General features: G+C 63.8%; 50 protein-coding genes (1 of these 50 only partly in view). 34 read left to right on the forward strand and 16 right to left on the reverse strand.

Annotation, left to right across the window (positions count from 1 at the left end):
- Window positions 1–60 precede the first annotated feature (60 nt).
- The gene (locus tag V3C40_RS14630) at window positions 61–2,574 is read right to left on the reverse strand and encodes a sulfite reductase flavoprotein subunit alpha (RefSeq protein ID WP_331777811.1); all 2,514 of its coding nucleotides are present in this window, start codon (window positions 2,572–2,574) and stop codon (window positions 61–63) included.
- Window positions 2,575–2,769: 195 nt separating this feature from the next.
- Between V3C40_RS14630 and V3C40_RS14635 the strand changes: the two genes are divergently transcribed.
- From V3C40_RS14635 to V3C40_RS14645, 3 genes are all read left to right on the forward strand, one after another.
- The gene (locus V3C40_RS14635) at window positions 2,770–3,870 is read left to right on the forward strand and encodes a branched-chain amino acid aminotransferase (protein ID WP_058050799.1); all 1,101 of its coding nucleotides are present in this window, start codon (window positions 2,770–2,772) and stop codon (window positions 3,868–3,870) included.
- 68 nt (window positions 3,871–3,938) lie between these two features.
- Complete coding sequence (locus V3C40_RS14640; protein WP_331777812.1) at window positions 3,939–4,655, forward strand: ribonuclease T2 family protein; 717 nt, start codon at window positions 3,939–3,941, stop codon at window positions 4,653–4,655.
- 81 nt (window positions 4,656–4,736) lie between these two features.
- Complete coding sequence (locus V3C40_RS14645; protein ID WP_331777813.1) at window positions 4,737–6,143, forward strand: MFS transporter; 1,407 nt, start codon at window positions 4,737–4,739, stop codon at window positions 6,141–6,143.
- Here the strand turns inward: V3C40_RS14645 and V3C40_RS14650 are convergent, their stop codons facing one another.
- Window positions 6,144–7,778 (reverse strand): acyl-CoA synthetase, encoded by a 1,635-nt coding sequence (locus V3C40_RS14650; protein ID WP_331777814.1) that lies wholly within the window; start codon window positions 7,776–7,778, stop codon window positions 6,144–6,146.
- Window positions 7,779–7,892: 114 nt separating this feature from the next.
- Here V3C40_RS14650 and V3C40_RS14655 point away from each other — a divergent pair, with 114 nt between their 5' ends.
- The 12 genes from V3C40_RS14655 to bla all read left to right on the forward strand — a co-directional run bounded on the left by V3C40_RS14655 (window position 7,893) and on the right by bla (window position 19,111).
- On the forward strand, window positions 7,893–8,594 hold the full coding sequence (locus V3C40_RS14655; RefSeq protein ID WP_442907265.1) for a Crp/Fnr family transcriptional regulator: 702 nt from the start codon (window positions 7,893–7,895) through the stop codon (window positions 8,592–8,594).
- Between the two features lie 62 nt (window positions 8,595–8,656).
- Window positions 8,657–9,250, forward strand: a complete 594-nt coding sequence (locus V3C40_RS14660; protein ID WP_331777815.1) for a hypothetical protein — start codon at window positions 8,657–8,659, stop codon at window positions 9,248–9,250.
- Window positions 9,251–9,285: 35 nt separating this feature from the next.
- Entirely contained in the window at window positions 9,286–9,672 is a 387-nt protein-coding gene (locus V3C40_RS14665) for a DUF2946 domain-containing protein (RefSeq protein ID WP_175444587.1), read from the forward strand.
- Between the two features lie 62 nt (window positions 9,673–9,734).
- Window positions 9,735–10,331, forward strand: a complete 597-nt coding sequence (locus V3C40_RS14670; protein ID WP_034757529.1) for an SCO family protein — start codon at window positions 9,735–9,737, stop codon at window positions 10,329–10,331.
- Between the two features lie 19 nt (window positions 10,332–10,350).
- Window positions 10,351–10,821, forward strand: a complete 471-nt coding sequence (locus tag V3C40_RS14675; protein WP_331777816.1) for a copper chaperone PCu(A)C — start codon at window positions 10,351–10,353, stop codon at window positions 10,819–10,821.
- 121 nt (window positions 10,822–10,942) lie between these two features.
- Window positions 10,943–11,617, forward strand: coding sequence for a CerR family C-terminal domain-containing protein (locus tag V3C40_RS14680; protein ID WP_331777817.1), 675 nt, complete (start codon window positions 10,943–10,945; stop codon window positions 11,615–11,617).
- Entirely contained in the window at window positions 11,614–12,822 is a 1,209-nt protein-coding gene (locus V3C40_RS14685) for a multidrug effflux MFS transporter (RefSeq protein WP_331777818.1), read from the forward strand. The genes V3C40_RS14680 and V3C40_RS14685 overlap by 4 nt, the downstream gene beginning before the upstream one ends.
- 121 nt (window positions 12,823–12,943) lie before the next feature.
- Window positions 12,944–14,290 (forward strand): DUF3422 family protein, encoded by a 1,347-nt coding sequence (locus V3C40_RS14690; RefSeq protein ID WP_331777819.1) that lies wholly within the window; start codon window positions 12,944–12,946, stop codon window positions 14,288–14,290.
- 73 nt (window positions 14,291–14,363) lie between these two features.
- Window positions 14,364–15,884, forward strand: coding sequence for a hypothetical protein (locus V3C40_RS14695; RefSeq protein WP_331777820.1), 1,521 nt, complete (start codon window positions 14,364–14,366; stop codon window positions 15,882–15,884).
- Between the two features lie 61 nt (window positions 15,885–15,945).
- Complete coding sequence (locus V3C40_RS14700; protein ID WP_034757543.1) at window positions 15,946–16,338, forward strand: BlaI/MecI/CopY family transcriptional regulator; 393 nt, start codon at window positions 15,946–15,948, stop codon at window positions 16,336–16,338.
- Entirely contained in the window at window positions 16,335–18,092 is a 1,758-nt protein-coding gene (locus V3C40_RS14705; protein WP_331777821.1) for a M56 family metallopeptidase, read from the forward strand. Before V3C40_RS14700 ends, V3C40_RS14705 begins: the two co-directional genes overlap by 4 nt.
- A 56-nt stretch (window positions 18,093–18,148) precedes the next feature.
- Window positions 18,149–19,111, forward strand: a complete 963-nt coding sequence (gene bla, locus V3C40_RS14710) for a subclass B3 metallo-beta-lactamase (RefSeq protein WP_331777822.1) — start codon at window positions 18,149–18,151, stop codon at window positions 19,109–19,111.
- 5 nt (window positions 19,112–19,116) lie between these two features.
- Here the strand turns inward: bla and V3C40_RS14715 are convergent, their stop codons facing one another.
- Both V3C40_RS14715 and V3C40_RS14720 read right to left on the reverse strand, forming a co-directional pair.
- Window positions 19,117–19,440, reverse strand: coding sequence for a tetratricopeptide repeat protein (locus tag V3C40_RS14715; RefSeq protein ID WP_070304382.1), 324 nt, complete (start codon window positions 19,438–19,440; stop codon window positions 19,117–19,119).
- A 71-nt stretch (window positions 19,441–19,511) separates the two neighbouring features.
- Window positions 19,512–20,498 (reverse strand): zinc-dependent alcohol dehydrogenase family protein, encoded by a 987-nt coding sequence (locus V3C40_RS14720; RefSeq protein ID WP_331777823.1) that lies wholly within the window; start codon window positions 20,496–20,498, stop codon window positions 19,512–19,514.
- Between the two features lie 118 nt (window positions 20,499–20,616).
- Between V3C40_RS14720 and V3C40_RS14725 the strand changes: the two genes are divergently transcribed.
- The 3 genes from V3C40_RS14725 to V3C40_RS14735 all read left to right on the forward strand — a co-directional run bounded on the left by V3C40_RS14725 (window position 20,617) and on the right by V3C40_RS14735 (window position 25,000).
- On the forward strand, window positions 20,617–21,537 hold the full coding sequence (locus tag V3C40_RS14725; protein WP_331777824.1) for a LysR family transcriptional regulator: 921 nt from the start codon (window positions 20,617–20,619) through the stop codon (window positions 21,535–21,537).
- A 55-nt stretch (window positions 21,538–21,592) separates the two neighbouring features.
- Complete coding sequence (locus V3C40_RS14730; protein WP_331777825.1) at window positions 21,593–23,683, forward strand: TonB-dependent siderophore receptor; 2,091 nt, start codon at window positions 21,593–21,595, stop codon at window positions 23,681–23,683.
- A 147-nt stretch (window positions 23,684–23,830) separates the two neighbouring features.
- Window positions 23,831–25,000 carry a DUF1624 domain-containing protein gene (locus V3C40_RS14735; protein ID WP_331777826.1) on the forward strand — a complete coding sequence of 390 codons (1,170 nt, stop codon included), beginning with the start codon at window positions 23,831–23,833 and terminating at the stop codon, window positions 24,998–25,000.
- 6 nt (window positions 25,001–25,006) lie between these two features.
- On the opposite strand, the gene V3C40_RS14740 is transcribed toward V3C40_RS14735, so the two are convergent.
- The 3 genes from V3C40_RS14740 to V3C40_RS14750 form a co-directional block, all read right to left on the reverse strand.
- Window positions 25,007–26,878, reverse strand: coding sequence for a carboxypeptidase-like regulatory domain-containing protein (locus tag V3C40_RS14740; RefSeq protein ID WP_070304387.1), 1,872 nt, complete (start codon window positions 26,876–26,878; stop codon window positions 25,007–25,009).
- A gap of 105 nt (window positions 26,879–26,983) precedes the next feature.
- Window positions 26,984–27,514: an isochorismatase family protein gene (locus V3C40_RS14745; protein WP_092712965.1), complete on the reverse strand. Its 531-nt coding sequence runs from the start codon at window positions 27,512–27,514 to the stop codon at window positions 26,984–26,986.
- A gap of 50 nt (window positions 27,515–27,564) precedes the next feature.
- Window positions 27,565–28,482 (reverse strand): LysR family transcriptional regulator, encoded by a 918-nt coding sequence (locus V3C40_RS14750; protein ID WP_034757572.1) that lies wholly within the window; start codon window positions 28,480–28,482, stop codon window positions 27,565–27,567.
- Window positions 28,483–28,604: 122 nt separating this feature from the next.
- On the opposite strand from V3C40_RS14750, the gene V3C40_RS14755 reads away from it, so the two are divergent.
- The 3 genes from V3C40_RS14755 (at window position 28,605) to mmsB (ending at window position 32,389) form a co-directional block, all read left to right on the forward strand.
- Window positions 28,605–29,819, forward strand: a complete 1,215-nt coding sequence (locus V3C40_RS14755) for an ABC transporter substrate-binding protein (RefSeq protein WP_331777827.1) — start codon at window positions 28,605–28,607, stop codon at window positions 29,817–29,819.
- Window positions 29,820–29,971: 152 nt separating this feature from the next.
- Window positions 29,972–31,486, forward strand: coding sequence for a CoA-acylating methylmalonate-semialdehyde dehydrogenase (locus V3C40_RS14760; protein WP_072454602.1), 1,515 nt, complete (start codon window positions 29,972–29,974; stop codon window positions 31,484–31,486).
- Window positions 31,487–31,495: 9 nt separating this feature from the next.
- The gene (mmsB, locus tag V3C40_RS14765; RefSeq protein WP_331777828.1) at window positions 31,496–32,389 is read left to right on the forward strand and encodes a 3-hydroxyisobutyrate dehydrogenase; all 894 of its coding nucleotides are present in this window, start codon (window positions 31,496–31,498) and stop codon (window positions 32,387–32,389) included.
- Here the strand turns inward: mmsB and V3C40_RS14770 are convergent.
- Complete coding sequence (locus V3C40_RS14770; RefSeq protein WP_331777829.1) at window positions 32,386–32,778, reverse strand: DUF1090 family protein; 393 nt, start codon at window positions 32,776–32,778, stop codon at window positions 32,386–32,388. The genes mmsB and V3C40_RS14770 overlap by 4 nt on opposite strands.
- A gap of 134 nt (window positions 32,779–32,912) precedes the next feature.
- On the opposite strand from V3C40_RS14770, the gene V3C40_RS14775 reads away from it, so the two are divergent.
- From V3C40_RS14775 to V3C40_RS14795, 5 genes are all read left to right on the forward strand, one after another.
- Window positions 32,913–33,539: a tetratricopeptide repeat protein gene (locus tag V3C40_RS14775; protein ID WP_331777830.1), complete on the forward strand. Its 627-nt coding sequence runs from the start codon at window positions 32,913–32,915 to the stop codon at window positions 33,537–33,539.
- Window positions 33,536–34,537 (forward strand): tetratricopeptide repeat protein, encoded by a 1,002-nt coding sequence (locus tag V3C40_RS14780; protein WP_331777831.1) that lies wholly within the window; start codon window positions 33,536–33,538, stop codon window positions 34,535–34,537. The genes V3C40_RS14775 and V3C40_RS14780 overlap by 4 nt, the downstream gene beginning before the upstream one ends.
- Window positions 34,538–34,605: 68 nt before the next feature.
- Window positions 34,606–35,820, forward strand: a complete 1,215-nt coding sequence (locus V3C40_RS14785) for an AGE family epimerase/isomerase (RefSeq protein WP_331777832.1) — start codon at window positions 34,606–34,608, stop codon at window positions 35,818–35,820.
- Window positions 35,817–36,737, forward strand: coding sequence for a carbohydrate kinase family protein (locus V3C40_RS14790; protein WP_331777833.1), 921 nt, complete (start codon window positions 35,817–35,819; stop codon window positions 36,735–36,737). Before V3C40_RS14785 ends, V3C40_RS14790 begins: the two co-directional genes overlap by 4 nt.
- Before the next feature lie 199 nt (window positions 36,738–36,936).
- On the forward strand, window positions 36,937–37,389 hold the full coding sequence (locus V3C40_RS14795) for a hemerythrin domain-containing protein (RefSeq protein WP_235432905.1): 453 nt from the start codon (window positions 36,937–36,939) through the stop codon (window positions 37,387–37,389).
- A 19-nt stretch (window positions 37,390–37,408) separates the two neighbouring features.
- Here the strand turns inward: V3C40_RS14795 and V3C40_RS14800 are convergent, their stop codons facing one another.
- Together V3C40_RS14800 and V3C40_RS14805 are read right to left on the reverse strand one after the other, a co-directional pair.
- Complete coding sequence (locus V3C40_RS14800) at window positions 37,409–38,467, reverse strand: LacI family DNA-binding transcriptional regulator (protein ID WP_331777834.1); 1,059 nt, start codon at window positions 38,465–38,467, stop codon at window positions 37,409–37,411.
- Window positions 38,451–40,364: a glucokinase gene (locus V3C40_RS14805; RefSeq protein WP_331777835.1), complete on the reverse strand. Its 1,914-nt coding sequence runs from the start codon at window positions 40,362–40,364 to the stop codon at window positions 38,451–38,453. The genes V3C40_RS14800 and V3C40_RS14805 overlap by 17 nt, the downstream gene beginning before the upstream one ends.
- 345 nt (window positions 40,365–40,709) lie before the next feature.
- On the opposite strand from V3C40_RS14805, the gene V3C40_RS14810 reads away from it, so the two are divergent.
- From V3C40_RS14810 to V3C40_RS14830, 5 genes are all read left to right on the forward strand, one after another.
- Entirely contained in the window at window positions 40,710–42,002 is a 1,293-nt protein-coding gene (locus V3C40_RS14810; protein ID WP_331777836.1) for a maltoporin, read from the forward strand.
- 244 nt (window positions 42,003–42,246) lie between these two features.
- Complete coding sequence (locus tag V3C40_RS14815; RefSeq protein ID WP_034757604.1) at window positions 42,247–43,500, forward strand: ABC transporter substrate-binding protein; 1,254 nt, start codon at window positions 42,247–42,249, stop codon at window positions 43,498–43,500.
- Window positions 43,501–43,612: 112 nt separating this feature from the next.
- Window positions 43,613–44,497, forward strand: a complete 885-nt coding sequence (locus V3C40_RS14820) for a carbohydrate ABC transporter permease (RefSeq protein ID WP_010397323.1) — start codon at window positions 43,613–43,615, stop codon at window positions 44,495–44,497.
- Window positions 44,494–45,369 carry a carbohydrate ABC transporter permease gene (locus V3C40_RS14825; RefSeq protein WP_034757607.1) on the forward strand — a complete coding sequence of 292 codons (876 nt, stop codon included), beginning with the start codon at window positions 44,494–44,496 and terminating at the stop codon, window positions 45,367–45,369. Before V3C40_RS14820 ends, V3C40_RS14825 begins: the two co-directional genes overlap by 4 nt.
- Before the next feature lie 9 nt (window positions 45,370–45,378).
- Window positions 45,379–46,488 (forward strand): ABC transporter ATP-binding protein, encoded by a 1,110-nt coding sequence (locus V3C40_RS14830; protein WP_070303050.1) that lies wholly within the window; start codon window positions 45,379–45,381, stop codon window positions 46,486–46,488.
- Between the two features lie 81 nt (window positions 46,489–46,569).
- Here the strand turns inward: V3C40_RS14830 and V3C40_RS14835 are convergent, their stop codons facing one another.
- From V3C40_RS14835 to V3C40_RS14860, 6 genes are all read right to left on the reverse strand, one after another.
- Window positions 46,570–47,598 carry a ParB/Srx family N-terminal domain-containing protein gene (locus V3C40_RS14835; RefSeq protein WP_331777837.1) on the reverse strand — a complete coding sequence of 343 codons (1,029 nt, stop codon included), beginning with the start codon at window positions 47,596–47,598 and terminating at the stop codon, window positions 46,570–46,572.
- Between the two features lie 99 nt (window positions 47,599–47,697).
- A complete protein-coding gene (locus V3C40_RS14840; protein WP_034757610.1) occupies window positions 47,698–48,933 on the reverse strand; it encodes a maltoporin in 1,236 nt (411 codons plus the stop codon).
- A gap of 91 nt (window positions 48,934–49,024) precedes the next feature.
- Window positions 49,025–50,158 (reverse strand): ABC transporter ATP-binding protein, encoded by a 1,134-nt coding sequence (locus V3C40_RS14845; protein ID WP_331777838.1) that lies wholly within the window; start codon window positions 50,156–50,158, stop codon window positions 49,025–49,027.
- A gap of 10 nt (window positions 50,159–50,168) precedes the next feature.
- Window positions 50,169–51,008 carry a carbohydrate ABC transporter permease gene (locus V3C40_RS14850; protein ID WP_331777839.1) on the reverse strand — a complete coding sequence of 280 codons (840 nt, stop codon included), beginning with the start codon at window positions 51,006–51,008 and terminating at the stop codon, window positions 50,169–50,171.
- Between the two features lie 8 nt (window positions 51,009–51,016).
- Window positions 51,017–51,931, reverse strand: coding sequence for a carbohydrate ABC transporter permease (locus V3C40_RS14855; protein ID WP_046685503.1), 915 nt, complete (start codon window positions 51,929–51,931; stop codon window positions 51,017–51,019).
- A gap of 114 nt (window positions 51,932–52,045) precedes the next feature.
- Window positions 52,046–53,308, reverse strand: a complete 1,263-nt coding sequence (locus tag V3C40_RS14860; protein ID WP_331777840.1) for an ABC transporter substrate-binding protein — start codon at window positions 53,306–53,308, stop codon at window positions 52,046–52,048.
- Between the two features lie 355 nt (window positions 53,309–53,663).
- Here V3C40_RS14860 and V3C40_RS14865 point away from each other — a divergent pair, with 355 nt between their 5' ends.
- The 3 genes in view from V3C40_RS14865 to V3C40_RS14875 are tightly spaced (each overlapping or abutting the next) and all read left to right on the forward strand, a layout consistent with a single transcriptional unit that may run on beyond the window.
- Window positions 53,664–54,992 (forward strand): ABC transporter substrate-binding protein, encoded by a 1,329-nt coding sequence (locus V3C40_RS14865; RefSeq protein ID WP_331777841.1) that lies wholly within the window; start codon window positions 53,664–53,666, stop codon window positions 54,990–54,992.
- Window positions 54,967–55,680, forward strand: a complete 714-nt coding sequence (locus V3C40_RS14870) for a response regulator (RefSeq protein ID WP_034757625.1) — start codon at window positions 54,967–54,969, stop codon at window positions 55,678–55,680. The genes V3C40_RS14865 and V3C40_RS14870 overlap by 26 nt, the downstream gene beginning before the upstream one ends.
- Window positions 55,673–57,099 carry the 5' portion of an ATP-binding protein gene (locus V3C40_RS14875; protein WP_331777842.1) on the forward strand. The gene runs 37 nt beyond the window's last position, so 1,427 of the gene's 1,464 nt are visible here — the first part of the coding sequence; the start codon lies at window positions 55,673–55,675; its stop codon lies off the right edge, out of view. Before V3C40_RS14870 ends, V3C40_RS14875 begins: the two co-directional genes overlap by 8 nt.

A 57,099-nucleotide genomic window follows, 5' to 3' on the forward strand; every position in this document is an offset into this window, starting at 1 on the left:
TGGTGCTGACTGTGCGCCTGCCCACATAGCCGGGCCGTGCTGGCGATGGGCTGAGGCAGATCAATACACGTCGCGGCGGTAGCGTCCGGCCGCCAGCAGGGCGTCGAGGCCCTCCTGGCCCAGCACTTCTTGCAGTACAGCATCGATTCCTGCCGCCATGCCTTGCAGGCTGCCGCATACGTAGACGATGGCGCCTTGCGCCAGCCACTCGCGCAGTTCATTCGCGTTGGCGCGCAGGCGGTCTTGCACGTATTCCCGGGTTTCGCCATCGCGCGAAAAGACCTTGTCCAGGCGCGCCAGGTGGCCAGCGTCTAGCCAGCCTTGCAACTCTTCGCCGCAGACGCTGTCAAAAGCTTGCTGGCGCTCGCCGAACAGCAGCCAGTTGCGGGCCAGCCCCGTCCGCTGGCGCGCGCGCAGGTGGGCACGCAGGCCGGCCAGGCCGGAACCGTTGCCGATATAAATACAGGGCACGTCGACCAGGGCGGGCGCGAAGGCGGGGTTGGTTTGCAGGCGCAGGCGGATGGGGCTGCCCAGCGGGGCGAAGCGCGTGAGCCAGCCGGAACAGACGCCAAATCCCTGGTTGTCCTTGCCCGCATGGCGTTCCTGGCGCACCAGCAACTGCAGTTCACCATCGGATGGCAGCGAAGCGAGCGAATAGCTGCGGGGCGCGTGGTGAGCATTATCGGCATCGCCATCGCTGCCATCCGCGTTGCAGGCGATGATTTCGGCCAGCGCGCCCGCTTCCCAGGTGGCGCCGGCCGGGCCCGTCAAGGTGATTTCATGCAATTCGCCGCCCAGGCTGCCAGGGTTGAGCAGCACGCGGCGCGCCAGGCGCCACTCGGCATACGACGCTTCTTCCTGCACGCCGATGGCATCGATGGCGCTGCCGCTGCAGCGTGCCAGCGCTTTGGACCAGCCGACCAGGGCAGCGGGGTCGTGCTTGTCCACTTCGATCAGCGGGAACAAGGGCGTGGCGCCCAGCGCTTGCAATTGCTGCGCCAGCGCATGGCCGAAGCCGCAGAAGGCGCTGTAATGGCGGTCCCCCAGCGCCAACATGCCGAATTCCAGACCCGCCAGCGGCGTGCCCGATGTTGCGTGCAGCAGGCGCGCGAAGCGGCGCGTGCCGTCCGGCGCCTCGCCTTCGCCAAAGGTGCTGGCGACGATCAGGGCCCGCTCGTACTGGCGCAATTGGGCGGGATCGAACCGGTCCAGCGACTGCACGTCGACGGCCACGCCCGCCTGCTGCAGGGCGCGCGCGCTTTCCAGGGCCAGGCGCTCGGCCTGTCCCGACTGGCTGGCATAGGCGACGAGGGTGGGCAAGCCGGTATTTTGCTTGTCCGCTGCGCCGGCGCCCAGCATGGCGCGCTGCGCCTGGACAGCTCGCTTTGCCTTGCGGCGGCCCAGGTACAGCATCCAGCCCGTGATGGCGAACAAGGGCAGGCCCAGGCTGGCCAAGGTAACGATGATGCGGCCCGGCAAGCCGAAATACGTGCCCATGTGCAGCGGATAAATAATGTTGACGAGGCGTGCACCGAGCGCTTGCTGGCTGTACGGCTCGTTTTCCGTGATGCTGCCGTCGGCCGGCAGGATGCTCATGCGGCTGCGCGCCCGTTCGTGCGGCGCATCGCTCGCCAGCCACGTGAATTGCACGGCTTCGCCGGCGCGCGTGGGCAGGCGCACGCTGGCCAGGGTCCAGCCGGCGGCGTGCTGCTGGAAGCTGGTCCAGGCCAGGCTGATGTCGGCGGCGGGCGCCTTCTCCTTGCCGCCGCCTTTTTTCGCGGGTGCCTGTGCCATCCTTGGCGGCTTGCCGGCCCAGGCGTCGATATTGTCGCGCACCACGTCATAGCTCCAGTAAATGCCCGTCAAGGTCAGCGCCACGTAGACGATCAGGCACCAAGTGCCGGCCACGGCGTGCAGATTCCACAAAAAGGAGCGGCCCTTCAGGGCGGGATCGAAGGTCAGCCACGTGCGCCAGTCCAGCGGACGGCGGGGCCAGCGCAGATACAGGCCGGACAGGGCTAACCCCAGCAGGCACAGGGCCAGCGCACCCGCCACTTGCCGGCCCGGATCGCGCGGCAGCAGCAGCCAGCGGTGCAGCGATTCCGTCCACTCGAAAAATTCCGCCCCCGCCAGCGCAGGCTGGGTCGCGCCCGTGTACGGATGCACATAGATGGACTCGCCGCGCCGCTGGCCGTTCTTCGGCGCGAAGAACAACCGTGGCGCCGTGCCCGCTTGCGCATACATGGTGATCGACGCCACGCGCTGGCCGTGTTCGGCTGCGGCAATGCTACTTAACTGGGCCGGCGTCAGCGGGGCGTGGGTTTCCACGGACACATGGCGCACGCCGGGGTTCATGACATCGAGTAATTCCTCCTTGAAGGCCAGGGTGGCGCCGCTCAGGCCAATGATCACCAGCACCGTGCCGGCAGTGATGCCGATAAACCAGTGCAATTGAAACCATATCTGCTTCCAGGTCCAGTGCCAGCGCCGTTGTTGCGGGGCGGCGCTTGGCTGGCGCACTGCGGGCACGGCGTCGGTGCTGGCGCGCAACTGGGGGAGGGAGGAAGTGGTCATGGCGGCTTTCGATAGCGCCGTCATGCAGGACGTCAGGCATGGCGGGAAGAAGGAAGGCTGATATTTTAACGCAAACGAGAATCATTCGCAAATGATGGCAGCCTGTGTTCACGGGGCAGGGGCCATCCTCGTTTGCCTGATTGGTCGTCATAGGCGCTACAATAGGGATACTGTTCACTAGTTCCCATTGCTGCCATGACCACTTCCACACCGAATCTCGTCGTCACCCCGTCCGCCCACCCCTTGTCCGACGCCGAGCGCGCCGCACGCATGGTCAATCCCGCCTTTGGCCGCATCTTCACCGACCACATGGTGGTGATTCCTTACCGTGACGGCAAGTGGCAGCAGGGCGAACTGAAGGCTTACGGCCCGCTGATGCTGGACCCGTCCGCCTCGTCCCTGCACTACGGCCAGGCCATCTTCGAAGGCTACAAGGCGTTTGCCCAGCCGGACGGCAGCATCAAGACTTTCCGCCCAGAACAAAACGCCGAGCGATTCAACCGCAGCGCCGCGCGCCTGGCCATGCCGGCCATTCCTGTCGAGCTGTTCCTGGAAGCGGGCGACGCGCTCATTTCGCAAGACCGCAACTGGGTGCCGAAGAACACGGGCGAGAGCCTGTACATGCGTCCGCTGATGATCGCTACCGATCCTTACCTGGGCGTGCGTCCATCGGAAGAATACCTGTTCGTACTGTTCGCCTCGCCAGCCGGCGCCTACTTCCCGAAAGGCGTGAAACCCGTCACCGTATGGATCAGCGAAGACTTCGTGCGCGCCGCGCCGGGCGGCACCGGTGAAGCCAAGTGCGCGGGCAACTACGCAGCCAGCCTGATGGCCCAGTCGCAAGCGCAAGAGAAGGGCTGCGACCAGGTCGTGTGGCTGGACGCCGTGCACCGGGAATTCATCGAAGAAATGGGCGGCATGAATTTGTTCTTCGTCTACAAGGATGGCGAAAAGATCACCGTCGTGACGCCGGAACTGACGGGCACCTTGCTGCCAGGCATCACCCGCCGCAGCCTGCTGGAAATGGCGAAAGACCTCGGCTATGCGACGGAAGAGCGTAAATTGTCCGTCCAGCAATGGCGCGACGACATCGCCTCGGGTCGCATGACTGAAGTGTTCGCCTGCGGCACGGCCGCCGTCATCACGCCCGTGGGCGTGGCCAAGGCCAATGGCTTTGAAATGACCATCAACAACAATGAAAACGGTGCCGTTACCCTGGCACTGCGCGAAGCGTTGCTGGGTCTGCAGCATGGCACGGCCGCAGACACCCACGGCTGGATGCATAAAGTTTGCTGATGTACACGTTTGACTGATACCGCGCCGGCACCCAGTTGCCGGCGTTTTTATATCTTGAAGGAACTACGATGAAAATTTGCTCTGTCTTGCCTGCGCTGGCCGCCGTTTTCCTCAGCCTGCCTGCTGGTGCCGTCCATGCGGCTGATGCCAGCTGCGCCATTCCCCGCAACGTCAGCTATTACGATTACGACGTGAAGCCGTCGGACGAGAAAAATACGTGCTACAAGCAAAGCACGAATGTGCCCACCGATTACTTCATGCTGGCGCTGTCGTGGTCGCCAGGCTTTTGCGACAGCCAGCGCCGCCGTGGCGCCGTGTCGAAGAAGGCCGCCTTCCAGTGCGCCGAGAGCAACCAGTTCGGCTGGATCGTGCATGGCTTGTGGGCGCAGTCGAACAATCCTGCCACGTGCGAAGACATTTCCGTGACGCCGCCGCGCAAGACGGACATGCATCCGCGCTACTGCAAGGGCAATCTGCCGAAGCTGGCACCGTCCGACATCTTGCCCTATATGTGCATGCAGCCGGGCGAAGCCTTGCTGCAGGGCGAATGGGAAAAGCATGGCGCCTGCGATTTCGATACGGCGAAGGAATATTTCGAGAAGGAACGTGAACTGTTCCAGGCCTTGAAGTTGCCGGACTCCACCATGCCGAAAAACGAGCTGTTCCAGTGGATGAAGCAGCACAACCCACAGCTGAAAGGCCGCTGGCTCGGCTATGAAAAGCACTCGGGCGAGTTGCGCATCTGTTATTCGAAAGATTTCAAGGTCATCGACTGCCAGAAGTGATGGACCTTGCCTGCCCGGCAGAGTCCGGCCATCCATGCTAGTGTATTGCCCGGATCAGCAAGATGAACAGGTAGTGTATTTATGCAGACGCAGCACACGCAAGCCGTCATGGTGGGCGAGGACGGCTTGCCGCCCGGCGCCCGTTTATGGGCCATGCTGGCGCTGGCCATCGGCGTGGGCATGGCCTCGCTCGATACGGCGATTGCCAACACGGCCTTGCCGGCCATTGCCAGCGAGCTGCACACGACGCCGGCCGCCTCCGTCTGGATCGTGAACGTATACCAGCTGGCCATGGTGGCGACCTTGCTGCCGTTCTCGGCACTCGGCGAAATCGCCGGCTACCGGCGCGTGTTCATCTCCGGCATGTTTCTGTTTACCTTGGCCTCGCTCGCCTGCGCGCTGGCCTGGTCCTTGCCCTCGCTGGTGGTGGCGCGCCTGTTCCAGGGCGTCGGCGCCAGCGCCATGATGAGTGTCAACACGGCGCTGCTGCGCGCGCTGTATCCGAAACATTTACTGGGCCGCGCGTTTGGCAACAATGCGCTGGTGGTGGCCGTCGCGTTCGCCATCGGGCCCACGGCCGCGTCGCTGATCCTGGCGACGGCCTCGTGGCCGTGGCTGTTTGCCATCAATGTGCCGCTGGGCGTAGCCGGCTTTTTCCTCGCCAGCCGCATGTTGCCGGCGACAAAACTGTCTGGCCACACGCTCGATGGGCGCACGGCGCTGTACAACGTGGGCGCCTTCGGTTTGCTGATTCTGCTCTTTGGCGATGCGGCCCATCACGCGGCCCTGTCAACCTTGCTGCCGGAACTGGTGGCCGTGGTGATCTTTTTTATCTTGCTGCTGCGCCGCCAGGCGGGGCATGCGGCGCCGATGCTGCCGATCGATCTGTTCCGCCGTCCATTATTCCTGCTGTCGTCGCTGACGGCCATCTGCACGTTTGCCGCGCAGGGGCTGGCGTTTGTGTCTCTGCCATTCTATTTTGAAGTGACGCTGGGCCGTTCGCCCGTCGAGACGGGATTTTTGATGACGCCATGGGCCGTGCTGGTGGCCGTGATGGCGCCTGTCGCCGGGCGCCTGAGCGACCGTTATTCGCCGGGCGTGCTGGGCGGCATCGGCCTGGCGGCGCTGGCTGGCGGCTTGCTGACCCTGGTGTGGATACCGGCGCACCCCAGCGTCTTTGACATCGGCTGGCGCATGGCCTTGTGCGGCATCGGTTTCGGTTTTTTCCAGGCGCCCAATCTGAAAGCCATCATGGGCAGCGCGCCGCCCGAGCGGGCTGGCGGCGCCAGCGGCGTGGTGGCCACGTCGCGCCTGATCGGCCAAGCCACGGGCGCGGCGCTGGTCGCGTATTGCTTCACGGTTTCGGCCAGCCGGGGCACGACGTATGCGCTGTGCCTGGCGGCAGGGTTTGCCGCCGTGGCCAGCATCGCCAGCTTCTCGCGCCTGGTGGTGGCGCAGCCGGCGTGGCTGGCCGGCAAGCACGAGTAATCAGACGTCGATGGCCTTGTCCGACTGCATGCGCTTGCGCAGTTCGAACTTCTGGATCTTGCCCGTCGATGTGCGGGGCAGGGGGCCGAAATAAATGGCTTTCGGCACCTTGAAACCGGCCAGGTTGTTCTTGCAGAAGGCGATCAATTCCGCTTCCGTCACCGTGCCGCCTTCGCGCAATTCGACGAAGGCGCACGGCGTCTCGCCCCATTTCTCGTCCGGCTGGGCGATGACGGCGGCGGCCAGTACTTGCGGATGGTGGTACAAAGCGTCCTCCACTTCCACGCTGGAAATGTTTTCTCCGCCGGAAATGATGATGTCCTTGCTGCGGTCCTTCAGCTTGATATAGCCGTCCGGATACATGACGCCGAGGTCGCCCGTGTGGAACCAGCCGCCGGCGAACGCTTCCTGCGTCGCCTTTTCATTTTTCAGATAGCCCTTCATGCAGATATTGCCACGGAACATGATCTCACCGATCTGTTCGCCGTCGGCTGCCACGGGCTCCATGGTTTCCGGGTCGAGCACGGCGACGGCGCTTTGCAAGTGGTAGCGCACGCCCTGGCGCGATTTCAATACGGCCCGCTCTTCCTGGCTCAAGGCCGCCCACTCGTCCTGCTCGGCGCAGATGGCGGCCGGGCCATACACTTCCGTCAAGCCATACGAGTGGATCAAGTCAAAGCCCATGGCTTCGATCTTTGCCACCATGGCCGCCGGCGGTGGCGCGCCGGCCACCATGCCGCGCACGGTCCAGGCTATGCCGTCGCGCCAGTTGGCGGGCGCGTTGGCCAGGGCCGCGTGCACGATGGGCGCCGCGCAATAATGGGTGATGCGCAATTCGCGCATCAGGTCGAACACGAGCTTCGGTTCGAACTTGCGCAGGCAGACGTTCACGCCGGCACGCGCGGCCACGGTCCACGGGAAGCACCAGCCATTGCAGTGGAACATCGGCAAGGTCCACAGGTAGACGGCGTGCTTGGGCATGTCCCATTCCAGGATATTCGACAGGGCATTGAGGGCCGCGCCCCGGTGGTGGTAGACGACGCCTTTCGGGTCGCCCGTGGTGCCGGACGTGTAGTTCAGGGCGATGGCGTCCCACTCGTCCGCCGGCGGCTGCCAGTCGTACTCGGGGTTGCCGCTGGCCAGCAAGCATTCATAGTCGAGGTCGGCAAATGCTTCCACTTCAGGTCCCAGCACGTCGTTGACCTGGATCACGCGCAAGCCGGGAATCTGCGCCGCCATCTGGCGCGCCAGCTCAGCAAATTCCGTGTCGGCCAGCAAGACTTTCGCCTGGCCATGGCGCAGCATGAAGGTCAGCGAGGCCAGGTCGAGGCGGATATTCAAGGCATTGAGGACGGCGCCAGCCATGGGGACGCCAAAGCTCGCTTCCACCATGGCGGGCGTGTTCGGCAGCATCACGGCCACCGTATCGCCCGTGCCCACGCCCAGCTTGATGAGGCCGGACGCAAGGCGGCGCGTGCGCGCATACGTTTCTTGCCACGTCTGCCGCACGGCGCCATGTGCAATTGCCAGGCGATTGCCATATACTGCGGCTGCCCTGGCGATATAGTCGAGCGGGGTGAGGGCGGCGTAGTTGGCGCTGTTTTTGCCGAGGCCGGTGTTGAAATCAGCTGTCATGCTTGTCTCCTGGTAAAAGAATCTTGTAGCTCCCTGTTTCGGGATTGATACCGGTTAGCATAGCACCGGTGCTGGAAAATCACTGTCATCTTAGTGACAGGTCTGAAGGATGGAATGGATAGCAACGATAGTGTAGAACGTGCGATGCCGGAACTCGACAGTCACGACTGGTTCGCGGCCCTCGATCCCCGGCATCAGGCCCTGTTGCGCGCCGGCAGCGTGATCAAACATTACGAAGCGGGCGCCGTCATCACGCGGCGCGGCGAACCGTCCGCGCACTGGATCGGCGTGCACACGGGCTTGATCAAGCTGGCCGTCTACAACGCCGATGGGCGCGGCGCCACCTTTTCCGGCGTACCGGCCGGCGGATGGTGCGGCGAGGGCAGCGTGCTCAAGCGCGAACTGCGCCGCTACGACGTGGTGGCCGTGCGCGCGTCGAGCATCATCCTCGTGCCCGTGGACCTGTTCCATCTGCTGCTGGCCGAGAGCCTCTCCTTTAACGCCTTCGTCATCCGCCAGCTGAACGAACGCATGGGCCAGTTCATCGCCACCATCCAGAACCAGCGCCTGCTGGCCGTCGACGCGCAAGTGGCGCAAGCCATCGCGCAGCTGTTCCATCCCATGCTATATCCGCGTACCTCCAGCGTGCTTGAGCTGTCGCAGGAAGAAATCGGCTTGCTGACCGGCATTTCACGCCAGCGCGTGAACCAGGCGCTGGGCCATCTGGCCGAATTGAAACTCATCAGCATTGCCTACCAGTCGATCCGCGTCGTCGACCTCGACGGTTTGCGCCGTTATGGCGTAGCGTCGCTGTGATGACAGACTGCTTGCGCGATGTGTGGCATGCTGGCGGCTCGTTTACCATATTGACCTGACGCATGGCCCTTGTTTCCGATCATCCCTTGCATTTGCTGGGCTTGCGCTTTCCGCTCCGGCTGCGCGTCACCGTGCGCCAGGGTTTTGTGACCTTGCACAATGAAATCACGACCAAGAAACTGGCCAGCGGCGACAGTTTCGTCGTGCCCGCCTTCTTGCGCTTTGCCTGCGACGTGATGCCGGGGCGGGGCAAGCCGGCCGTGTTTACCCTGGCGCTGGAAGACGATGAGCCTGATGGCGGCCACGGCGGCGGCAAGCGCTGGAGCCAGGCGCTGGCACAGCACATCTTTGATACGCCGCAAGGCAAATGGACGGCGGCGCGCCTGGCCACCCTGTGGCAAGTGACGCCGCACAAGGCCAGGGCGCGCCTGTTTGCCGAGGGCGAGGCCTTATTGAGCCTGGTGCGGGAACAGCGCCTCGCGCACGCGCTGCACACGGCGGCGCAAGCGGGCGCCGATGGCGAAGATGGCGGGCGCGACCTGGCGCAAGTGGCGGCCGGCTCCGGTTTTGCCTCGATCCCCGCGTTCTGCGACGCCTGCGTGGATGTGGCCGGCGTGCGCCCCAGCCTGTTCCTGCGCGGCCAGGCGCCCGGATAGCCAGACTCCGTTATAATCGCGCCATGGGATACTTATTGAAGCGCAAACAGTGGCACATGTGGTTCGCCTGCCTGGCGATACTGCTCAATGCGCTGTCGCCGTCCCTGTCCTATGCGTTTGCCTCGCAGCATGCGAACGCGAACAATGCCGCCGTCGACATCTGCTCGGCCAGCGGCGCCGTCTACACGCAGGCCGACCTGGCGCCTGCCGCCACATCCACCACCGGTTCCGTGCTGCACCACATCGAGCATTGCCCGTTCTGCATCAGCCATGCGGGCAGCGTGGGCCTGCCACCGCCGTCTTCAGCGCCGTTGCCCGTCATCACGGGCCACGACGACTATCCACCCTTGTTTTACCAGGCGCCGCGAGCCCCGTTCGCGTGGCTGGCCGCCAGCCCGCGCGGTCCCCCTTCGGCTGCCTGAACCTCAAGTCACGCCTTCCACGTCTTAACTGTATCCACTACGCCCATCGGGCCGGAATTATCATGAAACGTCGTTTATTCCTTCTCGCCGGCACGGCGGGATTGCTCACGCTTGCCGCTTGCGAACCAGCGCCGAAACCCCATTACAACGGTCTCGACTTGACGGGAGGCGATTACAAGCCCGACTTCAAGTTGAGCGGCCCCGACGGCAAGGTGTACACCCTGGCCGACTTCAAGGGCAAATATGTGATGGTCTTCTTTGGCTTCACGCAATGCCCGGACGTGTGCCCGACAGCTCTGTCGCGCGCGCTGGAAATCCGCCAGAAGCTGGGGCCGGACGCCGATAAGCTGCAAGTGATCTTCATCAGCATCGACCCCGAGCGCGATACCCCCGAGTTGCTGGGCGAGTACATGCGCGCCTTCGACCCCAGCTTCCTCGGCTTGCGCACGGACCCGAAGAACACGGCGCAGACGGCCTTCAACTACAAGGTCTTCTACCGCCGCGTACCGAGCGGCAGCTCGTACACGATGGACCACACGGCCATCAGCTATGTGCTCGATACGGAAGGGCGCATGCGCCTGGGCCTGAAGCACCAGCTGACGGGCGACGAGTGCGTGCAGGACATCAAGACCCTGATGAAATCGAAATACACCTTATAACCATACCGAGGAAATAATCATGACCCATCTGAAAACCCTGCTGGCCACGACCCTGGCCGTGCTGTCCTTCTCCGCCGCTGCCCAGACTTCCGTGCAGATCACCGACCCGTGGGTGCGCGCCACCGTGCCGCAGCAAAAAGCCACGGGCGCCTTCATGCAGATCACGGCGCCGAAAGCGATGCGTTTGCTGGAAGTTCGCTCGTCCGTGGCCGGCGTGGCGGAAATCCATGAAATGAGCATGGCGGACAATATGATGCGCATGCGCCAGGTCAAGGAAATCGCCTTGCCAGCCGGCAAGGCCGTCGAACTGAAGCCGGGCGGCTACCACGTCATGCTGCTGGACCTGAAAGGACAAGTGAAGGCGGGCGACAAGATTCCGCTGACCCTCGTCGTCGAAGGCGAGGACAAGCGCCGTGAAACCATCGAAGTCCATGCCGTGGCCCGTCCGCTGGGCGCCACCTCGGCCCCGATGCCGGCGATGAAGCACTGATCGCCATCATTCTGGCCAGAAGCCCGGTTCGCCGGGCTTTTTTGCGCCCGCCTGAAAGTTAAACGCTTGTTTGATATAATTTCGCACAATATTAAACAGCTGTTTAAATTATGGGAATGGCATGACGCAAGACAAGGGAAACGAAAGAGAAAGCGAACCGGCGCGCGCGCGCATCCTGCAGGCGGCGGTCCAGCTGTTTGCCGATGAGGGCTACAAGCTCGCGTCCGTGCGCAGGATCTGCGAGGCGGCCCACGTCAACGTGGCGATGGTGAATTACTATTTTCATGGCAAGGAAGAGCTGTATCTGGCCGCCTTCGACCATGCGCGCGAACTGGCGCGCGCCTCGGCTGCGGACGTGGCCGCCGCCAGCGCGCAGGCGCAGCTGCCGCCCGTAGAGCAGTTGCGCCTGGCTATCGAGGCGCTCGTCTCCGACATGCTGCGCTCCGGTTCCGCATCCCTGTTCAGCCGCTTGGTGGCGCGCGAACTGATCGAGCCGACGGCGGCCATCCACAAGCTGGCCGAGCGCAATGTGCGGCCGCAGCATGCGCTGTTCACTCGCCTGATCCGTGGCGTGGTGGGGCCGGCCCTGTCCGACGACGTGGTGCAGAAATGCGTGTTCAGCGTGATTGGGCAGGTGGTGTTCTATGCCCGTTCGCGCATCGTGCATGAGCTGGTGGTACCTGAAATCACCTATGACGAGGCGGGCACCGCCAGCATCGCCCGGCATGTCGCCGCCTTCTCGCTGGCGGCCCTCGACGGCTTGCGCCGCCAATATGCTGCGCAGGCGGACGCATGAAGACGAGAAACCTGACCCTCGTGTTGGCCGGGCTGGCCATGCTGGGCCCGTTCGCCACCGATACCTTCCTGCCATCGTTTCCCGCGATCGGCACGCATTTCGACGTCAGCAGCGTGCTGGTGCAGCAGACCCTGAGCGTCTACCTGGCCGCCTATGCCTTCATGACCTTGTTCTACGGCACCTTGTCCGACTCGTTTGGCCGCCGTCCCGTGATCCTCGCTTCGCTGCTGATCTTTGCCGCCGGCTCCATCGGCGCCGCGTTTGCGCCCAGCTTTGGCTGGCTGCTGTTCTTCCGCAGCATGCAGGGCGCTTCGGCAGGGGCGGGCAGGGTGATCGGCCAAGCCATCGTGCGCGACAGCCTGTCGGGCGCGGGCGCGCAAAAGATGCTGGCCAATATCATGATGGTGTTCGGCATCGCGCCCGCCATCGCCCCCATCATCGGCGGCTGGCTGCATGTGGCCTACGGCTGGCAATCGACGTTCGTGTTCACCTTTTCCGTCACCGTGCTGCTGTTGCTGGCCTGCCTGAAAGGCTTGCCGGAAAGCTTGGCCGTCGAGCAGCGCCAATCTTTTCACCCAGGCAACATCGCGCGCAATTACTGGCTGGCCTTGCGCCATCGGGCGTTCCTGCTGCGTTCGCTGGCCGTGGCCTTCGCCTTTGGCGGCTTCGCCCTGTACATCGCGTCGGCACCGCATTTTATTTTGGAACTGCTGCGCCTGCCGGAAACGGCGTTTGGCTGGATGTTCATCCCCATGGTGGCGGGCCTGGTGGGCGGCTCGGCGCTGTCGGGCAAGCTGGCCCACGCGGTGAAAAGCACCGTGCTGGTGCGCTGGGGCTTGCTGGCCATGGCGGCCACGGGCGCGCTCAATATTGCTTACAACCACTGGTTCGCGGCCAGCATCCCGTTCGCCGTCGTGCCCGTGATGCTGTATGCGTTCGGCATGTCGCTGGCCTTGCCGGGCATGACCATGTCGATGCTCGACATATTCCCGCAGATGCGGGGCCTGGCCGCCTCCCTGCAGAACTTCGTGCAAATGCTGGTGTTTGCGCTGGTGTCCGGTTTTGTCGCACCATTGCTGTTCGACAGCGCATTCAAGCTGGCGCTGGGGCAGGCCTCGGCCGTGGCGCTGGCCGCGTTTTTCTGGTGGCTGGGCACGCGCCAGAACGCGGCGCACGGCGCTACCGGAGTTATCAAAGCGGCATGAACGGGGTTTGAAAAGGTAGGCATGCTTCCTGCTTTGTTACACTGTGACAATCAGACCCCTGCTGCGGCAGCGCAGCACGCGCGTGGGTCTAAGCAGTTTTGCAACTTTACCTTTGGCTATCATGCACTTGATTAACTCCAGTTTGAACCACGCCTTGCGCGTGCCGCTGGCTGCGGAAATCCACTCGCGGCCGTTTTTGCAGCTCGACGCCCCCGAGCTGATCACCCATCTGGCCGTGTATAAAGATGACAGCGCGGCGCTGGGCGCCTCGAATATGGCGGTCCAGCACGCCACCTTGGCGGCCCTGTGCACGCATTTCGGCGTCACGCCGCCCGCTGCCGAAGCCAAGTACTTCTATTACGACTTTGGCCGCTTCCGCCTGAAATGGGAATGCCACACGGAATTTGCCACGTTTACCTTTGCCGAGCATCCTGGTGCCGCCTTGCCCCTGGAACAAGCGTTCGAGCGCATGCCGCTGGAACAGTTGCCGCAGCAATGGCTGGTGGGCTTGAAGGGCAAGCTGATGGTGGCGGCCCACGTGGTGCTCGAGCAGGCGACCGAGCCGGCCGAGATCTTCATGCAGGGCTTGTCGCGCGTGTTCGAGGGCAATACCCTGGCCGGCAGCAAGGTGCTGCAGGGCGGCGAATTGTGGACGGATTTCACGATCCAGTCGGACGGTTTCAGCCGTTTCGTCATCCGCGATGCGGGCATGCGCTCGCAGCAGTCGGGCCGATTGGTACAGCGCGTGCTGGAAATCGAAACCTACCGCATGATGGCTTTGCTGGGCTTGCCCTATGCCATGCAGGCGGCACCATCGTTGAACGCCATCGAAAATGAGCTGGCGACCCTGGCCGCCGCCATGGTGGACACGGACGACGCACCGGGCCTGGCCAAGAGCGACGACGGTGTCTCCGAGCAAGGCTTGCTCGACCGCATCACGCGCCTGGCCGCCCGCATTGAAAAGCTGTCACTCGACAATAGCTACCGTTTTTCCGCCTCGAAAGCCTACATGGGCCTCGTCAAGGCGCGCATCGACGAGTTGCGCGAAGTGCGCATCGAAGGCATCCCGACGGTCGAGGAATTCATGGACCGCCGCCTGACACCGGCCATGAACACGTGCGAAGCGATGGCCAGCCGCCAGGAAGCGATGGCGCAGCGCATTGCCAACACGAATGACTTGCTGCGCACGCGCGTGGGCATCGTGCAGGAATTGCAGAACCGGCAAATCCTGCAATCGATGAATGCGCGCGCCGCACAGCAGCTGCGCTTGCAGCAAGCGGTGGAAGGCCTGTCCGTGGCGGCGATCTCGTATTACGTGATCGGCCTGTTCAGCTACACGGGCAAGGCGGCCAAGGTGATGGGGCTGCCCGTGAATCCGGAAATCCTCGTCGGTGCCCTGGTACCGTTCGTGGCGGCCGCCGTCTGGCTGGGCCTGCGGCGCATGCACCACAAGCTGCACGCGGACTGAACAGGACGACGCTGCGCTGTCATATTTGCTATCTTTCAACATTCGACCGTCAGGTGTTTTGAAAGGAAGTTGCGTGCTACCGAATGTTGGCGATGTTTACAGTGTGTTTTCGTCCGAGCTGCAGCAGTATGTGGCTTGCCAGGTCACCCGCATCAAGGATGCGTCCTCGTCCAGGCCGGTAGCTGCCGTGCTGGAGCTGGACTGGACCGGCGACGCCTTGCCCGATGCGGCGGCCGTGCAAGCCATGCGGCCGCTGCTGTGCGACTATTTCTTCTGGAATAATCGCCACGACCACTGCTATGCCACGGCAAACGTGCCGCCTGGCCATACTCTCGTGGGCAATATCGCGCCGCTGGTCGATGTGGAAGTCAACAGCTACCGCAGCGGCTGGAACGTGGGCGACAGCGTGCTGCGCCAGCGCAACTGGGAGCGCATCGACCCGTTGCGGCGCCAGCAATTCAAGGCGGCGTCGGACGAGCGTGAAGTAACCGTCGGCGGCCAGGTCTTGCGGCAGGACGCGACGAAAATCGATGACAGTGTCTTGCAGGCGCTGGGCGACATATCCGAGCTGGAGCAACTGCCTTGCCTGATGTCGATCGAGACCGCCGATGGCTCGCAAGCCTTGATGGAGTTTATCCAGGGCAACCCCTTCATCAATGAGCTGCACTGGCAATCATCGACGGTGCATGCGCTCGATTTCAGCGGCAGCGGCTTGAACCGGCTGATCCTGCAGTCCGATGGCGTTACCAGCCTGGTCTTGAACAAAGGCTTGAGCCTGCTCGCGTTGCGCGGTGCGCCATCGCCGGCGCTGCGCATCGACGATGGCGCCGACGGCCGCCATTTGACACTGCAGTGCACGCAGACGCTGGCGCCGTTCCACGGCCTCGGCCAGTTGGGCGGCCTGTCGCTGGTCAGCATGAAGGAAGTTGACCTGGCGCAAGTGGCGCGGCGCTTTCCCCATCTGAAGGCCTTGCGCATCTGGGGCAAGCCGGGGCTGGCGTCGCACATGGCCAGCCTGGCGCAACTGAGCCAGCTGCGGATGTTCACCGCCTATGACTTGTTCGGTTACACGGCGGAGGAGTTTCCATCGGCCACGCAATTGCCGCAGCTGTCGGCCTTGTGGCTGACCAGCTTGCCCGCCGATGTGGCCAAGGCCATCAAGGCCGGCTACAAGAGGGCGGCGGCGCTGGGACTGGACTTGTCGGTGACCAAGGCGCGCAAGCCGGAATGGCTGGCGGACAACCTGCTCAACCCGTTCCGCGACTGGGATGGCCGCGAACATATTTCTCCCGCGTATGCGAAAAAGGCGGCGCTGGCCTACAAGAACATGCTGGCCGTGACGCGCGGCATCGATGCCGCCATGGACGCGACGGCGGCCGCCGCAGCGCTGGAGGCGATGGTCGCCGCCTATGTCGATGCATTCAACAAGATCGAGCGGCGGGCCAGCATCATCGAGACGGTCGAGCGCGAGGAAATCTACTCGGTGCTGGCGGAACTGCTGGTGCAGCTAAGTGGGCAACTGAGCGGGCAGGGCGTTGTGCTGGTCGATGAGGCTGCCTTGCTGGACCTGTTCGACCGCTTGCGCGAATTTTAGTTTTTCATGAGCTAGAAAAAAAGTTCTAGACATCGAGTTCTAGAATCGGTATTCTGGCGGCATGTTAAAAAATACCTCCACTCCCCATCCCACGGCCGCCGAACTGGACCTGCTGCGCATCTTGTGGCAGCGCGGTCCGTCCGACGCCCGCGCCGTGTATGACGCGCTGGCCGCCGAGCGTGCCGACGCCAGTTACGCCACCGTGCTACGCCAGTTGCAGCTGATGCATGGCAAGGGCTTGCTGAGCCGCGATGAAAGCCAGCGTCCGCAACTGTATGCGGCCGTCGAAGCGCAGGAAAAGTTACAGACCAGCTTGCTCAAGGACTTGATCGGCAAGGTGTTTTCCGGTTCCGGCAAGGCGCTCGTGCTGACGGCGCTGCGCGAGCACGTGAGCGACGCGGAACGCCTGGAAATCGAAAAAATCCTGCGCAGCAAGGATGGCGGCGCGCCATGAACCTGGACATGGGCTTGGGCGTTGAGTTGGGCAAGCTTGTCCCTGCGCTGGGCTGGGTCCTGCTGTATTTTGTCTGGCAGGGCGTGATCGTCGGCGCAGTGTCCGCCGTCCTGCTCTGGCTGCTGCGCCACGCCAGCGCGCGCTGGCGCTATGCCGTGTGCGCGCTGGCGCTGCTGCTGTGTCTGTGCATTCCCTCGCTCCACCTTCTGTCTCTGCTGTCGGGCACATCGCCAGCCCAGCTGGCGGTAGACGCGCCGCCGGCCTGGCGCGCCGCGCTGCAAGCGTGGATGCCAGCCCTGGTGCTGGCCTGGAGCGCTGGTGTTGGCCTGATGAGCTTGCGCCTGTGCCTGGGCCTGGCCTGGGTCGGCAAGCTGCGCCGCCAGGCAGTAGCCGCCCCGGCCGTCTGGCAGGCGCGCCTCGATGCGCTGGCCCTGCGCATGGGCTTGCACCGGCGGCCGCCGCTGAAGCTGCACGCGGGCCTGGCCAGTCCTGTGACGGTGGGCTTTTGGCGCCCCGTCATCCTGCTGCCGGCCGCCTTGCTGAGCGGCATGCCCGTCGCCTTGCTCGAAGCGCTGCTGGCGCATGAACTGGCCCACGTGCGGCGCTGGGATTACCTGGTCAACCTGCTGCAAAGCGTGGCCGAGGCGCTGCTGTTCTTTCACCCTGTCGTCTGGTGGTTGTCGGCGCGCATGCGGGCCGAGCGCGAACAGGTGGCCGATGCCCTGGCTGCGCAAGCGCTGCAGGATCCGCAGCGGCTGGCCACGGCGCTGCATGCGCTGTCCTTGCACACGGTCGCGCCAAACCATTCTGGCTTGCTGATGTCGGCCCGGGGCGGGGCGTTGCTCACGCGCATAGAACGCTTGATGGCGCCCGGCCTTGATACCGGCAGCTGGAAGATGGCCGTGCCCGCCTTGCTGCTGGCCTGCGCCACCTTGCTGCTGCAGACGCAGGGCAAGCCCGAAGTCAGCGGGGCGATCCTGGCCGAAGCCGCAGCCGGCATGCTGGACTTGCCCGTCAGCGCGAAACACATGCTGGTGTTCGATGACGCCAGCGGCAAGGTGCTGATGGCGAAAGACGCGGACGCCGTCGTGCCCATCGCCTCGATCACCAAGCTGATGACGGCCATGGTGGTGCTCGACGCGGGGCAGGATCATGATGAGCAGGTGCGCATCGTGCGCGCCGATGGCGATGCGTCCTTGCAGCGCCACAGCCTGCTGGCCGATGGCGTGGCCGTGTCGCGCGGCGCGCTGTTGCAACTGGCGCTGCTGCCGTCCGAAAACCGCGCCGCCGCCGCGCTGGCGCGCACTTATCCTGGCGGCAGCGCGGCTTTTAATGACGCCTTGCAAGCGAAGATCCGCCACCTAGGCTTGCGCCGTACTACCTTGCTGGACCCCGTCGGCAGTTCGCCCGCGAATACGTCCACGGCCAGCGAGGTGGCGAAGATCGTCGCGGCCGCCGCGCGCTATCCGGACATCGCGCGCATCACCAGCCACCCGCAAGCGAGCGTGGCCGTCAATGGCAAGACACGCACCTTGCACAACACCAACCCGCTGGTCGGTGGCAAGGGCTGGGACATTGTGCTGTCCAAGACGGGCAGCAGCCACGAGGCGGGCAGCTGCCTGACGATGCGCATGCGCAGCGGCGGCAAGCACGTCACCATCGTACTGCTGGACGCCGACGGCGCACAGCGGCGCTCGCTCGACGCGGGACACATCCGCGACACCCTGGCCGACAGGACCGGTCGCATGCATTGATACCCCCCCCGGGCGCGCCAGTGCGGGCGCCCTTTTTTTACACTCTGGAGATGAAGATGACACTATTGGCGAAGTTGATGCTGGCTACGGTTGCGACCATGGCGGCTGGTACGGTGCAGGCGAAGACGCCGGTGACTGTGCAGGATAAACCGGTGAATTGCGACAATTGCAAGGAATGGAACGCGCCCGTCAAGCCGTTCAATGTCTTTGGCAATACCTGGTATGTGGGCACGGCCGGCCTGTCGGCCGTGCTGGTGACGAGTCCGCAAGGTCATATCCTGCTCGACGGCGCGCTGCCGCAATCGGCGCCGTTGATCATCGCAAACATCAAGGCGCTGGGCTTTCGCATCGAGGACGTGAAATACATCCTCAATTCCCACGCGCATTGGGACCATGCGGGCGGCATCGCCGCGCTGCAGCGGGCCAGCGGCGCCACCGTGATGGCCAGCGCAGCGGCCGCCCCCGTGCTGCAAAGCGGCACCAATGGCAAGGACGATCCGCAATACCAGGCCGATCCCGTCGTGCATGTGGCCAAGGTAAGCAAGGTCAGCCTGGTGGGCGAGGGCGATACCGTCAAGGTTGGACCGTTGACCCTGACGGCCCACATGACGCCGGGCCACACCCCCGGCGGCACGACATGGACGTGGACGTCGTGCGAAGGTCAGCGCTGCCTGGACGTCGTGTATGCGGATAGCCTGAACCCGTATTCGAGCGGCGATTTCCGCTATACGGGCAAAGGCGCGGGCAAAGGTGGCACGCCCGATATTTCGGCCTCGTTCGAAGCGAGCATCGCCAAGGTGGCCGCCTTGCCATGCGACATCATCATCCCCGTGCATCCGGGCACGACGGACGTGCTGGGCAAGGCCGCCAGGCGCAGCGGCTCGGACAATCCCCTGATCGACGCCAGCGCCTGCCGCGCCTATGCGGCCGAAGCGGGCGGTTTGCTGGCCAAGAAGCTGGCGAAAGAGCGGGGCGAGGCGGCGCCTCTCGACGCCAAGGGCGCCGCGCACGTGCATTAAGTTTTTTACTCTGCCGCCTGGCGCTGTTTGTGCAGGCGTTTCAGGAATACCGTCATTTCCTTGTCGGCTTGCAGGTCGCCTTGCTGCTGGGCCACTGTCACGCCGGTGGTCCAGGCGGCCTGCGCTTCGTCCAGCCGGCCCAGCTGGTGCAAGGCCTTGCCCAGCAGTTTCCAGGCGGCGGAATAGCCGGGCTGCTGCACGGTGGCTTGCGCCAGGTGCAGGGCCGCTTGCTCGGCGTCATGCTCTTTCAGGCAGGCGTCGCCCAGGCCAAAGCGCAGCAGGGCGTTGTCGCGCCCCTGCGCCAGCAGTTTTTCCAGATTTTCACGCATCAAGAGCCCCGTTAATATGCAAGTTTATTCTTGCATATTAACGTTTCCTCTTGCAAGTAACAAGCCCGCGTTCAATCCCGCATCTCCACCACCAGCTTGCCGCGCGCGCTGCCGTCGATTTGCGCCGCGTGCGCATCGTGCGCCGTGTGCAAGGTAAAGCGGCGTGGATCGAGCCGCACCTGCAGCTTTCCCGCCTCGATCAGCTTGTTGGCTTCGCGCAGGATGGCGCCATGGCGCGCATGATGCTCACCGCTCAACAGGGGGAGCAGGGTGAACACGCCCGAGTACGTCGCCGCGCGCGCTGTCAGCGGGCTCAGGGCGAACGTGCCCCAGCCGAGGCAACTGACGACGTGGCCGCCGTAGAGGCGTGCCGCCTGGAAGCTGGCGTCCAGGGTGGCGCCGCCCACCGTGTCGTAGACGATGTCGAAGCCGGCGCCGCCCGTATGTTCGGCCACGTAGTCGTCCACCGTGCTGGTCCGGTAATCGATGAAACGGGCGCCCAGCGCTTCGATGGCATCGCGGCTGGCGGCGCTGCCCGTGGCATACACCGTGGCGTCAAGGGCGACGGCAAGCTGCACGGCCATGTGGCCCACGCCGCCCGCGCCGCCATGCACGAGTACGCTGTCGCCCGCCTTCACGTGGGCGCGGTCGACCAAACCTTCCCAGGCCGTGATGAAGACGAGGGGCAGGGCGGCCGCCTCGCGCATGCCCAGCGCTGGCGGCACGGGCGCCAGCAGCGCGGCGTCAAAGACGCCGTACTCGGCCAGCGAGCCCTGGATGCCGCCGATGCCGCCCGCCATGCCATACACTGTTGCGCCAACGTGAAAAGTCGTCACGCCATCGCCGACGGCTTCCACCGTGCCGGCCACGTCGATGCCGAGGATGGCAGGCAGGCGGGGCCGGGCGTGCGGGGCGGCGCCGGCGGCGATTTTCGTGTCGAGCGGATTGACGCCGCTGGCAGCGATACGCACGAGGACTTGCCCGGGGCCGGGCTGCGGCACGGGAACGTTTTCGATGGTCATGGGGGCGGCAAAGCTGGTGAGGACGAGGGCTTGCATGGGATTCTCCTGTGGTTGATGCCCCAGTCTAGGCGGTGACGGCACAAAGAAAAATGGGGCGCGGCCCCATGCACTATTTCGATATCGTGGATAATCATAGTCAAACAGGAGGGAGTGCATGGACAGGCTGGAAGCGATGCAGGTGTTTTGCGCCGTGGTCGAGGCGGGCGGTTTCAGCAAGGCGGCGCAGCGCCTGGGCATTTCGACCTCGTCCGTGACGAACCAGGTGGCGGCGCTGGAAAAACACTTTGGCGTACGGCTCTTGCAGCGCACCACGCGCAGCATGTCGCTGACGGCCGAAGGCCAGCAATGCCATGCGCAGGCGCGCCAGATGCTGGCCGACATGGCGGCGCTGGAGTCCAGTCTTGAACAAGCGGCCGGGAAACCGTCGGGCAGCTTGCGCGTGGATATGCCCAGCAGCATCAGCCGCAACCTCGTGGCGCCCGCTTTGCCCCGCTTTATGGCCGCTTATCCCGACATTTCCCTGCGCCTGACCGTCAGCGACCGCCTGGTCGACATGGTGGAAGAGGGCATCGATGTGATGCTGCGCATCGGCGAACCGCAGGATTCGTCGCTGGTGGCGCGCAGCCTGCTGAACATGGATTATCTGTGCTGCGCCTCGCCCGCCTTTGTTGCCCGGCATGGCCTGCCGCGCACGCCGCAGGAGCTGGACCAGTTTGCCTGCCTGCATTTCCTGTATCCGAAATCGCGCCAGGTGCGGCCCTGGCTGTTCCAGGCCAAGGCTGGAGAGGATGGTGATGCGGCATATGCGCACACGCCGCCGGCCGCCTTGGCCTTCGACCATATCGAATCGATGATCGCCGCCGCCCAGGCCGGCTGCGGCATCGTGCAGGCGTTGTCGGTTTCCGTGCTGCAGCCGTTGCGTGAAGGCAGCCTCGTACCCGTGCTGCAACCGTTCCGCACGCGGGGGCCGGGCCTGTGGGCGCTGTTCCATCCGCGCCAGCTGCGCGCGGCCAAGGTGCAGGTGTTCGTGGAGTTTTTGACGCAGATGTTTGATGAAGGCTTTAATGAGAATTGATTATCAATTATAATGCAAGCCTATTGCATTGAATTGCCCATTGTCAGGAATCCCCATGTCCGTGTTTTTACGCCGCCCCGTGGCGCTCTTGCTGGCCGCCGCCAGCCCCTGGTCACTGGCAGTCGATGGTGCGCAGGCTGATGACGTCGTTACCGTCAAGGCGGAGCGCCAGCATTACCGCAGTTTATCCGCCACGGGCGCCACCAAGACGGACGCCTTGCTGATGGACTTGCCGCAAAGCGTGCGCGTGCTGACCGGCGACCTGCTGCGCGACGCGGGCGTGACGACTTTGACCGGCGCGCTGGACCTGGCCAGCGGTATTTCCAAACAAAGCCCGCTGGGCGGCCTGTGGGACAGCTACGCCATGCGCGGTTTCACGGGCGACCCGAATTTCGGTTCCGACTATATGGTCAACGGTTTCAGTTCCAGCCGCGGCTACAACGGCATGCGCGACGGCGGCAATACGCAGGCAGTGGAAGTGCTGAAAGGCCCCGCATCGGCCCTGTACGGCCGTGGCGAGCCGGGCGGCACGGTGAACATCACGACGAAAAAGCCGAAGTTCGCGCCGGAATACAGCGCCGATGTATCGCTCGGCAGCTTCCAGACGCGCCGCGCCGCCCTGGATTTGACGGGACCCTTGAGCGGCACCATCGCCTACCGCCTGAACGCGGCGCATGAAGAAGGGGACAGCTTCCGCGATACGGTGAAAGTCGAGCGCAGCCTGTTTTCGCCGTCCTTCCTCTGGCTGGTGGGCGAGCATACGACGGTGTCGTATGAAATCGAGGCCGTGCGGCAGCGCGCGCCGTTCGACCGCGGCGTCGTCGCCGTAAATGGCCAGCTGGGACTTGTCCCCGTGTCACGCTTCCTGGGCGAACCGGGCGACGGTCCCATGACGGTCAAGTCGCTGGGGCAGCAGCTGTTCATCCACCACGCCTTGTCCGACGACTGGACGGTGCAGGCGGGCGCTTCCTACCGCGACAGCGAATTGAGCGGCTATTCGACCGAGGCGAACAGGCTGCTGGCCGATGGCCACACCCTGCAACGCCAGCGCCGCCACCGCGATTTCTCGGCCACCGACGTGTCGGCACGCGTTGAAGTGCTGGGCAAGTTCGGGACGGGCGCGCTGGCGCACGAAGTGCTGGCCGGTGTCGATGCCTATCATTTCGACGACCACCGGGTGCAGCTGCGCCGCAATCCCTCGGCCGCGAATGGCTATGCCATCGATATTTTCAATCCTGTGTATGGCGGCAAGGCCGATCCGCTGGCCCTGTCCATCGACACGCAGGAAGGGCAAAGGGCGCGTGGCCTGTATGCGCAGGACCAGATCGACCTGGGTGCGCAATGGAAGGCGCTGGTCGGCGTGCGCCACGATAGCTACACGCAGGATGTGAGGAACAATCGCCTGCAGGTGAGCAACCGCCAGTCGCTGTCGGCCACCAGCCCCCGCGCGGGCCTCGTCTACCAGCCGACGAAGGCGTGGTCGCTGTATGCGAGCGCGGCCAAGGGTTTCCGGCCCAACAGCGGCATCAGCATAGCCAACCAGGCGTTCCCGGCCGAGCGCAGCCGCTCGTATGAGCTGGGCGCCAAGCTGGAAACGGGCAAGCTGACGGGCACTGTGGCCGTGTACGACATCCGCAAGAGCAATGTGCTGACGACCAATCCCGCCAACACGGACTTCGCCATCGCGGCGGGCGAGGTGGGCAGCCGGGGACTGGAGCTCGACGTGTCGGGCGAAGTGGCGCGCGGCTTGCGCGTCTCGGGCGCCTATGCCTACACCAATGCCACCGTCACGCGCGGCGACAATACGATCGTGACGGGCAGCCGCTTCGCCAACGTGCCACGCCACAGCGCCAATCTGCTGGCCACCCAGCAATTCGCACTGGGCACGGGCACGGCCAGCGTGGGCGGCGGCCTGCAATACGTGGGCGAGCGCCTGGGCGACGTCGCCGTCAGCAGCAAATTTACCTTGCCGGCCTATACGACGGCCAAACTGCTGGCATCGTACTCGCCGACGGCGAAACTGCGTCTGGCCCTGAACGTGGAAAACCTGTTCAACCGCAGCTATTATGCGAGTTCCTATAGCCAGCTTTGGGTGGCGCCGGGGGCGGAGCGTACGGTGACGTTGAATGCGCATTACCGGTTTTGATGTATTCACCCAACAGCAAAGTGCTGGGGTCGGACCCGCCGGGGGAATATGCCCCAATGGGGCATATTCCGATTCCGAAGGAACTGACCCCAGTTTCTGCTGTTGGGGTACGCACGCTACTCTTATCCTTACATTTAAAATGAATAAATGACCGTTCCCACTCCCCTGACTTCCCCCGCCATCCTGGGCGCCCGCATTGCCGTCATCGACGTCATGCGCGGCCTCGTCATGCTGATCATGCTGTTCGACCATGTGCGCGAAACGTTCTTTCTGCATCACCAGGTCAGCGACCCCATGGATGCGGCCCACGTCGACCCGGCCCTGTTCTTCACGCGCCTGGCCGCCCACGTGTGTGCGCCCATGTTCGTCTTTTTGACGGGTTTGTCGGCCTGGCTGTATGCGCATCCGGCCGCCGGTCCGCGCAGCGCTACCGGCTTTTTGTTCAAGCGGGGCTTGCTGCTGGTCGTGCTGGAACTGGTGTTCGTCAACTTTGCCTGGATGGGCACTTTCACGCCGGCGATCCTGTATCTGCAGGTGATCTGGGTCATCGGCCTGGCCATGATGGCGCTGGCCGTGCTGCACAAGCTGCCGTTGAAAGTGCTGGTCGTGCTGGGCGTGGCGATTGTCGCCGGCCAGCATTTGTTTACCTGGCTGCACGCGGAAGAGGGCAGCGTTGGCTACTATCTGCTGACGGTGCTGCTGCAACGCGGTTATCTGGTCGCCGATGGCGCCATGAAAATCAAGGTCAGCTATCCGCTGCTGCCGTGGATAGGCGTGATCGTGCTCGGCTATGCGGCTGGCCCCCTGTATGCTCGCGGGCTGTCTGCCGAAGGACGGCGTCGCCTGCTGCTGGCGCTGGGCGGCGGCAGTTTGCTGCTGCTGGCTGTGTTGCGCGGCTTTAATCTGTATGGCGAAACTTTGCCGTGGGTGGCCGGCGACACGGCCTTGCGCACGGCCATGAGCGTGCTGAACTTCACCAAGTATCCGCCGTCGCTGGATTTCCTGCTGTTTACCCTGGGCCTGGGCTTGCTGGGCATGGCCTGGCTGGAAAGCGTCGATAACTGGTTTACGCGCGCTTGCGCCACCTTTGGCGGCGCGCCCATGTTCTATTATTTGCTGCACCTGTATCTGCTGCTGGCCATCGGCATCACCTTGACGGCTGTGCTGGGCGCCAATCACGGCAACCGTTATGGCGTCGAGCACATCTGGCAAGTGTGGCTGATCGCGCTGGCCCTGATGCCCGTGCTGTATTTCCCTTGCCGCGCGTTCGCCAATTACAAGCGCACCTCGAAGCAGGCCTGGGTGCGCTACTTCTAAGCTCGCCTATTTGCAGTAGAGGCGGTCAATGCTGTGCGGCGATGCCAGGTAATGGCGCGTCTGCCAACCGATGGCCACCCGGTAGGCGCACGGCGGATCGAGCGCCACGTTGACGGGGAAGCCGCCATTGTTGCCCGACAGGTGAGGCCCGCCCGCGCCGCCACGGAACAGATAGTTGCTGGACGGTGGTGGCGGCGTGAAGCTGGCGGCCGGCAGCGGTGGCGGCGGATGCGTAATGCCGTTGTTGTTGGAAATCGTGACATTGAAAAAGCGCAGATGCGGGTGGTCGATCGTGTACAGGATATGCACGAGGCCGCCCGCGATGGGATTGCAGGCATTGCTGCGCAACTCTTCCAGGTCCAGCGCCACGATGACGGGCGAGTTGTCGAAGACGATGGAATCGAGCCCGTCCGTGGACACCAGCGCCAGGCTGATGCCGTCGCGCACTTCGAAGCCCAGGCGGTAGCGGCGTATCGGTTCGCTCTCGGCCGCCGTCAGGCTGCGCCCCGCGTCGAGGATGGGCAAGCCGCCCGGCAGCTTGGCCGGGTGCAAGCTCGTGATGGCCGGCGTATTCACGGTCAGCAAGTCGAACGTGCGCAGGAAGATGTTGGGCGCCACGTTGACGATGGCCGTCGTGCCGTCGCGCATGTCCACGGTGACGGGCTTGCCGTCCACCCGTATCCAGCCGCCCGGTTTCAAGTCGCCCGCATCGATGATGACGGGCGCCGAATCGCCGAGACCCAGTCCGTTCGTATAAAACACATAGCCGACGTGCGTGCCGAGGATTTGCGTCAACGGCGCCAGGCTGGCGGGCGCGACCGGGGGGATGGCCGTCGGGTCGTCGCTGCCGCCGGGCCAGGACCATTCGCCGATGAGGAAACGGTATTCGAGCGGGTTCGCGGGAATGGCGCTGTTGCGCAGCGGGCAATTGCCCTTCAGGGTGACGCCGCCGGCGAATACATACGAGGCGCCGGGGCCGCCTGCATAGCCTTGCGCGGAAAAGCCGGCCAGCGAGGGAAACGGGTGGATGTCGAAGATTTCCACCTGCTGCCAGTGGGGCACGCCTTCCACGTCGGGCGGCAAGACTTCTTTCGAGCACAATTCCACGCAGAAACAGTGGCCCACGTTTTCGCGGCCCGGCTGGCGCCCGTTGGCCTGCGTTTCCGACAGAATGGCCACGCTGCCCAGTTGCGCCGTGAAATACACGTCGGGGCCGCTGGCGAACTCCACGTTGATGAACGGTGAAAACGGTGTGAGCGTGAAGTCCGACGTCAGATAATCGATGCGGAAGCGCCCGCTGGCGTCCGTCACCGCGACGCCGAGCGCATCGTCCTGCAGCCAGTCGGCGTCGAAGGCCCGCACGGTGGCGCCGGCGATCGGCGCGTGGGGAGCGTCGCAGGTGCGCAGGCGGCCGCAGATGGTCCAGGCGCCGAAGCGGGCGCGCACGAGGCACCAGAAGCGTTGCGGCAGGCAATAGTCCCAGATGGCGAGATAGTCGTTTTCGGCCTGGCGCCAGCGGGGCTGAATGGTGGTGATGGAAAACTGCAGCGGCACGGGGTCTTTCGGCCCCGGTTTCAACCGCGGCACGGTAGGGCACAGGATATCGACTTCCACGGCCTCGCCCTGGTAATCGCCTGCCAAGGTGAAACTGTAGTTGCCGTCCTCGTCCGTGCGCGCTTCGGCCAGCAGGAACGGTGCTTTCGCCTGCACCTCTTCTTCCGTGAGGATGGCGAAGGTTTCCTTGGCGCTGGCCATGGCCAGCGCCGTGACGTTTTGCGACTCGCGCGGCCGGTACAGGCGCACGATGACGTGGGACAATGCTTCAGGGCACTCGGCACAGATCAAGCCGCATAGCTTGCCTCGCAGGATATAGGCCATGATGGCTCCCTTGCTGATGTGGACGGCGCGCCGCTCGGAATGGCGGCGCTGTTACCAAGCTAGCAAATGAGCGGCGGTCGGGCTTGATCCTGCGTAAAAGTATGGCTATTTAATCAGCGCCAATACTTCGCGGAAACGCGGGTGCTTGCAGTCGCGCAGCCATTCGAAGGCCAGCATCTCCACCGTCACCAGATGGGCACCGAGCTTGTCCAGGCGGGCCAGCGCCGCGTCGCGGCTGGCTCCCTGGCGCGAACCGACGGCGTCGATGGCGATGATGACCTCGTAGCCCAGCTCCAGCAGGCCGATGGCCGTCTGCAGCATGCACACATGGGCTTCGCACCCCGTGACGACGATCTGTTTTCGCCCGGCGGGCAGCATCTGCTGCAAGCCATCAAAACAGGCGCCGAAATGCGTCTTGTGCAAGGTCCGTTCGCACAGCGCGGCGATCTCTTCCACGTTCGGCCCCAGTCCCTGGCGGTTCTGTTCCGTGCCCAGCACGGGCACGTCGAGCAGGCGGGCGATCTTTGCCAGGCGCAGGTTTTGTGCCAGCACGAGGCCCGCATCGTGGATGGCCGGCATCAGGCGGCCTTGCAGGTCGACAATGACCAGAACGGCCTGGTTCGCATCCATCAGCATGGCGTTCTCCTTATTAGTATGTGGCGACAGTGTAGCGCGCGGCAGCGTGCTCAAGCTGGCCAGCTGGGCGTGGCCGTTTCGCCCATCAGGTAGGCGTGGTTCAAATCGATGGCGCTGCGCAGGTAGTTCCACAGGGCGCTGACCCTGGCGATATTGCGCCGCTCGCTCGGCGAGATCATCCAGAAGGCGCGCAGCAGGTCGATCTCGCCGTCGAGCACGGGCACCAGTTCGTTCGACTGCTGGGCCACGAAGCAGGGCAAAATCGCCAGCGCCTGGCCCGCGCGCGCCGCGTGGTACTGGGCGATGACGCTGGTGCTGCGAAACGCACGCAGGGAGTCGGGCGCCACGTTGTCCATGTAGCGCAGTTCCGAACTGAAGACCAGGTCGTCCACGTAGCCGATGATCGGGTGCTGCGCCAGTTGCGCCACGCTGGTGATCGGTGCGTGGCGTGCCAGGTAGGCTGGCGTGGCGTACAGTTTCAGCCGGTAGTCGGACAATTTGGTCACCACATACGGGCCGGACAGGGGGCGCTCGATGGAAATGGCCACGTCCGCCTCGCGCTTGGACAGGCTGACAAAACGGGGCACGGCGATCAGGTCCACGCTGATGTGCGGGTATCTGCCGCAAAACTGTGCCAGGTGGGGCGCCAGCACGATGGCGCCGAAGCCCTCGGTGGCACCCAGGCGCACCTGGCCCGACAGCAGCCGGTTATGTTCGCCCAATTCCTCGGTGGCGGCAAACACCGTGCTTTCCATGGTTTCCGCGTATTCCATCAGGCGGTGGCCCTCGGGTGTCAGCTGGTAGCCCACGTAGTTGCGGTCGAACAGCTGCGTGCCCACCTGCTCCTCGAACTTGCGCATGCGGCGCGACACGGTGGAATGGTCGATGCCCAGCTTTTTCGCCGCATCGACGAGGCCGGCGCTGCGCGTCAGTTCCAGGAAGACCCGTACATTGTCCCAATCGAGCATGGCAAACCCTCTCTGTGCATTTTTGCAAAGGAATTATGCATTAATTTCACTTGAGCGCATATTTTTACACATGCAGAATGCATCTATACATATAAGAAAAACCCATCCACCTGGAGACACGCATGAAAAAAACCGTTCTGGCCATGGGCGCGCTGGCGCTTACCCTGTCCTTTGGCGCGCACGCGCAGATTTCCGATGGCGTCATCAAGGTCGGCATCCTGACCGACATGTCCGGCCCGTATTCGGCCATGGGCGGGCGCGGCTCCGTCGTCGCCAGCCAGATGGCCGTCGAGGATTGTTTGAAGGCCGAATGCAAGGGCATGAAGATCGAGATCCTGTCGGCCGACCACTTGAACAAGGCCGACATCGCCGCCTCGAAGGCGCGCGAATGGATAGACCGCGACAAGGTCGACGCCATTGCCGATCTGACCAATTCCTCGGTGGCCCTGTCCGTGCAAAAGCTGATGAAAGAGAAGGGCGGCATCGCCATGTTCAGCGGCCCGGCCACGGGACGCCTGACGAATGAAGACTGCTCGCCGAACGGCTTCCACTGGATGTTCGACACGTATTCGCAGGCGGCCGGCACGGCGGCGGCGCTGACCAAGCTGGGGCAAAAATCGTGGTACTTCGTCACCGTCGACTACGCGTTCGGCCACTCGCTGGAAAAGGATGCCAGCGACGTCGTCAAGCGCAATGGCGGCACCGTCGTGGGCGCCGTGCGCCATCCGCTGAACGCTTCCGATTTCTCGTCCTTCCTGGTGCAGGCGCAAGGCTCGAAAGCGCAGGTGATCGGTCTGGCCAACGGCGGCGCGGACACGGTGTCGGCCATCAAGCAGGCGCGCGAATTCCGTATCGGCAGCGGCAAGGACCAGCGCCTGGCCGCCCTGCTCGTGTTCCTGTCCGACGTGCACGCGCTGGGGCTCGATACGGCCCAGGGCCTCGTCTACGCGGACGGCTTTTACTGGGATTACGATGACCGCAGCCGCGCGTTTGCCAAGCGCTTCGAAGCGCTCAACAAGGGCGCCAAGCCGACCATGGTGCAGGCGGGCGTGTATTCGAGCGTCTACCACTACCTGAAATCGGTGGCGGCCGCGAAGAGCGACGACTCGAAGATCGTCGCCCAGAAGATGCGCGAGCTGCCGATCAAGGATGCCGTCATGAACAACGCCTCGATCCGCCCCGACGGCCGCGTCATCCACGACATGTACCTGGTGCAGGTCAAAACCCCGGCCGAATCGAAAGGCGCGTGGGACTACCTGAAAGTGCTGTCGACCATCCCCGCCGACCAGGCGTTCAAGACTATGGATGCGGCGGCGTGCAATTTGGTTAAAAAGTAATTTTAGTCTATCGACGGAGCAGCATAAGGCCGGGGTCAGTTCCTTCGGAATCGGAATTTCCCCCACTGGGGGAAATTCCCCCGCCGGGTCTGACCCCAGTACTCCGCTGCTCCGTCGAGTCCTATGAACATCGCACACCCGGAGCCTCAACCATGAACCAAGCCCTCACCCAAATCCCCGCCATCCCCCTGCACATCGCCGGCAAGTATCACGCTTCGACCAGCACGGAATGGCGCGACGTCATCAATCCGGCCACGCAGGAAATCGTCGCCAAGGTACCGTTTTCCACGCCCGACGAAGTCAACCTGGCCGTCGCCACGGCCAAGGAAGCGTTCAAGACCTGGCGCAACACGCCGCTGGCGGCGCGCATGCGCATCATGCTCAAGTACCAGCACCTGATCCGCGAAAACATCGGTACTTTGGCCGAACTCATCACGCGCGAACACGGCAAGACCTTGCCCGACGCGGAAGGGGAGGTGATGCGCGGCCTGGAAGTGGTGGAGCACGCGTGCTCGATCGCTACCTTGCAGCTGGGCGAGATCGCGGAAAACGCGGCCACCGGCGTCGACGTGTACAACATCTACCAGCCGCTGGGCGTGGGCGCCGGCATCACGGCCTTCAATTTCCCCGTCATGCTGCCATGCTTCATGTTCCCGATCGCCATCGCCTGCGGCAATACCTTCGTGTTGAAACCGTCGGAGCAGGACCCGTCCTCGTCGATGTATCTGGTTGAACTGATGTACCAGGCGGGCTTGCCGGCCGGCGTGCTGAATGTCGTGCATGGCGGCGCGGACGTCGTCAACATGCTGTGCGACCATCCCGACATCAAGGCCGTGTCCTTCATCGGTTCCACCCATGTGGGCACGCATGTGTACCGCCGCGCCAGCGAATCGGGCAAGCGCGCGCAATCGATGATGGGTGCGAAAAACCATTGCGTGGTGCTGGCCGACGCCAACAAGGAGCAGGCGATCAATAACCTGATCGGCGCCGCCTTCGGCGCGGCCGGCCAGCGCTGCATGGCCAATTCCGTCGTGGTGCTGGTGGGCGAAGCCCGCTCCTGGCTGCCGGAAATCGTCGCCCGCTCGCAAGCGCTGAAAGTGGGGCCGGGCAGCGACCGCACGGCCGACCTGGGTCCGATGGTGTCGAAAGCGGCCATGCAGCGGGCGGAAAAACTGATACAGGCGGGTGTCGACGAAGGCGCGCAACTGCTGCTCGATGGCCGTGGCCACAAGGTGGCCGGCTACGAGGGCGGCAACTTCATGGGCCCGACGATTTTCTCGAAGGTGGCAGCCTCGAACTCCGTCTACACGCAGGAGATTTTCGGCCCCGCCATGTGCGTGGTCGAAACGGATACCCTGGACCAGGCCATCGCCTTCATCAACGCCAACCCGAATGGCAACGGCACGTCGATCTTCACCTCGTCCGGCTGGGCGGGGCGCAAGTTCCAGAACGAGATCGACGTGGGGCAGGTGGGCATCAACGTGGCCATCCCCGTACCCGTCGCCTATTTCAGCTTCACGGGCTCGCGCGCGTCGAAGCTGGGCGACCTGGGCCCGAACGGCAAGCAGGCGCTGTATTTCTGGACCCAGACCAAGACCGTCACGGCGCGCTGGTTCGCCCCGGACGATGGCGGCAGCGGCGTCAATACCACCATCTCGATGAAATAAGGGGACACCATGGGCACCAATATCGTTTTCATCGGCCTGGGGAACATGGGGCTGCCCATGGCGCAAAACCTCGTGCGCGCGGGCCATGCGGTGACGGGTTTTGACCTGGTGCCGGCCAGCATGCGGCAGTTCGCCGACGGCGGCGGCCTGGTGTCCGATGACCAGGCGGCGGCGATAGGCCAGGCCGACATCGTGATCACCATGCTGCCGGCCAGCCGCCACGTGCTGGGCGCCTACCTTGGCGACGCGGGCATCCTGGCGCAGGCGCGGCCCGGCACCCTGCTGATCGACTGTTCGACGATTTCCACCGAGGCGGCGCGCCAGGTGGGCCGCGCGGCGCAGGAGCAGGGCATGCCCATGCTGGACGCACCCGTCTCGGGCGGCACGGCGGGCGCCACCAACGGCACCTTGACCTTCATGGTGGGCGGCGAAGAATCCGCATTGGCTGCGGCGCGGCCCTACCTGGACGTCATGGGCAAGGCCATCTTCCATGCGGGCGGCTCGGGTTGCGGCCAGACAGTCAAGATCTGCAACAACATGCTGCTGGGGATACTCATGATCGGCACCAGCGAAGCGATCCGCCTGGGCGTGGCCAATGGCCTGGACCCGAAGGTGGTGTCGGACGTGATGGCGAAAAGCTCGGGCCGCAACTGGACCCTGGAGGTGTATAACCCGTGTCCCGGCGTGGCGGAAAACGTGCCCGCGTCGCGCGGCTATACGGGCGGCTTTGGCGTCGACCTGATGCTGAAAGACCTGGGCCTGGCCGTGGAAAGCGCGCTGGCCAGCGGCGCCTCCGTGCCGCTGGGCGCCTTGTCGCGCAATTTATACAATTTGCACAGCAAGGCGGGATCGGGTGCGCTGGATTTTTCCAGCATCTATCAGATGCTGGGCGATAAAACTTAAGGCTGTTGCGCCTGCAGGGCCGCCAGTTCCGCCCTGGCTTTTTCCAGCTTGCCTTCCAGCTTGGCGATTTTCTTCGGTTGTTTATTGGCTTCCTGGGCCAGGCGTAGCGAACGCTCCGTCTGGTTCACCTTGGCCTGCGCCTTGACGATTTTCTTGTTGTGGCGCTCGACCAAGGTGCTGTCGCGGCAGTGGGCATTGACTTCGTCGAGCGCGCGCGTGAGGCCCGCGACCTTGTCGGACAGGCCCTGTTCCTGCGCCTGGCGCAATTCGCTGCGGATGCTTTCGCGCTTGGCGGCGCAGCCGGCCAGCTGGGTGTCGGCGGCGCTGGCGGCTCCGTTTGCGGCGATGGCAAGGAGCAAGGTCAGGGCGGTTTTCGATAGATGGTTCATAGTGTTCCTGTATCAGTGGCGGGCCCGTGCAATGTAAGCCTGCCGGGGTGCCCTGTCAAACTTCCCGTACCGTGCGCGCCTTCCTGGCGAGCCATCGGCTACCATGCGTGTTTTCTTCTTTCCGACACCGCCGCATGCCCAAGAAATTACTCTGTCTGATTCCTTTTCTGCTGCCGCTGCCCATCCTGGCGCAAACCTCGCCCACCTTGCTCGACCTGCAACTGATCGCCATCAAGGCCAGGGCGGATGTGGCCAGCCATAGCCCGCAAAGTATCGCCGAATTTGCCGAGACCCGGCGGCTGGCGGAAACGGGCGACGTGGAGGCACAGCTGGACCTGGCGCGCATGCTGCAGCTGGGCGTGGGCGCGCCGCAAGACACGGCGCAGTCGATGGCCTGGGTACGCAAGTCGGCCGAGGGCGGCTATGCGCCGGCGCAATCGGCTTTGGGCCTCGCCTATACCGTGGGTGGCAAGGTGCCCATCGACCGCGTGCAGGGTGAATACTGGCTGCGCCAGGGAGTGGCGCAGGGCGACGCACTGGCGCAAACCATCCTGGCGCTGGAATTCATCAATGGCGACAGCAGTGCCGAAGAACAGGCGCTGGCCATCACCTGGCTGAAGGCGGCGGCGAACGAGCAGCACTTTGTGCCCGCCATGCGGCGCATGGTCGATGTGTACGTCAACGGTGAACTGGGACAACAGGCGAATGCCGAAGATGCGGCCGAATGGCGCGGCAAGCTGGCGGAAAGCGAAAAGAAATGAAGACCATCGTGTTTGTATTAAGCCTGGCGCTGGCGCAGCCCGTCCTGGCGCAACAAGCGTCCACCAAAGCACCGCGCCAGCATCCGGCGCTGGCCGAATTCGACACACGCGGCCTCGATGACATGCGCGCAAAGGTGCGGGCCGTGATCGACCGCCCGGCCGACCTGTCGCCGGACAAGGTCGCCGCCTTCGAGAAAGCGCGTACCGCTGCGGAAGGGGGCGATGCCGCCGCCCAGCTGGAACTGGCGCAGATGCTGCATGAGGGCGAGGGCACGCCGCGCAACCTTGACGCCGGTCTGGCGTGGATGAAGAAATCGGCCGAAGGCAGTTATGGCCCCGCGCAGGCTTTCCTGGGCGTGGCCTATACCTTGGGGCAGGGCATGGCCATCGACCGCAAGCTGGGCGAATACTGGTCGCGCAAGGGCGCCGCGCAAGGCGTGGAACTGGCCAACTTCATGGTGGCGCAGCACTTTGAAAATATCCACAGCAGCTCGGAAGAGCAGGCGCACGCGCTGCACTGGCTCAAGTACTATGCTGAAAACGGATTCATCCCCGCCTACAATGAAATCGGCTACCGCCTGATGATGACGGCGAAGGACGACGCGCAGCGCAAGGAAGCGTTCGGCTGGTACATGAAGTCGGCCAAGGCGCTCGATCCGTCGGGCTTGAACAACGTGGCCTACTCGTATGAAGTGGGGCAGGGCGTGCCGCAGAGCGACGAAGCGGCCCTGGGCTGGTACGAGATGGCGGCCATCGCCAAAAGCCCGCCGGGGCAGACGGGCTTTGCGCGGCTGCTGGAGCAGGGCCGTGGCGGCCCGACCCGGCAAGGGCCGGCGCCCAAACCGTTCGAGTTGTACCTGCTGGCGGCAAAGCAGGGCGATGCTGAAGCCATCGAACGGCTGGTCAAGGTGTACGATAAGGGCGAGCTGGGACAGGCGGCCGACCCCGCGCAGGCCGCACTGTGGCGTGAAAAGCTCAGGCTGGCCAAGACACCTTGACCGGGCATGACGGCGCGGAAACGGCATGCTATCATCATTGTTATCGATAACAATATCATGAGAGAACCATGAATCCCGATTTCCGCTCCAAGGCGATGCTCGAAGCGCATATTCTGCACACGATGCACTTTTATCACCCGCGCGCCATTGACCCCAGCGGCGGCTTCTATCACTTCTTCCTCGACGATGGCACGGTGTACGACGCCAGCACGCGCCACCTGGTCAGCAGCACGCGCTTCATCTTCAATTACGCCATGGCGTACCGCCGTTTCGGCGGGGACGAATACCAGGCGGCCCTGCGCCACGGCGTGGCCTTTTTGCGCGACGCGCACCGCGACCCGGCCACGGGCGGCTACGCCTGGCAACTGTCGTGGAAAGACGGTGTCAAGACGGTGGAAGACGGCGCCAACCACTGCTACGGCCTGGCTTTCGTGCTGCTCGCCTATGCCCACGCCTTGCAGGGGGGGATACCGGAAGCGCGCGCCTACCTGGACGAAACGTTCGAATTGATGGAACAGCGCTTCTGGCTGTCCGAACACGGCCTGTACGCGGACGTGGCCAGCGCCGACTGGTCTACTCTGGATGGCTACCGTGGCCAGAACGCGAACATGCATGCGTGCGAAGCGATGCTGGCCGCATTCGAAGCGACGGGCGAGGCGCGCTATCTGCACCGTGCGGAAACCTTGGCGCACAATATCACCGTGCGTCAGGCGGGTCTGGCGAACGGCATGATCTGGGAACACTACACGCCCGACTGGGCTATCGACTGGGATTACAACCTGCACGACAAGAGCAATATCTTCCGTCCGTGGGGCTACCAGCCCGGCCACTTCACGGAATGGGCCAAGCTGCTGCTGATCATGGAGCGCCACGCCAAGTTCATGGCCGGTCCTTCCGACTGGCTGCTGCCGCGCGCGCGCGAACTGTACGACACGGCCCTGGCCAAGGCCTGGGATGGCACGCATGGCGGCATCCACTACGGTTTCGGTCCGCACGATGAAATCTGCGATGGCGACAAATACTTCTGGGTGCAGGCGGAAAGCTTCGCCGCGGCCGCCGTGCTGGCCGTGCGCACGGACGACGACGCCTACTGGCAAAGCTACGACAAGATCTGGGACTACAGCTGGCAGCACTTCGTCGACCATGAGCACGGCGCCTGGTACCGCATCCTGACGCCCGAGAACCAAAAAATCAGCAAGGAGAAAAGCCCGGCCGGCAAGACCGATTACCATACCATGGGCGCCTGCTATGAAGTGCTGAACGCGATTGGCGGTGCGGCATGAACACCTCTTTTCCAACTTTTGTGTCGGCCGGCGAAGCGCTGACGGACATGCTGCGCACGGGCCCTGACACGTGGAGCAGCCAGGTGGGCGGCTCGACCTGGAACGTGGCGCGCGTGATGGCGCGCCTGGGCGTGCCCAGCGCGTTTGCGGGCGCCGTCAGCCGCGACGTCTTCGGCGATGCGCTGGCCGCTGCCACCGACGTGGCGGGCCTGGACATGCGCTTCCTGCAGCGCCATGCGAAGTCGCCGCTGCTGGCCATCGTGCATGAACTGCATCCGCCCACGTATTACTTCATCGGCGACGATAGCGCCGACCTGCATTTCGACGCGGCGCGCTTGCCGGCCGGCTGGATGCAGGGCGCGCAATGGGTGCATTTCGGCGGCATCAGCCTGGCGCGCGAACCGCTGGCGGGCAAGCTGGTGGCGCTGGCGCAGGAACTGAAGGCGGCTGGCGTGAAAATCAGCTACGACCCGAATTTCCGCATCATGATGGATGAACGCTACGACGCCACCCTGCGCCGCATGACGGAGCTGGCCGACGTGATCAAGGTGTCCGATGAAGACCTGGCCGGGCTGTTCCGCCACGACGACATCGATGGCGCGTTTGCCATGCTGCGCAGCTGGAATCCGCACGCCACGTATTTATATACGCGCGGCGCGCAGGGCGCGGCCCTGTACCAGGGCGAACGGACGTGGCAGGCGGCGCCACCCGTCATCGAGGTAGTCGACTCGGTGGGGGCGGGCGACGCCAGCATCGGCGGCTTGCTGTACAGCCTGATGTACCGCCCGGATGCCGACGGCGGCCAGCACTTGCGCTTTGCCGTCGCGGCCGGCGCGGGTGCCTGCCTGGCGGCCGGCGCCGCGCCGCCTTCGGTGGAGCTGGTGCAGTCGCTCGAGACACGCACGGTCGTCAGTTAAGTCAAGGTTGGCCTGATCTGCATCAACAAGGTAGCCGCATTTACGCTTGGCCTACCTTGTTGTAAGCAATGCTCCTACATGGCTACCGCAGGGTGCTGCCTACAATGTCTACTTCGTGCTGACACCTGGAGACAACATCATGGCCACCCAATCACCTCAGGCAGCTTCCGTTTCCCAAACACAGGCAGGCATGCCGGACATGGACGCGATCGAGCTGCTGACGCAAGACCATCAAACCGTCAAAGAACTGTTCGAACAGTATGAGGGCCTCAGCGACCGTTCGCTCGTCAGCAAGCGCAAGCTGGCCCTGAAAATCTGTGAGGAACTGAGCAAGCATGCGATGGTGGAAGAAGAAATCTTCTATCCCGCCGTGCGCGACGCCAGCCGTTCGAACGAAGACCTGGTCGATGAAGCCACCGTTGAGCACGCATCAGCCAAGGAGCTGATCGCGCAAATCGTCGCCATGGCGCCCGGCGAAGACTTGTATGACGCCAAGGTCAAGGTACTGTCCGAGCAAATCGATCACCACGTGCTGGAAGAGGAGGGCGAGATTTTCCCGCGCGCGCGCGACGCGGAAATCGATCTGGAAGCCATGGGCAGCCAGATCGCGGCGCGCAAGGCGGAAATCGAGCTGCCCGACATGCAGGCGTGAGCTCTATGGATGCGCGTGGCTAGCGAACGCGTCCCGTCGACGCGCGTTCCATCAAGGTAAACGCCATCAAATGATGCGTGGCGGTCGCCGTTTCCCCGGCGCGGCGCTGGCGGATTTCGTCGATGACAAGACTGACGGCGGCGCGCGCCATGTCGGCGATAGGCTGGTGGATGGTGGTCAGCTCGGGCCAGACCGTGGTGGCGACGGGCGTGTCGTCGAAGCCGCACACGCTCAGTTCCGCTGGCACCTGCAAGCCCATGCCATGCGCCACCGCCAGGGTGGCGGCGGCCATGTCGTCGTTGCTGGCGAAGATGGCGCTCGGGTGCGGTGCTTGCGCCAGCAGCTGGCGCGCCGCGTCCAGCCCCGAGCGATACGTAAAGTAGCCTTGCGCCACCCTGTGCGGCGCCACTGGCAAGCCCGCTTCCCGCATGGCGTCCTCGAAGGCCTGGCGGCGCAGCAGGGCGGGCGTGTGCGCCGGGTCGCCTTCGATGAAACCGATGTCGCGGTGGCCCAGCGCGAGCAAGTGGCGCGTCATGGCCAGCGCGCCTTCGTAGTCGTCGATGCGCACGGCCGAGACGCCGGGCGAGGGGCGCGCCGTGGCCACGGCGATGGCGGGGATGCCCATGGTATTGAGCTGCGCCAGCACCGCGGGCGAATCGCACAGGGGCGGCGGCACGAGGATGCCGTCCACGCCGGCGGCCACCAGGCAATCGATGCCGGCGCGCTGGCTGCCCTGGTCTTCGCAGCGTTCAAGAAGCAGCTGGCCGCCGCCCTGGCGGCACTGGTCCATGGCACCGACGAGGAATTCGCTGAGGAAGGCCGCGCTGGGGTTGCTGTACAGGAGGCCGATCCGCAGGGTGCCCGTGCGGGCAGCTCTGGCCGCCAGGTTGGGCTGGTAGCGCAGGCTGGCGATCGCCGCCTCGACCTTGTCGCGCGTGGCCGTGCTGACGCTGGCGCGCCCGTTGATCACGCGCGATACCGTCATGGCCGATACGCCGGCCACGCGCGCCACGTCGTGCACGGTGGCTCCGCTGGCGGTGTCTGGTGCGGCGTGCGCCGCCTTATTCGAGGTGACCACCGAATTTCAGCTTGCCGCTGATGCGCATGCCGTGCAATTGGCCTTCTTCCAGCTCGGCGGCGCTGGTGCGCTGCGCCGTGTCGCGCCGCGCCAGTCCCACCGACAGGATATCGAGCATCATCAACTGCAGCAGGCGCACGATCATGGGCACGAAATTGAGGTTGCCTTCCGGGTGGTTCAAGGTCAGCAGCACATCGGCCAGCTTGGCCAGCGGCGAACCGCTGGCCGTGATCGCCAGCACGCGCGCGCCACAGCCCTGCGCCACCTTGACGGTGCGCAGCAGGTCGGGCAGGGCGCCCGAGCGGGAAATGACCAGCGCCACGTCGCCCGGTTTCAGCATGGCGGCGCTCATTTCCTGCGCCTGCGGGTCGGCAAAGAAGCTGCTGACGATGCCCAGGTTGAGCAGCTTGTGCTGCATGTCGTCGGCCACTACGCGGGCGCTGCCCACGGCCAGCAGTTCCACGCGCTGCGCGCCGCGCAGCAGTTCGATGGCGGCCGTCAGCGCTTTCACGTCGAGCATGTCGCGCATGGCCAGCGCGGCCGAGGCATTATTGCCCAGCACCTTGCGCGCCAGTTCCGCGTCGGAGTCCGAGATCTCCACGTGGCAGTGGGCCACCGTGATGGCGCCGCCCGTCAGGCCGGAGGCCAGCTTCAATTTGAAGTCGGCCAGGCCCTGCACGCCGATCGAGCGGCAAAAGCGCATCACGGTGGGCTGGCTCACGCCCACCCGCTGGGCGATTTCCGCGATCGGCAGGGTCAGCATGGCGTTCGGTTCCTTCAAGACCCAGTCGGCCACCTTGCATTCCGATGGGCTCATGCGCCCGCGCGCCTGGCGCACGGATTCGAGCACGGGCGCGCCGGTATGGGCGCGCTTGAGCTTTTGCGCCAGGATGGCGGCGATGCCGAGGAATGTCGGCAGTTCGGCCGTGATCAGGAAGGTGGGAATCTGCGCCAGGTATTCGTTCAGGCGGCCCTTCTGTTCGAAGCGGGCGCGGAACTGCGACTGTTCGAACAGGGGACCCAGGCGCGGCACGATACCTCCACCTATATAGATGCCGCCCAGCGCGCCCAGGGTCATGGCCACGTTGCCGGCGATGGAGCCGAGGATGGCGCAAAAGCAGTCCACCGCTTCCAGGCACACGTCGCATTCATTGTTCAGAGCGCGGCTGGTGATGTCGGCTGCCAGCAGCAGCGGCGCATCGGGCTTGCCGGCGCGCTCGGACAGGGCGCGGTAGATCAGTTCCAGCCCCCGCCCGGAAGCGAGGCGTTCGGCCGAGACGTGCGACAGCTCGCGCCAGGCGAAGGTCAGCACGTCCATTTCGCGCTGGTCGCACGGAGCGAAGCTGACGTGGCCCCCTTCGCTGCCCAGCGCGATCCAGCGGTCTTCCGCGGGGATCATGCCCGACACGCCCAGGCCCGTGCCCGAACCAAGCAAACCGATGACGCTGTCGGCGCGCGCCATGCCGCCGCCGATCTGCTGGCGCTGGTCGGGCCGGAGGTAGGGCAGGGCCATGGCCAGTGCCGTGAAGTCATTCACCACCAGCAGGGTGTCGAGGCCCAGTGCGGCGCGCATCGCCTCGATCGAGAAGAACCAGTGATGGTTCATCATGCGGATATTGTCGTCGTCGATGGGATTGGCGATGGCGATGGCCGCATGGCGCACGCGCGCCGAACCGGCAGCGCGCGCCTCGTCGCTGTCAATATATGCGGTGATGGCGTCGAGCAGCGAAGCGTAGTCGTCGCAGGGCAGCACGGCCACCGCTTCCAGGTGGCCCTGGCGCGTTTCCAGCACGAAGCGGGCATTGGTGCCGCCGATGTCCGCCAGCAGGCGCGGGCCTTCACTGAAACGCTCCGCCGGATCGCTGCCTGCTACTTCCATTTTTTCATCAATTTTCATGGCGGTGCCTAGTCTCGTATGCGTGCACGGTCGTGGCCGCGCACTGTCGTTATGGCAAAAACCAAGGATTTTAATTCGTATACGTGCCGCGTGCCGAAAAATGCGGGGTGCTTGCGCAAATGCCCGTCCACAGTGCCGGATGCTGCGGTGTCGGCGGGAAAAAGCAGGGCAGTCAACCCGTATATCGGTACGCAAATAAAGTGTCGCAGAGTAGTCGTAGGATTACAACATAATATGTTGATATTTGTTCGTAGTATAGTTACTATGTCCCTGCTGGAAAGAATTCTGGCCAGTACATTCGGCCACGAATGACTAGATAAAAAATAACTACTGAGGAGACTTACCATGCTGCATCGCAACATGTTGAAGGCCGTGTTGAAGACACTGCCAGCTGCCATCGTCTTAGCCATCGCCAGCGGTTCCGCTGCCGCCGATCCAATGTACCCATCCGACTCCGAAGGCTTCCACGGCTACCTGCGCGCTGGCGCCGGCAGCAATACGTCGGGCGACGGCGGTTCGCAAGGCTGCTTCGGCCTCGGTGGCAACACCATGAAATATCGTCTGGGCAATGAGTGCGACGCCTACACCGAGTTCGGCTACACCAAGTCCGTTGCCCAGTCCGGCGGCGTGAACTACCTGGCCACGATCTGGGTCAACGCTTACGCGCCAAACTCGGATTTCGGCGACAACAAACTGGGCATCGTCAAAGCCTATGTCGAAGCGCAGGGACTCGATTTCCTGAACGGCGGCACGGCCTGGATCGGTAAACGCTTCTACTACCGTCCTGACATCCACATGCTGGATCTGCAATACATCAACATGAACGGCACGGGTGCCGGCCTGGACCGCATTCCTGCGGGCCCCGGTAAATTCTCGTATGCCTTCTTCAAGGACAACGACGTCAACACCGTGTCGCCGACAGGCGTCGTGAGCACCAAGTCCGCCGTGCGCCAGAACTTCATCTACGGCGAGATTCCCGTCAATGAAAACGGCACCCTGGACCTGGCCGCGACCTACATCATCGGCGAAGGCAAGGACAACGACGCTTATGGCCAGAAGCACAATGGCTGGCAGCTGTCGGCATTCCACCGTCAAGCGAAAGTCTTCGGCGGCGGCAACACCTTCGGCGTGCAGTACGGCGTCGGTCCTGGTGTCGGCGGTGCCGGCAACGGCCAGTTCGGCGCCTCGGGCGACACCGGTTTCGGTTCGGACCGCAAGCGTACGCGCGTCTTCAATGACATGGCGATCCAGCCGATGGCCAACTTCGGCATGGAATTTGTCGCTCTGTGGCAAAAAGACGAGTCGAATGCTACCGGTTCCTCGACCTGGACCTCGGTCGGCGTGCGTCCTGTGTACGCATTCACCAACAACTTCAAGCTGGTGGGCGAACTGGGCACGGACCGCGTGACGCAATCGGGCGGCCAGCCAGCCAAGCGCCTGACCAAGCTGACCATCGCACCGACGATCTCGGCAGGTCCTGGCCTGTGGTCGCGTCCTGAACTGCGCGCTTTCGTGACCTACGGCAAGTGGAACGATGCGGCGACCGCCTCGGTCAATGCGTCGAACAACGGCGGCCCGATCTATAACAACAATACCAGCGGCACTTCCTACGGTTTCCAGGTAGAAACCTGGTTCTAAGTTTGCAGGCGTTGTAAGTCAAGTTCAACCTGGCGCATCCTTCGCGGATGCGTTTTTGGCGCCGTCCCGTGATATAAATGCAATGTAGTCATGTCATGGATCACGGCGCCGTCTTTACACCAAGATGATGCCCGTTTGCAAGCGGGTCTGAGCACAAGAGCGCCGGTACAGGCGCAGATTTCACCTTTTTCGGCCCCCGTATGCCGAAGCCCCCTAAAAGCTTGATCAAAAAAGGAATGTGGAGATGAAACTGAAATTCAAGATTACCCAACTGGCCGCATTGACCACCCTGGCATTCGCTGGCAGCGCCTTTGCGACCGACGTGGAAGTGTTGCACTACTGGACCTCCGGCGGCGAAGCGAAGTCCGTGGGCCAGTTGCAGCAAATCGTGAAAGAAAGCGGCTTCGGCTGGAAAGACTTCGCCGTGGCCGGCGGCGCTGGCGAAAACGCCGCGACCGCGCTGAAAACCCGCGTCATTTCCGGCAACCCGCCGACAGCCGCCCAGATCAAGGGCCCATCGATCCAGGAATGGGGCGCTGAAGGCGTGCTGGCCAATATCGATGATGCCGCCATTCCAGGCAAATGGGATGCCGTTCTGCCGAAAGTCGTCGCCGACATCATGAAGTACAAGGGCCACTACGTTGCCGCTCCCGTCAACGTCCACCGCGTCAACTGGATGTGGGTCAATCCGGAAGTGCTGAAAAAAGCCGGCGTGGCCACCACCCCGACGACCTGGGATGCGTTCTTCGACGCGGCCGAGAAGATCAAGAAGTCGGGCGGCATCGCGATCGCTCACGGCGGCCAGCCTTGGCAAGACGCCACCGTGTTTGAATCCGTCGCGCTGGGCGTGGGCGGCACGGAGTTCTACAAGAAAGCCATCCTCAAGCTGGACCAGAAGGAATTGACCGGCCCGACCATGCTCAAAGTGTTCGACACCCTGGGCAAGGTGAAGACCTACATCGACAAGGATGCGGCTGGCCGCGACTGGAATCTGGCGACCGCCATGGTCATCAACAACAAGGCCGGCTTCCAGTTCATGGGCGACTGGGCCAAGGGCGAGTTCACGGCCGCTGGCAAAGTGCCGGGCAAGGACTATCTGTGCGTGGCAGCGCCTGGCACGGACAAGGCCTACACCTTCAACATCGATTCGTTTGCCATGTTCACGCAAAAGGATGCGAATGCGAAGAAAGGGCAGATCGCCCTGGCCAACGCCATCATGAATCCGAAGTTCCAGTCGATCTTCAACCTGAACAAGGGTTCGATTCCTGTGCGTTCCGGCGTTTCGAAGGACAAGTTTGACGCTTGCGCCCTGAAATCGATGGAAGACATGGACGCCACTAACAAGTCCGGCGGCCTGGTGCCATCGTTCGCCCACGGCATGGCGTTGCCATCGGCCACGCAAGGCGCCGTGACCGACGTCATCGCCAAGTTCATGAACACCAACATGAGCTCGAAAGATGCGGTTGCAGCCTTGGCCAAAGCGGCAAAAGTGAAGTAATCACGACGGCGCCGGCACGCTCGCCGGCGCCCGCTGCATTGCATGCATCGCAGGCGTCCGCCCTGGCTTCGACCAGGCCGGCGCCACACGCAGTTTTCTCTACGGCTCTCCTATGTCCATACGCAAGCAATTCGACCGATGGATACCGCAGATGGTGTTGGGCCCCACGCTCATCGCCAGCCTGGTATTCGTCTATGGTTTTATCTTTTTGACCGGTTGGCTGTCGCTGACCGAATCGCGGCTGATGCCGAACTACGAGTTCGCCGGCCTGGTGCAATACGTCGAGCTGTTCGACAACGAGCGCTGGTGGACCTCGCTCAAGAACCTCGGCATCTTCGGTGTCCTGTTCATCGGTTGCAGCATCGCCATCGGCCTGTTCCTGGCCATCCTGCTGGACCAGAAAATCCGCGCCGAAGGCGCGCTGCGCGCCATCTACCTGTATCCGATGGCGCTGTCCTTCATCGTCACCGGCACGGCCTGGAAATGGATGCTCAATCCCAGCCTGGGCCTGGAAAAGGTCATGCACGACTGGGGTTGGACCTCGTTTACCTTCGACTGGCTGGTGAACTCCGACATGGCCATCTACACGGTGGTGATCGCCGGCGTATGGCAGTCGTCGGGCTTTGTCATGGCCCTGTTCCTGGCCGGCCTGCGCGGCATCGATGACGAGATCATCAAGGCGGCGCAAGTCGATGGCGCATCCTTGCCGACGATCTACTGGCGCATCGTGATTCCCGCCATGCGTCCCGTGTTCTTCAGCGTGCTGCTGATCCTCGCGCATATCGCCATCAAGAGCTTCGACCTGGTCATCGCACTGACGGCTGGCGGACCTGGCAACTCGTCGTCCGTACCGGCCATCTTCATGTACCAGTTTTCCTTCACCCGCGGCCAGCTGGGCCTGGGCTCGGCATCGGCAATGATGATGCTGGCCACCATCGTGGCCGTGCTCGTGCCGCTGATGTACCTGGAAACGCGCAGCGCAAAGGCGATGAGATGACACACACTCCTACACGTAACAACAAACTCACCCTGGGACGGGTGGTGTTATACCTGCTGCTGATTTTGTTCGCGGTGTACTACATCGTGCCCCTGTACGTGACCTTGTCGACGTCGTTCAAGTCGCTCGACGAGATCCGCAGCGGCAACCTGCTGGCCTTGCCGCACGTGTGGCAATTCGATTCCTGGTCCAAGGCCTGGTCTTCGGCCTGCACGGGCGTCACCTGCGACGGCATGCAGCCGTTCTTCTGGAACTCGATCAAGATGGTGATTCCCGCCGTGCTGATCTCGACCTTCCTGGGCGCCTTCAACGGCTATGTGTTCGCGCACTGGCGCTTCCGTGGTTCGGAAATCCTGTTTGCCGCCTTGCTGGTGGGCTGCTTCATTCCGTTCCAGGTGGTGATCCTGCCGATGGCGCGTTTGCTGGGCGAATTCGGCCTGGCCAATACCACCACGGGCCTCGTCTTCGTGCACGTGGTGTACGGCACGGCGTTCACGACTTTGTTCTTCCGTAACTACTACATCGGCGTGCCGGAAGAACTGATCAAGGCGGCGCGCATCGACGGCGCCGGTTTCTTCCTGATCTTCCGCAAGATCGTGCTGCCGATTTCGGGTCCGATTTTCGTCGTCTGCATCATCTGGCAATTCACGCAGATCTGGAACGACTTCCTGTTCGGTATCGTCTTCGCCAGCGGCGATTCGCAGCCGATCACGGTGGGCTTGAACAACCTGGTCAACACGTCCACGGGTGTTAAGGAATACAACGTCAACATGGCCGCCGCGGTGATTGCCGCGCTGCCGACCCTGCTGGTCTATCTGGTCGCAGGCCGTTATTTTGTGCGCGGTCTGACCGCAGGCGCAGTCAAAGGTTAAGGAAAGAATATGTCCAGTTTATCGATACGCAGCATCCGCAAGGTGTACACGAATGGCGTCGAAGTCCTCAAGGGCATCGACATCGAGATCAAGGACGGCCAGTTCCTGATCCTCGTCGGCGGCTCCGGCTCCGGCAAGTCGACCTTGCTCAACATGGTGGCCGGGCTGGAAAGCGTCACGTCCGGCGAAATCCTCATCGACGGCAAGGTCGTCAACGACTTGCCGCCGAAGGACCGCGACATCGCCATGGTGTTCCAGTCCTACGCGCTGTACCCGTCGATGACGGTGCGCGAAAACATCGCGTTCGGCCTGAACGTGAAAAAAGTGCCGAAGGCGGAGCAGGAAGAAATCGTCGCCCGCGTCGCTGAAACCCTGCAGATCACGCACTTGCTGGACCGCCGTCCGGCGCAGCTGTCGGGTGGCCAGCGCCAGCGCGTGGCCATGGGCCGCGCCATTTCGCGCAAGCCGTCGCTGTTCCTGTTCGACGAACCGCTGTCGAACCTGGACGCCAAGCTGCGCGTGGAAATGCGCGCCGAGATCAAGCTGCTGCACCAGCGCCTGAAGGCCACCATCGTCTACGTCACGCATGACCAGATCGAGGCGATGACGATGGGCGACCTGATCGCCGTCATGAAGGATGGGGTAGTGCAGCAACTGGGCACGCCGCAGGAAATCTACGACAACCCGGCCAACCTGTTCGTGGCCGGCTTCATCGGCTCGCCATCGATGAACTTCATTACCGTCAAGCCTGTCATCGAGGGCAACGAGGTGTTTGTTGCCATCGAGAACGCAGGCAAGAGCTTGCGCCTGGCCTTGCCGTTTGCCGCCGACAAGCTGCGCAGCTATGCAGGCCGTGACGTGATCCTGGGCGTGCGTCCGGAGCAGATCACGGACATGAGCAGCGCACACGGGGACGTGGGCCAGGAACTCGGTTGTTTGATCGACCTCGTCGAGCCAACCGGTCCCGACACCTTGCTGACGACGCGTTTGAACGGCGCGGCCGTGACTTGCCGCACGCACCCGCGCGAAGCCGTGCTGCCGGGGCAGACCATGCAGTTGTCGTTCAACCTGTCGAAAGCGGCCTTGTTTGATCCGGCCAACGGCGAACGCATCGCCTAAGCGTTGTCTCTATAAAAACGGCCCGCTTGTCGCATGACAGGCGGGTCGTTGTCGTTTACGCAGCTTGTTACGCTGCCGCGCTTATTGCGCCAGCGATTTTTTATAGGCGATGGCGTGGCGCAGCTTGCCCTTGTCGTCGATCAATTCATCGAACGCTTCCCGGTTGACTTCCCGCAGGGCGCCCAGTTCGCGCGCGCTCTTGCCGCCGCTGACGATATCGTCCGGTTGCAGCGCCACCATTGCCTGCGCGGCCAGCAGGATCGCATTCGCATACGCGGTGGGATCGTGCAGGTCGACGCGCGCCAGGTCCAGCGCCGGCATGCCGCGCAGCCAGTCGGCCCAGTAAAACTCGAGAAATTCCGTGGCGTGTTCCGGCGGCTCGTAGCCGATTCCGCGCGTAAAGTAGACGAGCGAGCGGTATGGGTCGTCGCCCAGGGACTGCAGGCCGATGGCGGGCGGCAGCTGCCGCGGCGTGATGGCCTGGTTGCGGCCGTTTTTCAGCCGCACCTTGTTTTCCTCGCGCATGCGCGTCCAGAACGCCGCTTCGCCCAGCGCGCTGAAATTGTCGCTGACCTTGACCCAGACTTTCATTTGACGATTGCGCCCGCCGTCGGCCTCCCAAAATGTGGAAAACGTGTGGTGGCCATCGGTCAAATACACGATGCCGTGCGGGCCGATGACGACGGTCTTCATGTCATCCGGACGGCTGCCCACGGCCGCCTTGCAGCGGTAGCCGGCCGGTGGCGCGCTGAGCGTGGCGCCGGTCACATTGGCCGTATTGGGCAAGACGTCGCCCTGGCCATTGGCTTCGCACAGGTCGGCGAATTTCTTTGGCTTGGCAATGTCGGCGATGTGTTTTTCTTCGGCCGCATAGCGTCCCAGCTTGTAATACACCTGGTCGTAGCCGATGGCCGGCTGGGTCGGATGCAGTTCATCGAGGCGCACCTGCAGGATGCGCGGATGGGCGGCGCTGCCCACGACGGTGGCCATCAGCGCCTGCTGGCGCGCGCTGAGGACCGGTGCCGGCGCGACGGCAGCATCGCGAGCCCATGCCATGCTGGCGAAAATGAGGGCCAGCGCGGCGGCGGCCCGGGGGAGTGCGGCGTGCATGCGGCCTCCGAAGTGAGCGGTATGGCGTGCAGCATAGCGCGGCACGCGATTTCGCGCAGTCCGACAGGCGCATGCACTGCGCCATATCAAGACAGCTTCTTAAAACCACGTCTCCACTTGCAGGCCGAACGAGGTGCCGCTGGTGGCGTTGCCATACACGGGACCCGATTCATTGGCCTTGTTGACGGCGGCCGTGGCGGCGTCGTTCCATTTGCCGTACGTGACAAAGGCGCGCAGCTCGGGGCGCGACCAGTAACCCTTGCCCGCCGTCAGGGTGGGCGCAAAGGTCAGCTTGGTCAGGCGCTGCGCGGCGCCGCCCGTGGGCGAGGTCACGCGGTCCGTGCCCAGTTCGAACTGCAGCTTGAAGTTGTCGTTGACGGCATACACGGGGCGCACGCCCAGGGTGGTCCAGGTCGAGCTGCCGCCCGTGGCGTCGGATTTGTCGCGCTGCACGATGGCGATCATTTCCGCGCTCCATTCCGGCGTCGGCTGTATCCACAGCGAATTGAAGATGCGCAAGCGCGTGACGTCGCTGCCGTTGCGGATCGAGCCCGTCGTGCCCATGCGGTTGCAGCACTGGCCGCCGGCGCCCGTGCCCGGCCCGACGCCGTACTGGATGCCGAAGGTGTTGGCGCCGCCCCATACCTTGTCCTGCTTGTGCAGCACGGTGGCTTGCCAGCCGCTGTGCGAGGTGCTGTCCTTCTTGTCGGGTGTGATCAGGGTGGTCAGCACTTCCAGCGTGCCATCCTGGTTGATGGGGATGCCCTGGTAGACGAGGTTTTGCCGGATGGCCGAGTTGCCGGGCTTGTCGTTATCCTTGAAGAAACCATAGCTGATGCGGCCCGGTCCCAGCTTGTACTGGTCGATGCCGCCGCCCGTGCCGTTCATATTAATGTATTGCAAGTCCAGCATGTGGATGTCGGGACGCATGTAGTAGCGCTTGCCGATCCAGGCCGTGCCGCCGTTGAGGATTTCGATGTTTTTCGCTTCCACGTACATCTTGGACATGCTCAGGTCCGAATCGCTGACGGCGGAGCTGGGCGTATAGGCGGCCACCATGATATGGCCGACGAAGCTGACGCCATTGGGCGACTTGGCCATTTCCTTCTGGTATTCGAATTCGCCATAGGTGTCGCATTCGTTGCCGAGCCGGTAGCGCATGGTGTTGCCGCCCAGGCCGTAGCAGCTTTGCGGACCGCGGCTGTCCGTACTCGAGCCGAGGCCGGCGCGGAAGTAGCCGTGGTATTCGCCTTCGGCATCGCTGGCGTGGGCGGCGCCGCAGGCCAGCAGCATGGCGCAGGCCAGGGCCAGCGAGGTCTTCATCGGGTGTTGCATACAATCTCCTTGTCGTTATCAAAATGCGTGCTTGAGCACGTCGTACCGGATCGCTGCCGATCCAATCGGGGAACTGCCTGGGCAGAAAGGCTCAGGCGGCCAATATCTGTTTCGATGAAATCAGGTTGCCGGGCTGGCGCCGCGTGCGCGCCACGCCTTGCGCGTCGAACAAATGGAAGGCGCTGCTGGCGGCCGAGACCGTGAATGGCTGGCCCAGCGGCACGCGGTTGTTGCCGTCGCCGCGTATCACCAGTTCCTGGCCGTTGTCCAGCGCCAGGTAAATGAAGTTGGCTTCGCCCAGGTGTTCCACCAGGCTGACGACGCCCTGGAAGCGGGCGCTGCCGTCGCCGTTTTCGAGGATGTGTTCCGCCCGCAGGCCCACCGTGACGGCGTCGCCTGCATGCAGGCCGGCCGGGTCGACGAGGGCCGTGATTTCCTGGCCGCTGGCCAGCGCCACGCGCACGCCATCGTCCTGTGCGGCGACGACCTTGCCTTCGAAGAAATTCATCATCGGCGCGCCGATGAAACCGGCCACGAAGCGGTTCGCCGGCTGCTGGTACAGCTCCAAAGGCGTGCCCGCCTGCTGGATATGGCCGCCATGCATGACGACGATCTTGTCGCCCAGGGTCATCGCCTCGACCTGGTCGTGCGTGACGTAGACGATGGTGGCGTTCAACTGGCGGTGCAGCTTGGCGATTTCCAGCCGCGTCTGCACGCGCAGGGCCGCGTCGAGGTTCGACAGCGGCTCGTCGAACAGGAACAGCTGCGGTTCGCGCACGATGGCGCGGCCGATGGCCACCCTCTGGCGCTGGCCGCCCGACAGTTCGCGCGGCAGGCGTTCCAGCAGGTGGTCGATCTTCAGGATGGCGGCCGCGTGGCGCACGCGCTGGGCGATGGCTTCCTTGCTGGCGCCGGCGATCTTCAGGCCGAACGCCATGTTGCGGTACACGCTCATGTGCGGATACAGCGCATAGCTCTGGAAAACCATGGCGATGCCCCGTTCGGCCGGCGGCAAGTCGTTGACAACCTTGCCGCCGATGGACAATGTCCCTTGCGAAATGCTTTCCAGGCCGCACAGCATGCGCAGCAAGGTCGATTTGCCGCAGCCGGAAGGACCCACCAGCACGACGAATTCACCGTCACGGATGTCGAGGTCGATGCCGGCCAGCACATTGTGGCGGCCGTCGTAGGATTTGGTCAGTTGTTGCAGGCTTACATGGGCCATGGCGCACCTATTATTTGACCGCGCCGGACGTCAGGCCGCGGATCAGTTGACGAGAGAAAATGACGTACATGACGAGCACGGGAATGACGGCCAGCGACAGCGCCGCCAGCACGGAGTTCCAGTCCGTCACGTATTGCCCGATGAATTGCTGCACGCCCAGGGTGACGGTCTTGGTACGGTCCGATGGCGCCAGAATCAGCGGGAACCACAGGTCGTTCCAGGCCGGAATCATGGTGAACACGGCCACCGTGGCGATGGCGGGGCGGATCAGGGGCAGGATCACCTGGAAGAAGATGGCGAATTCGCCCACGCCGTCGCAGCGCGCCGCATCCTTCAGTTCGCGCGGCACCTGGCGCACGAATTCGGACAGAATCATCACGGCCAGCGGCAGGCCCTGCGCCGTGTACACGAGCACCAGCGCCGTCAAGGTGTTGATCAGGTCGAGCCGCACCACCAGTTCCAGGATGGAGACCGTGCCCAGGCGGATGGGGATCATGATGCCCAGCGCCAGGTACAGGGTCAGCAGGCGATTGCCCGTAAACGTGTACTCGGACAAGGCCCAGGCCGCCATGGCGCCGAACAGCACGATCAGCAGCAGCGACAGCAGGGTGACGAACAGGCTGTTGCCGAAGTACAGCAGGAAGTCGGAATTGGCCAGCACCTTGTGAAAGCCCACGAGCGAAAAGGTGGAAGGCGTGGGCAAGGCCAGCGGATTGTCGAAGATGGCGGCCCGCGTCTTGACGGAGTTGATCAGGATCATGACGATGGGGAACAGGGCGATGATGGTGTAGCCGGCCAGGATCGCATGCACGGCGGCGCGGCCCAGGGGGCGGGTGGAAACGTTGCGCATGGCGGCCCTTACAGTTCGTAGCGTGTCAGCTTGCGCTGCACGAAAAAGAAATACACGCCCACGCCCACGAGGATCACGAGGAACATCATGGTGGCCACGGCGGCGCCCATGGTGGGGCTGCCCAGCTGGGCCTGGTAACCGAAGAAGGTGCGGTAAAAGAAGGTGCCGAGGATGTCGGTGGCGTAGTTCGGCCCCGCCAGCGCGCCTTTCACGGAATACACGAGGTCGAAGGCATTGAAGTTGGCGACAAAGGTGAGGATGGTCACCAGCCCCAGGGTGGGCCAGATCAGCGGCAGCTTGATTTGCCAGAAGATGCGCATGGCGCTGGCGCCTTCCGCGTGGGCTGCCTCGATGATTTCCTCGGGCACGGCCAGCAGGGCCGCATAGATCAGCATCATGGGGATGCCGATATATTGCCAAACAGAAATGAGGGCGATGGTCAGCAGGGCCGTCGATTCCTGGCCCAGCCATGGCGCGAAGTAAGTGCCGATGCCCACGCCATCCATCAGCGACTGGCCCACGCCCCACAGCGGCGACAAGATCAGCTGCCAGATGAAGCCGATGATGACGACGGACAGCAGGGTCGGCAGGAAGATCAGGGTGCGGTAGCTGCGCTCGCCCTTCAAACCCTTGAGGCTGAAGAGGGTTGCCAGCAGCAGGCCGATGGGGTTTTGCAGCAGCATGTGGATGAGGAAAAACTTGCAGTTGTTCCACATCGCATTCCAGAAACTTTGCGACCATTGCGGGTCGAACAGGATGGTGGCGTAGTTGGCCAGGCCGGCAAAATGGTGCTGCCCGCTCTCATCGGTCGTGTACAGGCCCAGGCGCAGGGTATCGGCCAGGGGCAGGGCGCTGAACAGCGAGTAAATGACCAGCGCCGGGGCCAGGAACACGAGGACGTGCCATGGGAAAGCTTTTTTCACGGCGAAACTCCAGACGAAGAAAAGCACCGGCGGCGGGGCCGCCGGCAAAACCGTGCCACCGGCTGCCGCATCGCACTGCTCAGGCCGGTTGCTCCGGGAGGGTAGACGTGGTGATTACTGTTGCGGCTTGTACCACTTGGCAAAGCCGGACTGGATCTGGCGCGCCGCGTCCTTCGGCGCCAGTTTGCCGTTCAAGACCTGGGCGTTGACGTTCCACAGCTCGTTTTCCATGCTCGGCTCGCCACGGTTGAGGATTTGCGCGTTCAGGCGGATGGTCGAGGCGCAACTGGCGCGCCAGCCGTTCATTTGCTTGGCCAGCGGATCCTTGATGGAGATCAAATGGTTCGACAGCGAAAAGAAGCCCGTCACCTTGTTGGTGTAGATGTCGGCGAATTCCTGCGAGCCGAGCCAGGCGAGGAATTTGTAGGCGTCTTCCTTGTTCTTCGACTTCTTGTTGATGCTCATGCCGATGTCCGTGTGGTCCGAGATATAGCACTTGTCGCCAGCCTTGCGCACGGGCGGGTTGAAGGCGCCCAGTTCCAGTTCCGGGTCTTGCTTGAAATAGGCGATGTCCCAGGAGCCGGACGGGTAGATGGCGGCCTTGCCCAGCGCGAACTGGTTCTGGCTGTCGCCATAGGTTTGCGCGCTGGCGCCCTTGGACAGATAGCTGCCCAGGCGGGCTTCATATTCCCAGGCGGCGACGAATTGCGGATCGGTAAATTTGGCCTTGCCGGCGATCAGCGCCTTGCGACCCTCTTCGCCCTTCCAGTAATTGGCGCCGATGCTGGTGAACACCACCTGGTTCGCTTCCCACTGGTCGGCCGTGCCCAGGGCCAGGGGCGCATATTTGCCGCTCTTCTTGACCGTTTCCAGCGCCTTGAAGAATTCCTCTTCCGTGGTGGGCGGCTGCAGTTTCAGTTCGCGGAAGATTTTTTTGTTGTACAGGAAGCCATGCATGACGGACGCGATCGGCATGCAGAAGGTGTCCTTGCCATCGTCCGTCTGCCACGCCACCTTGGCCGAGGCGGGGAAGTTGTCCATGCCGGCCTTGCCGTCGAGCTTTTCCAGCTGGCCCCGCTTGTACAGGGCCAGCGAGACGTCGAACGGGCGGCAAGCCAGCAAGTCGCCGGCCGTGCCACCGCTCAGGCGCGCGTTCAGGGTGGAATCGTATTCGGTGGGGGCCGTGGGCGAGAACTTGATCTCGATGCCAGGATGCTTTTTCTGGAAGGCGGGAATGAGCACCGTTTCCCACAGGGTCTTGTCATCCACGCGCCAGCTTTCGATGGTGAGCGTGCCCGCCTGTGCCGTGCCGCTGGCCAGCAGCAGGGCCAGCAATGTATTGCGCGCGGCCACGCCGCCTTTTGCATGCAGTTGCATGTCGTCTCCTTGTTGGTGTTGGTCTTGTTTGGCTGCCTGTTACGCTGCAGTTGGCGGACAGTAGCATCGGGGGAAATGTGACGCCAGCGTCCGGCGTTGCACCGGCGACTATCGCCTATCCTGTTGATTTGAAAGCATAAATTCATACTGCGCACATCTGCCTGCTTACCTTTCCTTACCGATGTCCGCTGCCGTGGCGCGCCGCGCGGGGCGTCGGGCGCGTGGGGCTCCTTGTGCGGTGCGCAAGGTAGCGCAACAAAAGCTCACGTTTCTTTACAAATCAGGGGACTAAATTACCAACCTGCTGTTTTGTAGTTGGGCTATAGTTTGTCGCGACAAGAACAAGGGGATAGGATTGAAGACGCCGCCGCACAGCACCGCCGACCGCCATGCCGGGGCCGCCCGCCGTCGCGGCGTGGCGACGCTGGCGCTGCTTGCCTTCATGTGCAGCGGCGTGCCGGCGCGGGCCGAAGCGCTGCAAGTGCTGCACTGGTGGACCTCGGCAGGCGAACGCCGCGCCGCCGACGTGCTGGTGGCGCGCCTGGCGCAGGAAGGCGTCGAATGGCGTGACGCGGCCATCGCGGGCGGCGCCGGGGTCGGCGCGGGCAAGGTCTTGAAGAGCCGCGTGCTGGCCGGCAAATCGCCGGAAGTCATGCAGCTGATCGGCTATACCCTGGGCGAGTGGAGCGACCTGGGTCTGCTGCTGCAACTCGACAGCGTCGCCGCCAGCAACAGCTGGCGCGCAACCATGTATCCCACCGTGTGGGGCTTGCTGCAAAACCGCGGCCATACGATGGGCGTGCCGGCCGGCATCCACCGCATCAATACCCTGTTTTACAACCGCAAGATCTTCCAGCGCCTGGGCCTGGCCGTGCCGCGCAGCTGGAGCGACTTCGAGCGCGTGGCCGGCAAGCTGCGTCAGGCCGGCATCACGCCGCTGGCGCAAAGCAGCGAAGCGTGGCAGGTGGCGACCCTGTTTGAAACGCTGGTGCTGGCTGAATCGGGACCCGCGTATTACCGCGCCCTGTTTGTCGACAAGAAAGCCGAGGCGTATGCGGACCCGCGCCTGCGCCACGCCTTGCAGCGCTTGAGATCGCTGAAACAATGGATGGGCACGCCGCTGCGCGAACAGGGCTGGCCCGAAATGGCGCGCCAGGTGGGCGACGGCGAGGCGGCCATGTACATCATGGGCGACTGGGTCAAGGGCGAGCTGAATGCCTGGGGCCGCGCCACGGACGAGGTATTCGGCTGCGCCGCCGCGCCCGACACGGGCGACTACCACCTGTACAGCATCGATACGCTGGCCATGTTCGCCTCCGACTACACGCACCAGGGCGCGCAGGAAAAGCTGGCGCAGGTGGTCGCTTCGCTGCCCGTGCAGCTCGAATACAGCCAGGTGAAGGGCTCGATTCCCGCCTTGCGCCAGGCCGACCTGTCGCGCCTGGACAGCTGCGCGCGCGCCTCGGCGCAGGCATTCGCGCGCGGCGCCGCGTTCCAGGCGCCCAGCCTCGTGCACCGCATGGCCACCGATGAAACCAGCAAGGACGCCATCATCGCCGAAGTGCACCGCTATTTCCTCGATGAGACGATCAGCGCGGCCGACGCCCAACGCCGCATCGGCAGCATGTTGCAAGCGCTGAATAAAAAAGGACGAGACCATGTCACGCAAAATCCTCGTCGTTGACGACGATCAAAAGACCCGCATGCTATTGAAGGCCTACCTGGAAAAGAACCAGTACGAGGTGGGCCTGGCGCACGATGGCGCCACCTTCCTGGCCGAATTCCACCGCCACGTCGACAGCCTGTCGCTGGTGATCCTCGACGTGATGCTGCCCGACACGGATGGCTTTGCCCTGTGCAAGGTGGTGCGCGCCCGCTCGAACGTGCCCATCATCATGCTGACGGCCAGCTCCGACGAGACGGACCGGGTGGTGGGGCTGGAACTGGGCGCCGACGACTACATCGCCAAGCCCTACAGTCCGCGCGAATTGCTGGCGCGCATCAAGGCCATCCACCGCCGCACGGGCATCGACGCGGCCGCGCCGCCCCGCTATTACCGCTTCGTCGGCTTCACGCTCGACACGCTCGAGCGCACGGTGACGGATGCCGACGGCGAAGCGCTGCAGCTGACGGGCCTCGATTTCCAGCTGCTGCGCTACTTTGTCGAGCATCCGGGCGATATCCTCGACCGCAGCGTGCTGTGCGAACAGACGCGGGGGCGCGACGCGGGGCCGCTCGACCGCTCGCTCGACGTGCAGGTGAGCCGGCTGCGGCTGCGCCTGAAGGACGATGGCAAGCAGCCCATGCTGATCAAGACGGTGCGCGGCGCCGGTTATGTGTTTTCGGCCGACGTGAGCAGTGGGCATGCCTGAGCGGGGCGTGCGCCGGTTGCTCGAGCGTCTGCTGCCGTCATCGCTGCTGGGCCGCCTGTCCGTGGTGATGGTGGCCGGCGTGCTGGCCACGCAACTGGTGGGCAACCTGATCTGGGCCACGCAGCTGCGCCGCGACTCGGCCGTGGAGGCGCGCATGGCGTCGCAGCACCTGGCCCGCAGCGCCGCCAGCACCATCCGTTTCTTTCTCAGCCTGCCGGCCAACTACCGCCCCATCCTGATCCAGCAATTTCGCGAGATGGGTGGCACGCGATTCTTTGTCAATGTCAACCAGGGGCCGCTGGCCATCCGCGAAATCGCCCCGCACGCGCTGGCCGATACGGTGGTGGCCACGGTGGGTGCGGCGCTGAAGAGCGACTTGCCGCAGCTGGCCGGCTACCGCGTGGGCTTCGCCTGGCCGAGCGACCTGGTGGTGGCCGACAGCGGCGCGCACATCGGCGACTTGCCGGAAAACTGGGTCCAGCACATCTTGCTGCTGAAACCGAATCCCGCGCCCGTCCTCGTGATCCAGGCCGAGCTGGAGCCGGGCAACTGGCTGTACTTGGCGGCACTGATGCCCAACCCGTATTTCTTGCAAAGCAGTAATCCGTGGACACTCGACCGGGTATTGCTGCAAGCGTTGTCGCTGGCGGCTGTGCTGCTGCTGTCGATCCTCGTCGTACGCTGGACCACACGGCCGCTGGCGGCCCTGTCGGACGCGGCCGAAGCGTTTGGCCGTGGCGAGACGCCGCCGCCCCTGCCGCAGACGGGCAGCCGCGAGTTCGTGCAGACGGCGCGCGCCTTCAGCGGCATGCGCGAACGCATCCAGCGCTACCTGGAAGACCGCGAACGGCTGTTCGTTTCGATTTCGCACGACTTGCGCACACCCATCACGCGCCTGAAATTGCGCACGGAATTGCTCGACGACGACGTGCAGCGCAACGAATTCCACGATGACCTCGATGAGCTGGACATGATGGTCAAGGGGGCGCTGCAATGCGTGAAGGATAGCGACATCCATGAAAACGCCACCGAGGTGCGCCTGGACCCCTTGCTGCAGCGCATGGTGCGCGGGACACAGCTGGCAGGCCATGAAGTGCATTACGTGGGGACGGACCTGAGCGTGAAGGCCAAGCCTCTGGCCTTGAAGCGCGCCATCGGCAACTTGCTCGACAATGCCCTGTTTTACGGCAAGACCGCCCATTTGTCGGCGTGCCGCGAGGGCGCCAACGTGGTCATCCGCATCCGCGATGATGGCCCTGGCGTGGCCGAAGAGGCGTTCGCCAGCCTGTTCCAGCCCTATGTGCGCCTGGAACATGGCCGCGAGCAAAACGCGCATGGCATGGGATTGGGGCTCGGTATCGCGCGCAGCATCGTCCAGGCTCACGGCGGCGAGCTGACCCTGGCCAACCACCGCGACGG

It is taken from the genome of Janthinobacterium sp. LS2A (assembly GCF_036543145.1).
Classification (GTDB): domain Bacteria; phylum Pseudomonadota; class Gammaproteobacteria; order Burkholderiales; family Burkholderiaceae_D; genus Janthinobacterium; species Janthinobacterium aestuarii.

Bases quoted from the DNA above. Each gene is read 5' to 3' on its own strand.
- V3C40_RS14630 (WP_331777811.1), bottom strand. From the start codon at position 2,574: ATGACCACTTCCTCCCTCCCCCAGTTGCGCGCCAGCACCGACGCCGTG.
- V3C40_RS14635 (WP_058050799.1), top strand. From the start codon at position 2,770: ATGACCACTTCCACACCGAATCTCGTCGTCACCCCGTCCGCCCACCCC.
- V3C40_RS14640 (WP_331777812.1), top strand. From the start codon at position 3,939: ATGAAAATTTGCTCTGTCTTGCCTGCGCTGGCCGCCGTTTTCCTCAGC.
- V3C40_RS14645 (WP_331777813.1), top strand. From the start codon at position 4,737: ATGCAGACGCAGCACACGCAAGCCGTCATGGTGGGCGAGGACGGCTTG.
- V3C40_RS14650 (WP_331777814.1), bottom strand. From the start codon at position 7,778: ATGACAGCTGATTTCAACACCGGCCTCGGCAAAAACAGCGCCAACTAC.
- V3C40_RS14655 (WP_442907265.1), top strand. From the start codon at position 7,893: ATGGATAGCAACGATAGTGTAGAACGTGCGATGCCGGAACTCGACAGT.
- V3C40_RS14660 (WP_331777815.1), top strand. From the start codon at position 8,657: ATGGCCCTTGTTTCCGATCATCCCTTGCATTTGCTGGGCTTGCGCTTT.
- V3C40_RS14670 (WP_034757529.1), top strand. From the start codon at position 9,735: ATGAAACGTCGTTTATTCCTTCTCGCCGGCACGGCGGGATTGCTCACG.
- V3C40_RS14675 (WP_331777816.1), top strand. From the start codon at position 10,351: ATGACCCATCTGAAAACCCTGCTGGCCACGACCCTGGCCGTGCTGTCC.
- V3C40_RS14680 (WP_331777817.1), top strand. From the start codon at position 10,943: ATGACGCAAGACAAGGGAAACGAAAGAGAAAGCGAACCGGCGCGCGCG.
- V3C40_RS14685 (WP_331777818.1), top strand. From the start codon at position 11,614: ATGAAGACGAGAAACCTGACCCTCGTGTTGGCCGGGCTGGCCATGCTG.
- V3C40_RS14690 (WP_331777819.1), top strand. From the start codon at position 12,944: ATGCACTTGATTAACTCCAGTTTGAACCACGCCTTGCGCGTGCCGCTG.
- V3C40_RS14700 (WP_034757543.1), top strand. From the start codon at position 15,946: ATGTTAAAAAATACCTCCACTCCCCATCCCACGGCCGCCGAACTGGAC.
- V3C40_RS14705 (WP_331777821.1), top strand. From the start codon at position 16,335: ATGAACCTGGACATGGGCTTGGGCGTTGAGTTGGGCAAGCTTGTCCCT.
- bla (WP_331777822.1), top strand. From the start codon at position 18,149: ATGACACTATTGGCGAAGTTGATGCTGGCTACGGTTGCGACCATGGCG.
- V3C40_RS14715 (WP_070304382.1), bottom strand. From the start codon at position 19,440: ATGCGTGAAAATCTGGAAAAACTGCTGGCGCAGGGGCGCGACAACGCC.
- V3C40_RS14720 (WP_331777823.1), bottom strand. From the start codon at position 20,498: ATGCAAGCCCTCGTCCTCACCAGCTTTGCCGCCCCCATGACCATCGAA.
- V3C40_RS14725 (WP_331777824.1), top strand. From the start codon at position 20,617: ATGGACAGGCTGGAAGCGATGCAGGTGTTTTGCGCCGTGGTCGAGGCG.
- V3C40_RS14730 (WP_331777825.1), top strand. From the start codon at position 21,593: ATGTCCGTGTTTTTACGCCGCCCCGTGGCGCTCTTGCTGGCCGCCGCC.
- V3C40_RS14735 (WP_331777826.1), top strand. From the start codon at position 23,831: ATGACCGTTCCCACTCCCCTGACTTCCCCCGCCATCCTGGGCGCCCGC.
- V3C40_RS14740 (WP_070304387.1), bottom strand. From the start codon at position 26,878: ATGGCCTATATCCTGCGAGGCAAGCTATGCGGCTTGATCTGTGCCGAG.
- V3C40_RS14745 (WP_092712965.1), bottom strand. From the start codon at position 27,514: ATGCTGATGGATGCGAACCAGGCCGTTCTGGTCATTGTCGACCTGCAA.
- V3C40_RS14750 (WP_034757572.1), bottom strand. From the start codon at position 28,482: ATGCTCGATTGGGACAATGTACGGGTCTTCCTGGAACTGACGCGCAGC.
- V3C40_RS14755 (WP_331777827.1), top strand. From the start codon at position 28,605: ATGAAAAAAACCGTTCTGGCCATGGGCGCGCTGGCGCTTACCCTGTCC.
- V3C40_RS14760 (WP_072454602.1), top strand. From the start codon at position 29,972: ATGAACCAAGCCCTCACCCAAATCCCCGCCATCCCCCTGCACATCGCC.
- mmsB (WP_331777828.1), top strand. From the start codon at position 31,496: ATGGGCACCAATATCGTTTTCATCGGCCTGGGGAACATGGGGCTGCCC.
- V3C40_RS14770 (WP_331777829.1), bottom strand. From the start codon at position 32,778: ATGAACCATCTATCGAAAACCGCCCTGACCTTGCTCCTTGCCATCGCC.
- V3C40_RS14775 (WP_331777830.1), top strand. From the start codon at position 32,913: ATGCCCAAGAAATTACTCTGTCTGATTCCTTTTCTGCTGCCGCTGCCC.
- V3C40_RS14780 (WP_331777831.1), top strand. From the start codon at position 33,536: ATGAAGACCATCGTGTTTGTATTAAGCCTGGCGCTGGCGCAGCCCGTC.
- V3C40_RS14785 (WP_331777832.1), top strand. From the start codon at position 34,606: ATGAATCCCGATTTCCGCTCCAAGGCGATGCTCGAAGCGCATATTCTG.
- V3C40_RS14790 (WP_331777833.1), top strand. From the start codon at position 35,817: ATGAACACCTCTTTTCCAACTTTTGTGTCGGCCGGCGAAGCGCTGACG.
- V3C40_RS14795 (WP_235432905.1), top strand. From the start codon at position 36,937: ATGGACGCGATCGAGCTGCTGACGCAAGACCATCAAACCGTCAAAGAA.
- V3C40_RS14805 (WP_331777835.1), bottom strand. From the start codon at position 40,364: ATGAAAATTGATGAAAAAATGGAAGTAGCAGGCAGCGATCCGGCGGAG.
- V3C40_RS14810 (WP_331777836.1), top strand. From the start codon at position 40,710: ATGCTGCATCGCAACATGTTGAAGGCCGTGTTGAAGACACTGCCAGCT.
- V3C40_RS14815 (WP_034757604.1), top strand. From the start codon at position 42,247: ATGAAACTGAAATTCAAGATTACCCAACTGGCCGCATTGACCACCCTG.
- V3C40_RS14820 (WP_010397323.1), top strand. From the start codon at position 43,613: ATGTCCATACGCAAGCAATTCGACCGATGGATACCGCAGATGGTGTTG.
- V3C40_RS14825 (WP_034757607.1), top strand. From the start codon at position 44,494: ATGACACACACTCCTACACGTAACAACAAACTCACCCTGGGACGGGTG.
- V3C40_RS14830 (WP_070303050.1), top strand. From the start codon at position 45,379: ATGTCCAGTTTATCGATACGCAGCATCCGCAAGGTGTACACGAATGGC.
- V3C40_RS14835 (WP_331777837.1), bottom strand. From the start codon at position 47,598: ATGCACGCCGCACTCCCCCGGGCCGCCGCCGCGCTGGCCCTCATTTTC.
- V3C40_RS14840 (WP_034757610.1), bottom strand. From the start codon at position 48,933: ATGCAACACCCGATGAAGACCTCGCTGGCCCTGGCCTGCGCCATGCTG.
- V3C40_RS14845 (WP_331777838.1), bottom strand. From the start codon at position 50,158: ATGGCCCATGTAAGCCTGCAACAACTGACCAAATCCTACGACGGCCGC.
- V3C40_RS14850 (WP_331777839.1), bottom strand. From the start codon at position 51,008: ATGCGCAACGTTTCCACCCGCCCCCTGGGCCGCGCCGCCGTGCATGCG.
- V3C40_RS14860 (WP_331777840.1), bottom strand. From the start codon at position 53,308: ATGCAACTGCATGCAAAAGGCGGCGTGGCCGCGCGCAATACATTGCTG.
- V3C40_RS14870 (WP_034757625.1), top strand. From the start codon at position 54,967: ATGTCACGCAAAATCCTCGTCGTTGACGACGATCAAAAGACCCGCATG.